Source organism: Streptomyces sp. NPDC017943 (assembly GCF_044328425.1).
GTDB classification, from domain to species: domain Bacteria; phylum Actinomycetota; class Actinomycetes; order Streptomycetales; family Streptomycetaceae; genus Streptomyces; species Streptomyces djakartensis_A.
This window is the reverse complement of record NZ_JBIRHH010000001.1, coordinates 581,985-637,871: the sequence shown is the minus strand read 5'-3', so window position 1 is coordinate 637,871 and position 55,887 is coordinate 581,985. Positions and strand designations below refer to the sequence as shown.

Below are 55,887 nucleotides of genomic sequence, written 5' to 3'. Positions count from 1 at the left end.
CGGCCCCCGCACCTGCGTTAACCCCTCACGGAGGCACCTATGGGGCGCTATGTCGCACGACGACTGCTCCAGATGATCCCGGTCTTCATCGGGTCAACCCTGCTCATCTTCTGCATGATGTACGCCCTGCCCGGCGACCCCGTCCGGGCCATGATGGGCGACCAGGCGTACGACCCGACGGTGGTCGCGAGCATCAAGAAGGAGCTGGGCCTCGACCAGCCGCTCCTTCAGCAGTACGTCAACTACATGACCGGCCTGTTCCAGGGCGACTTCGGTACGCAGATCGCCAGTCAGCGGCCCATCGCCGACATCATCGCCGACGCGTTCCCGGTGACGATCCGACTCACGATCTTCGCGTTCACCTTCGTCACGCTCGTGGGCATCGGCCTGGGTGTGGTCGCCGGTCTGCGCCCCGACACGCTGCGCGACCGCGGTCTGCTGACGCTGACGCTGGTCCTCGTGTCGATGCCGTCCTTCGTGCTGGGCTTCCTGCTGCAGTACCTGTTCGCGTTCAAGTGGTCGATCACCACCCCCACGGTGACCGACTCGACGGACTGGGCGCAGCTCGCGCTCCCGGCCACCGTGCTGGCATCGCTCTCCCTCGCCTACGTGGCCCGGTTGACCCGTACGTCGATCGCGGAGAACCTGCGCTCGGACTACATGCGCACCGCCGTGGCCAAGGGCCTGCCGCGCCGCCGCATCATCGGCGTCCACCTGATGCGCAACTCGCTGATCCCCGTGGTCACCTTCCTCGGTATCGAGGTCGGAAACCTGATGACCGGTGCCATCGTGACCGAGGGCATCTTCAACGTGCGGGGCATCGGCCTCGAAATCTACGATGCGCTCACCCGGCGTGAAGGCGCCACGGTCGTGGGCATCGCCTCGCTGATGGTGCTCATCTACCTCGCCGCCAGCTTGATCGTCGACCTGCTGTACGCGGTCCTGGACCCGAGGATCCGGTATGCCTGACAAGACCGTAGAAAAGAAGGTCGACGCCCTCCCCGGCGACACCGTGAGCACCGCGGGCGTCGTGGTGGCGGAGGCCGGCCCGGCCCCCGACAAGCCGCGCAGCCTGTGGTCCGACGCCTGGCACGACCTGCGGCGCAACCCGCTGTTCCTGGTCTCGGCCGCGCTCATCGTCTTCCTGCTGGTCATGTCGCTGTGGCCGGGGCTGTTCACCAGCGCCTCCCCGCGCGACGCCGACCTGGCCAAGCACTACCTCGGCAAGCCGAACTGGGGCCACTTCTTCGCCCCGGACTGGCTGGGCTACGACGTCCAGGGCCGGTCGATCTACGCGCGCGTCGTCTACGGCGCCCGCGCCTCGATCACCGTGGGTGTGGGCGTCACCGTCGCCGTGACCATCCTCGGCACGATCATCGGCATGATCGCCGGCTACTTCGGCGGCTGGACCGACACGCTGCTGTCGCGGGTGACCGACATCTTCCTCGGCATCCCGTTCCTGCTCGGCGCGCTCGTGGTGCTCAACTCCTTCGACGACCGCACCGTCTGGGTCGTCATCATGGCGCTGGCCTTCCTCGGCTGGACCCAGATCGCCCGAGTCGCCCGCGGTGCCGTGATCACCATCAAGCAGGCCGACTACGTCGTGGCCGCCAAGGCACTCGGCGCCTCGACCTCGCGGATCCTGTTCCGGCACATCCTGCCCAACGCGCTCGCGCCCATCATCGTCGTCGCGACCATCGCGCTCGGCGGTTACATCGCGGCCGAGGCCACCCTGTCCTTCCTGGGCGTGGGTCTCGGAGACACGGCCGTATCCTGGGGCGGCGACGTGGCGCGAGGACGTGAACAGCTCCGTATCGCCCCGCACACCCTGATCATCCCGTCGGTGATGGTGTCGATCACGGTGCTGTCGTTCCTGATGTTCGGCGATGCGGTACGCAACGCCCTCGACCCCAAGCTGCGCTGAGGGAGGCGTACGTGACCATCATCGATGAAGTGGCCGAGAACCCGGCACCGGACGGTGCGGAGGGCACGGGCCGCCCGCTGCTCGAAGTGCGCGACCTGCACGTGGAGTTCCACACCCGCGACGGTGTCGCCAAGGCCGTCAACGGCGTCAACTACTCGGTGTCCGCGGGCGAGACGCTCGCCGTGCTCGGCGAGTCCGGCTCCGGCAAGTCCGTCACCGCCCAGGCCATCATGGGCATCCTCGACATGCCGCCCGGCCGCATCCCCAAGGGCGAGATCCTCTTCCGCGGCCAGGACATGCTGAAGATGTCCGCCGAGGAGCGCCGCAAGATCCGCGGCCAGCGCATCGCCATGATCTTCCAGGACGCGCTGTCCTCGCTGAACCCGGTGCTGAGCGTCGGCTACCAGCTCGCGGAGATGTTCCGCGTCCACCAGGGCATGTCCAAGAAGGACGCCAAGGCCAAGGCCATCGAGCTGATGGACCGGGTGAAGATCCCGGCCGCCGCGGCCCGGGTGAACGACTACCCGCACCAGTTCTCGGGCGGTATGCGCCAGCGCATCATGATCGCGATGGCGCTCGCCCTGGAGCCGGACCTGATCATCGCCGACGAGCCCACCACGGCCCTCGACGTGACGGTCCAGGCCCAGGTCATGGACCTGCTCGCGGACCTTCAGCGCGAGTACAACATGGGTCTGATCCTGATCACCCACGACCTCGGCGTGGTCGCCGACGTCGCCGACAAGATCGCCGTGATGTACGCGGGCCGCATCGTCGAGCGCGCCCCGGTCCACGAGCTGTACAAGCGGCCGGCGCACCCGTACACCAAGGGTCTGCTGGACTCGATCCCGCGCCTGGACCAGAAGGGCCAGGACCTGTACGCGATCAAGGGCCTGCCGCCCAACCTGACGCGTATCCCGTCCGGTTGCGCCTTCAACCCGCGCTGCCCCAAGGCGCAGGACATCTGCCGCACGGACGTCCCGCCGCTGTACCCCGTCACCGAGCGGGACGGTGGCGAGCTGGTCGGCCGCGGCAGCGCGTGCCACTTCTGGAAGGAGACGATCCATGGCTGAGCTCGGCAAGAACGACGGGCCGCAGGACGCCACGCCGAACGTCTCCGAGGTCGAGGTCGTCGACGCCTCCTCCGAGACGGAGGCGGTCGCCGCGATCGAGGCGCCGGTGGACCGCGGCGAGCCGATCCTGCAGGTGCGCAACCTGGTGAAGCACTTCCCGCTCACCCAGGGCATCCTGTTCAAGAAGCAGGTCGGCGCGGTGAAGGCGGTCGACGGCATCTCGTTCGACCTGTACCAGGGCGAGACGCTCGGCATCGTGGGCGAGTCCGGCTGTGGCAAGTCCACGGTCGCCAAGCTGCTGATGATGCTGGAGAAGGCCACCGCGGGTGAGATCTTCTACAAGGGCCAGGACATCACCAAGCTGTCCGGGCGCGCGCTGAAGGCGGTCCGCCGGAACATCCAGATGGTGTTCCAGGACCCCTACACCTCGCTCAACCCCCGTATGACGGTGGGCGACATCATCGGCGAGACCTTCGAGATCCACCCCGAGGTGGCGCCGAAGGGCGACCGCCGGCGCCGGGTCCAGGAACTCCTGGACGTGGTCGGCCTCAACCCCGAGTACATCAACCGCTACCCGCACCAGTTCTCGGGCGGTCAGCGCCAGCGCATCGGCATCGCCCGCGGCCTCGCGCTCAACCCCGAGATCATCATCTGCGACGAGCCGGTCTCCGCGCTGGACGTGTCCGTCCAGGCGCAGGTCGTCAACCTGATGGAGAAGCTGCAGGACGAGTTCAACCTCTCCTACCTCTTCATCGCCCACGACCTGTCGATCGTCCGGCACATCTCGGACCGGGTCGGGGTCATGTACCTCGGCAAGATGGCCGAGATCGGCACCGACGAGCAGATCTACGACCACCCGACGCACCCCTACACCCAGGCGCTGCTGTCGGCGGTCCCGGTGCCCGACCCGGACGCCCGCGAGGGCCGCGAGCGGATCATCCTGACCGGTGACGTGCCGTCCCCGGCCAACCCGCCCTCCGGCTGCCGCTTCCGCACCCGGTGCTGGAAGGCGCAGGACAAGTGCGCCGAGGAGGTGCCCCTGCTGGCGATCCCCGCACGCTTCAAGGACGCGGACACCCCGGCGGCGCACGAGTCGGCCTGCCACTTCGCCGAGGAGAAGGACGTCGTCCACGCGGCCTGACACCCCTTCCCTCCCGGTTCCCGGCCCCCCTGAACGGGGTGCCGGGAACCGGCGTTCCGGGAGACGCCGACGTGCTGCATCGCAAGGCGTTCCGGGCGACCCTGGACTTCGTTAACACACAGGCAACTCGGCCGACCCGGGGTCGATATGACCGCGCGTCAGGGTGGGTGGTGTACGGCCGTGCGGGTGCCGTGGGACGGGCCGGGGCGCGCCATGTCGCCCCGGCCCGTCGTCCCGCGGTCGGCGGTCAGCCGGCGGTGATGCCCAGGGCGCGCTTGAGGAAGTCGACCTGGAGGAGCAGCAGGTTCTCGGCGACCTGCTCCTGCGGGGTCATGTGCGTGACGCCCGACAGCGGCAGGACCTCGTGCGGTCGGCCGGCCGACAGCAGGGCCGAGGACAGCCGCAGCGCGTGGGCGACCACGACGTTGTCGTCCGCCAGACCGTGGACGATCATCAGCGGCCGGTGCGGCTCGGCCGGCGCGGACAGGCCCTCGGCGGTGACCAGGGAGCTGCGCGCGTAGGACTCCGGGTGATCCGCCGGAGTGCCCAGGTAGCGCTCCGTGTAGTGGGTGTCGTACAGGCTCCAGTCCGTCACCGGCGCGCCCGCGATGCCCGCGTGGAACACGTCCGGGCGGCGCAGGACCGCCAGGCCCGCCAGCCAGCCGCCGTAGGACCAGCCGCGGATCGCGACCCGGGACAGGTCCAGCGGGAAGCGCCGGGCGAGGTCGTGCAGCGCCTCCACCTGGTCCTCCAGCGACAGCGTGAAGTCGTGGTGGACGGCCTTCTCCCAGGCGGGGGAGCGGCCCGGGGTGCCCCGTCCGTCCGCGACCACGACCGCGAAGCCCTGGTCCGCGAACCACTGCGAGGTGAGGTGCGCGTTGTGCGCGGCGACCACCCGCTGGCCGTGCGGACCGCCGTACGGATCCATGAGCACCGGCAGCGGGGTGTCACCGTCGTAGTCCCGAGGCATAAGCACGGCGCACGGGACACGGCGTGCGCCCCCCTCGGTGAGCGTCACGCGGGGGGACAAACCGGGGTCTTCTGCGTACGACCGGACAGTCGTGGTCGCTTTTCCGTCGCGCAGGATCTGCACCCGGGAACCTGGCCGATCCAGCACCGCCGAGACCAGCACGGTCACGTCCCCGGCCCGCACCGCCGCGTGCACACCCGGCTCCCGGGACACCCGCTCCACGCCCAGTTCGTTCACCCGGTACACGTGCACCTGGCCCGTCTCCGGGTCGGCGGCGTCCTCCCCGGCCGACGCCGAGACCAGCACGTCCGCGTCGGAGACGTCCAGCACCGCACGGACGTGCAACTGCGCCCCGGTGAGCGGGCGTTCCCCGACCGCCAGCACCCGTGCGCCGCCCTCGTCCGCGATCCGGACCAGCTGCCCGGACGGGCTCCAGCACGGCACACCGGGGAAAAGTTCCAGCCATGTTGGATCTTCGTCGGCGTGCACCATCCGGGTCGCGCCCGTGTCCGGGTCCACCGCGAGGTACACCTGGCCGCGCTGGTCGCGCGACTGCACGAGCAGCAGCGGCGCACCCGCCGCCGACCAGTGGACACGCGTCAGATACGGATGGCGCGCGCGGTCCCACACCACCTCCGTGCGCGTCCCGTCGAGGCCGACCACGAACAGCCGCACCTGCGCGTTCGCGGTCCCGGCCGCCGGGTACGCCACCCGCTGCGGCTCCCGCTCCGGATGCGCCGGGTCGGAGATCCACCACCGCTGCACCGGTGTGTCGTCCACCCGCGCCACCAGCAGCCGGTCCGACTCCGGGGCCCACCAGAAGCCCCGCGAACGCCCCATCTCCTCGGCCGCGACGAACTCGGCCAGCCCGTAGGAGACGTTCTCCGCCTCCGGCTCGGCGAGCACCCGGTCGCCCGTCCCCTCCGCCTCCACCACCCGCAGGGCGCCCCGCGCGGTGTACGCGACGAACCGCCCGTCGGGCGACGGACGCGGGTCGATCACCGGCCCCGCGACGGGCAGTTCACGGGCCGTCCCGGCGCGCAGCCCGGCCGTGAAGAGCCGCCCCGACAAGGCGAAGGAGGCCAGCTCCACGGCCGTGTCGGTGGCGTAGGCGACGATGCCGGCGCCGCCCTCCCGGCTGCGCTCGCGCCGGGCCCGCTCCTCGGGCGAGAGGTCCTCCGCGCCGCTGCCCAGCAGGGCGCGCGGGTCGGCGGCGACGCGCTCCCCGCCCGTCTGCGGGTCGAGGACCCACAGCGCGCCGGCCCGGTCCGTGCCGGAACCGGAGTGCAGGAACACGACACGCGAACCGTCGGGCGCCACGGTGAACGAACGCGGCGCGCCGAGCGTGAAGCGCTGGGTACGGGCGTGCCGTCGGGGAAAGGAGTCAGGCTCGGTCGTCATGCCCTGACCATATTGGCCATGCGCCCCCTTGTGCGGCCGTGCGCCGAGCGATGCGCACGCCGGGATAGTTATGATCAATGTCGCATAGTGGGTATCAACCTGCTTGCTGCTGTACGGATTTACTGCCCCCACAGTCCGACCCCCCGCGCCCTCGTGGATCTTTGGAGGTGAGCCGCCGTGGCACTCTCGATTTCGGCGGTGGTGCTGCTGGCGATCATCGTCTTCCTGCTCGTCAAGAAGTCGGGACTGAAGGCGGGGCATGCGATCGTCTGCATGCTGCTCGGCTTCTACCTCGCCTCCTCGACCGTCGCTCCCACGATCAGCGAGCTGACGAACAACATCGCGGGGATGATCGGCAGCATCAAGTTCTGAGCCCCGCGCGACCTCGTAGGCTGGGCCCATGAAGGATCTGCCCGGCCGTCGTCTGCTGCTGGTGCACGCGCACCCGGACGACGAGTCGATCAACAACGGCGCGACCATGGCCCGCTACGCGGCCGAGGGTGCCCAGGTCACCCTGGTGACCTGCACCCTCGGCGAACGCGGCGAGGTCATCCCGCCCGGGCTCGCGCATCTGAGCGGCGCCGCCCTCGGCCGGCACCGGCGCCGCGAACTCGCCGAGGCGATGCAGGCGCTCGGCGTCCGGGACGTCCGCCTCCTGGGCGGCGCCGGCCGCTACAGCGACTCCGGGATGATGGGCCTGCCCGACAACGACGACCCCGCCTGCTTCTGGCGGGCCGACGTCGACGAGGCCGCCGCCCACCTGGCCGAGATCATCCACGAGGTGCGGCCCCAGGTCCTGGTCACCTACGACGACGACGGCGGCTACGGCCACCCCGACCACATCCAGGCCCACCGCGTCGCCATGCGGGCGGCCGGGCTGGCCGCCGAGTCGGGCTGGACGATCCCCAAGATCTACTGGAACCGGGCGCCCCGGACAGTCGTGGAGGACGCCTTCGCCCGGCTCCGCGAGGACCTGCCGCGCACCCCCTTCACCAAGACCGCCGAGGTCGGCGACGTGCCGGGCGTGGTGCCCGACGAGCGCGTCACCACCGAGATCGACGGCACCGCGTACGCCGCCGCCAAGGCCGCCGCGATGCGCGCCCACGCCACCCAGATCACCGTCGACGGTGAGTACTTCGTGCTGTCCAACGACCTCGCCCAGCCGATCCTCACCACCGAGTACTACGAGCTGGTGCGCGGCGAGCGGGGCCCCGGCGCGCGGGAGACCGACCTGTTCGCCGGTGTCGAGGGGGTCTCGTGAACGACCGGACGACCTCGCTGCTCGCCCAGCCGATGCGACCGCCGTCCGCCGGACGTCTCGGCGCCTACGCGGGACTCTTCGTGCTCGGGGCCCTGGTCGGCGCGGCCGGGGCGCTGGTGCAGCCCGGCTGGTTCCCGGGCGGGCTGCTGCTCGCCCTGGCCGGCGAGGCCGGGGCCGTGCTCGGTGCCGCGCGCCTCATGCGGGCCCGGGCGGGGGGTGTGGCGACCGCCGCGGGCTGGATGCTCGCCGTCGTCCTGCTCACCGCCAGCCGCCCCGAGGGAGACTTCCTCTTCGCCGCGGGAAGCGGCTCCTACCTCTTCCTGCTCGGGGGCATCCTGGTGGCTGTGATCTGCGCCACCCTCACCCCCGGACGGCAACCGGACGGCGGCCCCGCCCGACTTGCCAAGTGACGTACCACTTCGCCTGAACATGCCCGTGGGGGTCCGGTGTGAGTTTCCCCGGCGGTCCCGGGATACGGGCGAGAAGTGGCCAGTATGGTGGTGCGCGTCGCCGAGCTGCCCGCGTGAGGTCGTGTCGGGCGGCGGAGCCAACCGGGAGAACCTGCCTTGAGTCGTGAAACTGACACCTCGTCCTCCGGGCCCAACGGGCGCGGCGGAGCCGCCTACCCGTCGGGTACGCCGCCGTACGGGACCCCGGTGGTCTCCGACGACGGTACGGACGCGGGCCGTTCGGCCACGCGGCCGGAGGAACGCAAGACCGAGACCACGCTGACGACCCGGATCCGGATCAACATCCCCGGGTCGCGGCCGATCCCGCCCGTGGTGATGCGCAAGCCCGTCACCGACACGGACGCCTCCGGCGACACCGACGCGGGCGCCGCGACGCCCACGCCGGCCGGCCTCGCCGCCCCGCAGGGCGCGGGCCCGGCCGAGCCGCCGGCCGCCGAACCCGCCCCGCCGGCCGACGACAAGCCGACCAGCGACTGGTTCGCGCCACGCAAGTCCGCCCCGGCCAAGGGCGGTCCGGGCGGCGGCGCGCCGAACGGGACGGGTGCTCCGGGAGGTTCGGGGCCCGCAGCGGGCGGTTCCGCCCCGGGTGCCCCGACTTCGGGCGCACCCGGCGCCGGAGCGCAGGGCAGCGGTGCCGGTACGCCGGGCGGGGCCCGGCCCGGTGCCGGACGGCCCGGCGGCGTGGTCGGCTCGATGAGCGTGCCGGGCGGCTCCCGGTCCGGCGGCACGAACGGCTCCGGCCTCCCCGGAGGGGCGACCGGCGGTCCGGTCGCCCCGGGGCACGGCGGCGGCACGGGCTCCTTCGACGTCACGGAGGCGCTGACGGCGGGCGGTTCGCGTCCCGCCCCGGGCAACGGCGACGCCCGCCGCGACGAGTTGCCGTACTTCTCGGAGAACGGCAGCGGGCCGGCCGGGCCCACCGGCGGCCCCGTCACCGGGGACTTCGCTGGGCAGGGCGCTCCCGGAGGACTCGAGGACACGGGCTCCTACAGCCTCCCCGACGGCCCCGACGCCTACGGCGCGCACGGCGGCTTCGACGGACCCGGCGGTCCCCTCGGCCCCGAGGACACGGGTGCGTTCAGCCGGCCCGACGCCCTCGGCGGCGCGGACGCCTTCGACCCGCAGGGCGGCCCCGGCCGTCCCGGCGGCTCCGGCGTGCCGGGCGGGTTCAGCGACGCCCCGAACGGCACGGGTGGCTTCGACGCGCCCCGGGCCCCGGGTGGCTTCGGCGAGCCGCGCAGGCCCGGTGGGCCCGAGAACTTCAGCGATCCCGGCCGTCCCGGTGCCCCCGGCGGTCCCGGCACCTTCCGCGACGCGGGCGGTCCGGGCGCTCCCACGGGCCCGCGGGCCATAGGCGGCGGCCCCGGCGCACCCACCGGCTCCGGCGGCCCCACCGGCCCCGCACCCGCCGGCGGTCCCACCGCCCCGGGCACCGCAGGCCCCGGCGGCGGGCTGAGCGACGACACCGCCGTCCTCACCCCGCAGAAGCAGGCCCCCGAGCCGCCGGACGGCCAGGGCTACCCGCCCCGGCACGACAACGTCTCCGGGCACACCGTCACCAGCGGCATGCCCGTCGTGACGCCCGGCACCGGCTCGCCGTTCGGCCCGGGCACGCCCGGCGACGGCCCGGCACCGCGCACGGCCCCCAAGCCGGCGCCGGTCCCGCCGTCCCCGGCGACCTCCGCGAAGGCGCCGAAGAAGAAGGGCCGCAACAAGCTCGTCCTGCTCGTGGCCGGCCTGGTCGTGGCCGCCGGCGGCCTCTACGGCGCCGGCCTGCTGATGAACCGCACCGACGTGCCCAAGGGCACCACCGTGCTCGGCGTCGACATCGGCGGCACCACACGCGACGGCGCCGTGAAGAAGCTCGACGCGGCCTTCGAGGAGCAGGCGGGCAAGCCGCTGAAGCTGTCGGTGGCCGGCAGGACCGTCTCCCTCGACCCGGACAACGCGGGCCTCCAGTTCGACATGGACGCGACGGCCGACACGGCGGCGAAGAGCGACTACAACCCGGTCTCCGTGATCGGCTCCCTCTTCGGCCGGCACCGCGTCGTCACCCCGGTCATGCCGGTCGACGAGGAGAAGCTGCACGCCTCCCTGCAGAACGCGGCAGGCGGCTCGGGCGCCTCGACCGACGGCACGATCACGTTCAAGGGCGGCAAGGCCGTCCCCGTCTACGGCAAGCCCGGCAAGGGCGTCGACCTCGCCAAGTCGACGGCGGCCGTGGAGCAGGCGTACCGCGCCCAGGTGGAGACGGGAACGGCGGGCACCGTCGCCCTGCCGACCACCACCCGGCAGCCGACCGTCTCCGATGCCGAGGTCGACCGCGTGCTGAAGGAGATCGCGCAGCCCGCGATGTCCGACCTGGTCACCGTGCGCACCGACGCGGCCCACAGCATCGACTTCGGCCCGGTCTCCCTGCCGAAGATCCTCAGCTTCAAGGCCGTCGACGGCAAGCTGCAGGACACCTACGACCTCAAGGCGCTCCGGGCCGCCTACGGCCAGACCTTCGAGGGCGTGCAGATCGAGGGCGCGAGCGGCAAGCGGGACGTCACCCCGCAGGACGTCGTCTCGGCCCTGCGCGAGGCCCTGCGCGGCAAGACACCCGCCGAGCGCGTCGGAGTCATCGACACCAAGCCGAACTGACCCGGCCGCCCGCGGCACGCGAGCCCCCGCCCCTGTGAGGGCGGGGGCTCGCGTCGTTCGTCCGCAACCGCGCTGAGCGCCCCGTCAGAGGCGCGGGGAACCGCGCGATCGGCCCCGGCACACCACCCGCACCCGCGACACCCCACAGACCTCCACGGCGCGGAGGCGTCAGTTGAGCATGGCCCTGGCCGCGAAGGCCTCCCCCCGCACCCGCTCGGCAGCCCCCTCGTCCACCGCCGAGACGACCTCCGCGTAGGCCTCCAACTCCGCGGCCCCGGCCACGAACTCACCCCGCCGCACCAGCAACTGCGCCCGCTCGTAGCGCAACCGCGCCGGATGCGAGGGCAGCAGCAGCGACAACTCCACCGCCCACAACGCCACGTCCGACCGCTCGGGCCGGGCCGCCGCCCACGCCCGCACGTTGTTCAGGATCCGCACCACCACCTCCAGCGGGTCCGCCGGCCGCAGCATCGACGGATCGATCCCCGCCCCCGTCGCCCCGGCCACCAGCAGTTCCGCGTCCCCGCCGCTCAGCACGCGCCCGCCGTCGAAGGGGTCGGCGAGCACCTGCCCCTCGTCGGGCCCGAAACCGACCACGAAGTGCCCCGGCAGGGCGACCCCGTACACGGGCGCCCCGGCCCGGCGGGCCACCTCGATCCACACCACCGACAGCAGGATCGGCAGCCCCCGGCGCCGGGTGAGCACCGCGTGCAGCAGGGAGGACTCCAGCCGCCGGTAGTCGGCCGGCGTGCCGTGGAAGCCGAGCCGCTCACCGAGCAGGTCGCGCAGCGCGAGCGCCCAGGCACGCGGCCCGCCGGGCCGGTAGGGCAGCAGCCCCGCCAGCCGGTCCAGTTCGACCTGTGCGGCGTCCAGACCCGCCTCGTCGAGTCCGCCGTCCGCCTGGGCGCCCACCAGCAGGCACAGCGTCGCCAGGTCGGGCCGTTCGGAGCGGGCCTCCTCGGCGAAGCGCCGACGCAGCTCGGCGGAACGCTCCTGGGGCGGGGGGAAGGGGTCGGGCATGGTCGGCCGAGCCCCTCTCACGACGTCTCGTCACCGGCCGGGCCGGTGACGTCCGGCGCCCGGTAGTGGTGGTAGGCGTGGTGCGCCCCGAACCCCATCCCGGCGTACAGCGCCCGCGCCGCCTCGTTGTCCGTCTCGACCTGGAGCCAGGCGGCCGACGCTCCCTCGTCGAGCGCCCGCCGGGCCAGCGCGGCCATCACGGCCGTACCCAGCCCCCGGCGCCGCAGCTCCGGATCGACCTCGACGGCGGCGAAACCGGCCCAGCGCCCGTCCACCACGCATCGCCCCACGGCGGCCGGCCCCGCGGACCCGGGGACGGTCGCGAACCACACGGACGGACCCGCGTGCAGCACGCGCAGGGCCACCTCGCTCACCCCCTTGCGCTGGTAGCGGGCCAGCCAGTCCTCGCCCGCCTCGCGGGACAGCACGACCTCCGGCGACTGCTCCAGGTCGGCGACCGGCGCCAGCGGTCCCACCCACAGCTCGGCGGTCACCTCACGCACCCAGCCGCGCTCCTCCAGCGCGGCGCAGAGCAGTTCCCGGGTGCCCTCCGCGCCGGTCGCGGTCTGCACGTAGGCGGGCAGGCCGCGTTCGCCGTACCACCGCCGTACCGCGGCGAGGGCCTCGTCGAGGGGCAGGCCCGGCTCTCCCAGCGGCAGCACCGAGTTGGCGCGGCGGGTGAACCCGGACGCGGCACGCAGCTCCCACCCCCCGAGCCGCTCGCTCTCCACGGGCGGCCAGGCCCGCGCGGCGACCCGGGCCAGTTCCTCGTAGGAGGCGGCCGGGCCGCGGCGACGCGCCGGGGCGGCCGGGACGATCTTGCCCGCGACCAGCGCGGACTCCGCGATGCGGACGCGTTCGCCGCTCCGGCGTGTGATCAGCAGCACACCGTTGTCCCATGATGTGAGAACACCGACCGTGTCGGTGAACTTCTCCACCGGAACCGGATGTTCGATCAAGCTCCGTACGGAGACCCGTTTGCCCACGTCAGCAGGCGTGATACGGACCTCGAGTCGCCCGGCGGCAGAGATTTCCACAGGTCAGTTCACCCCTCCTGTTCGGATCATGCCCAGGAACGGAGATACTAGGGGCGGGCATCGACGACGCCGCGCTCCCGCGCGCCAGGCGGCGGAGCCTACGGAGGCCCGCCAGCGCCCTATCGAGGAGGAACGACAGCGTGACCTACGTCATCGCGCAGCCTTGTGTCGACGTCAAGGACAAGGCGTGCATCGAGGAGTGCCCGGTCGACTGCATCTACGAGGGCCAGCGGTCCTTGTACATCCACCCGGACGAATGCGTCGACTGTGGGGCCTGCGAGCCGGTGTGCCCGGTGGAGGCCATCTTCTACGAGGACGACACTCCCGAGGAGTGGAAGGACTACTACAAGGCGAACGTCGAGTTCTTCGACGATCTCGGCTCGCCCGGCGGAGCGAGCAAGCTGGGTCTGATCGAGCGGGACCACCCGTTCGTCGCCGCGCTGCCGCCGCAGAACCAGTAAGAGCGGTCCGCGCCAGCGCCGCCTCGGTCCCGTACGGCCCGATCACCCGGTGATCGCCGTACGGGGCCGAGGCGTTCGCCGTCACCGGCTCGGACGGACCAGAAAGTGAGCCAGAACCCGTGTCCGCAGTCTCCGACCGCCTGCCCACCTTCCCCTGGGACAAGCTGACGTCCTACAAGGCCACGGCCGCCGCCCACCCGGACGGCCTCGTGGACCTGTCCGTCGGCACCCCGGTCGACCCGGTCCCCGAGCTGATCCAGAAGGCCCTGGTGGCCGCGGCGGACTCGCCGGGCTATCCGACCGTCTGGGGCACGCCCGAGCTGCGCGACGCGATCACCGGCTGGGTCGAGCGCCGTCTGGGCGCCCGGGGGGTCACCCACCGCCACGTGCTGCCGATCGTCGGCTCCAAGGAACTCGTCGCCTGGCTGCCGACCCAGCTCGGCCTGGGCCCGGGCGACCGCGTGGCCTTCCCGCGGCTGGCCTACCCGACCTACGAGGTCGGCGCCCGGCTGGCCCGCGCCGCGTACGAGGCCTACGACGACCCGACCGCGCTGGACCCCGAGGGCCTGCGGCTGCTCTGGCTCAACTCCCCGTCGAACCCCACGGGCAAGGTGCTGTCCCAGGAGGAGCTGACCCGGACCGTCGCCTGGGCCCGTGAGCACGGCGTCCTGCTCGTCTCCGACGAGTGCTACCTGGAACTGGGCTGGGAGGCCGACCCGGTCTCCGTGCTGCACCCCGACGTCAACGGCGGCTCGTACGACGGCATCGTGGCCGTGCACTCCCTGTCCAAGCGCTCGAACCTGGCCGGGTACCGCGCCGCCTTCCTGGCGGGCGACCCGGCGGTCCTCGGCCCGCTGCTGGAGATCCGCAAGCACGGCGGCATGATGACGTCCGCGCCGACCCAGGCGGCGGTCGTCGCCGCCCTCGGCGACGACGAGCACGTGCGCGTGCAGCGCGAGCGCTACGCCGCCCGCCGCACCCTGCTGCGCGAGGCGCTGCTCGGACACGGCTTCCGCATCGAGCACAGCAAGGCGAGCCTGTACCTGTGGGCGACGCGCGGCGAGTCCTGCTGGGACACCGTGGCCCACCTCGCGGAGCGGGGGATCCTGGTGGCCCCCGGCGACTTCTACGGCCCTGCGGGCGCGCAGTTCGTCCGCGTGGCGTTCACGGCGACGGACGAGAGGGTGGCGGCGGCCGTACGGCGGCTCTGACCGCGCCGCCTATGCGGTACGCCGAAGGGGCCCGGGGATCTCTCCCCGGGCCCCTTCGGCGTCAGGACACCGGCGGGTCAGCCGAGCGGCAGGCTCTTCACCGGCAGCGAGTCGGCCGACGGCACGCCGCCCTTGGTCAGCGAGTCGGTCGGCAGGCCGCCCTTGGCCGAGCCGGCGGTGTCGCCGACGAGCTGCCCGGCCGTGCCGGCCGCGTCACCGGCCGCCTGCTGCGCGACGGGCGTGGTCTTCTTGACCGCCTTGCCGCCGGTCCTGCCCGCGGCCGGCACCGCCTTCTCGACGGTCGCGCCGCCGGTCTCGCCCGCGGACTCGGTGACGTTCTGCGCGGCACCGTCGACGGTGTTGGCGACGTTCGCCCCGTCCAGGGCGGTCAGGCCGCCGAGGCTGGGGGCGGCGGGCAGCTGGGGGGCCGCGCCGGCGGAGCCGGCCGCACCGACCCCGGCAGCCGCTCCCGCGGCGACGAGCAGCGCGGCACGGGCGATCCGGCGGGTCAGGGGGAGGGACATGGTGCTCCTTCGACGGATGAGAACAGTGAGGTTCGTGAACGGTCCGGCCTGGTCCGGGAGTTGATCGACTGGCTGTTGATCGCTCCGGCTCGGACGCAGTGACTACCGCTCGAAGCCCGCGAAGGTTGCGGCGACCCGACGTAAAGAGTTGGTAATGCGTCGCATTATCGGCTGCGGATAAAAACGGTCAAAGAGGCCCTCGCGGAAATGCTCGCGGAAACCTTCCCGCCCTTTGTTCCCAAGGGATTTCGGGGTACGTGGGGTGAGCGTGCGAAAACCTGCCCACCCGAGCACCGCGGCACCGGCGGGGCAACTCTCCGGAGTGAGCCCCCGCACCCCTGCCCGAGTCAGCGCATCGTGACGATGCGGACCGTCTCCGCGGCGCGCTCGGCGCCCGCCGTGCCCGCGACCGCGGCCTCGCGCCACTCACTGGCCGTGCTCCCCGCGACCCACTCGCGGCCCCCGTAGGCCACCCGCGCGATGTGCAGCTCGGAGGCGTTGGCCACCGCCCAGTGGGCCAGCTGCCAGCCCCGCTGGTCCGGGCCCCGCCCCCCGGCGGACGGTGTGCCCGGGGGCACCGGGAGGGTGACCGTGCGGCCGCCGTCCCCGGCGGAGCCGCTCGGGGAGGGCGCCGTCGTGGCCGGGGCGGCGGGGGAGGGCGCGGTCGTGGCCGAGGTGCCCGGCGACGGCGCCGAGGCGGCCGTGTCGCCCGGCGAGGGGGCCGTGTCGCCCGGCGAGGGCGTCGAGGCGGACGACGGGGAGGCGTCCACCTGGGCGGCGGCCGGCGCCAGCACGTCCCGGCCGAAGTCGCGCACCAGTGCGGCCCGCACCCCGTCCGCACCCGAGGCGCGCGTGGCGCCCGGGCGGCCCTCGCAGGTCAGCGTGGCCGCGGACTGCCCGGTCAGGGCCGCGGCGAGCAGGGACGCGTCCGGCTCGTGCTTGGCGTAGGCCTGCGGGAAGCCGCTGCGCTGCACCCGCTGCGCGGCGACGGTGAGCGGCAGCCGCGTGTACCCCGGCACCTTGACCAGGTGGTCGTAGAACTCACCCGCCGAGTACGTCGGGTCCATGATCTCCCGCGGGGTGCCCCAGCCCTGCGAGGGCCGCTGCTGGAACAGGCCGAGGGAGTCGCGGTCGCCGTAGTCGATGTTGCGCAGGGCCGACTCCTGGAGGGCGGTCGCCAGCGCGATGGTGACGGCCCGCTCCGGCAGGCCGCGCGCGGTGCCCACGGCGGTGATCGTCGCCGCGTTGACGGCCTGCTCGGGCGTGAACTCGTACGAGGCCCCGTCGCCCTTGCCCGAGACGACCTTGCAGCCCGGCCCGCCCGATCCCCCGGTGACGTACTGCACGACGAGGTAACCGGCGACCGCGAGCAGGGCCACGAGGCCGGACCCGAATCGGAAGAGGCGGCCACGGCGCTGGGGAGATGACTGCTCAGGCACGCGGTACAAGGTACTGGAGAGTACGGAGTGACAGGAGCCCGGTGCGCACAGCGGCCGCACGACCTCGCGCGTTAGGGTCGACGGCATGGCCGACACCTCGCTTGACCTCACGCTGGACGCCGCGGAGCTCACCGCCCGGCTCGTCGACTTCCGCTCCGAGAGCGGCACCGAGAAGCCCCTCGCGGACGCCGTCGAGGCCGCCCTGAGCGCGCTGCCCCACCTGACGGTCGACCGGTACGGCAACAACGTCGTGGCCAGGACGAACCTGGGCCGCTCCGAACGGGTCGTCCTGGCCGGGCACATCGACACCGTGCCCATCGCGGACAACGTCCCCTCCCGACTCGACGAGGACGGCGTCCTGTGGGGCTGCGGCACCTGCGACATGAAGTCCGGCGTGGCGGTGCAGCTGCGCATCGCGGCCACCGTCCCGGCCCCCAACCGCGACCTGACCTTCGTCTTCTACGACAACGAGGAGGTCGCCGCCGAGCTCAACGGCCTCCGGCACGTCGCCGAGGCCCGTCCCGAATGGCTGGAGGGCGACTTCGCGGTCCTGCTGGAGCCGTCCGACGGCCAGGTCGAGGGCGGCTGCCAGGGCACCCTGCGCGTCGAGCTGAGGACCGCGGGCGAGCGGGCCCACTCCGCGCGCGGCTGGATGGGCTCCAACGCCATCCACGCCGCCGCCCCGATCCTCGCCCGCCTCGCCGCCTACGAGCCCCGCCGGCCGGTGATCGACGGCCTGGAGTACCGCGAGGGCCTGAACGCGGTCGGCATCGGCGGGGGAGTGGCCGGCAACGTCATCCCCGACGAGTGCGTCGTCACGGTCAACTTCCGCTATGCGCCGGACCGCACGCCCGAGGAGGCCGTCGCGCACGTCCGGGAGGTCTTCGCGGACTGCGCGCTGAGCGGGTTCGAGGTCGTCGACCACAGCCCGGCCGCGATGCCCGGGCTGTCCCACCCGGCGGCCAAGGCGTTCATCGCGGCGGTCGGCGGCACCCCGATGCCGAAGTACGGCTGGACCGACGTCTCCCGCTTCTCGGCGCTGGGCGTCCCGGCGGTCAACTACGGCCCCGGCAACCCCCACTTGGCCCACAAGCGGGACGAGCGCGTGGAGATCGCCAAGATCCTGGCCGGCGAGGAGCGCCTGCGGAACTGGCTCACCGCCTGACACCCCGGCCGCACCCGCCGTGTTTACGCCGCTCCATCGCGGACATGCTCACGTCCCTCGTTCGTAACCCGCGTAGATCTACGCTGAGGTGGAAAGACAGGCACGACGGAGGGAGCGCACATGGCGACCGGCAACCCCGAGGGGAAGAAGCAGCCGCCGGAGGAACAGCGCCTCGGCCCGGTCCTCCGCAGGCGGGATCAGGTCCAGCCCGCGACGACCGACCAGCGGCTGCTCGACGAGCGCGCCCCCTCCGACTGGGTGCACACCGACCCCTGGCGGGTGCTGCGCATCCAGTCGGAGTTCATCGAGGGCTTCGGCACCCTGGCCGAACTGCCGCCCGCCATCAGCGTCTTCGGCTCGGCCCGGACCCCGGCGGACTCCCCGGAGTACGAGGCCGGAGTCCGGCTCGGCCGGGGCCTGGTGGAGGCGGGCTTCGCGGTCATCACCGGCGGCGGGCCGGGTGCCATGGAGGCCGCGAACAAGGGGGCCTGCGAGGCCAAGGGCGTCTCGGTCGGCCTCGGCATCGAGCTGCCGTTCGAGCAGGGACTGAACCCGTACGTCGACATCGGCCTGAACTTCCGCTACTTCTTCGTCCGGAAGATGATGTTCGTCAAGTACGCGCAGGGCTTCGTGGTCCTGCCCGGCGGACTCGGCACCCTCGACGAGCTCTTCGAGGCCCTCACCCTGGTCCAGACCCAGAAGGTCACCCGCTTCCCCATCGTCCTCTTCGGCACCGACTACTGGGGCGGCCTGCTGGACTGGCTGCGCGACACGGTGATCGCCCAGGGCAAGGCGGCGGACAAGGACCTGCTGCTCTTCCACGTGACGGACGACGTGGACGAGGCGGTGGCCCTGGTGTCGAAGGAAGCGGGCAGGTAGGGACGTCTCCGGCCGGGCAGCCCCGGCGGCCGGCCGGACCGCGGGGGCGGACGGCGGGCGGGGCCGGGGGCCCCGGGGGCGCGGCTCCCGACTCCCGGTGGCTCAGACCGGCCCGCGGCGAGCGGCGGCCTTCAGTCAGGCCCGCGCCGCGCGACGGTCCTCAAGCCGGCCGCGTCGCGCGACGGCTCTCAGGTCGGCGGCGCCGAGCGGCGGTCCTCAGGTCGGCGGTGCCGAGCGGCGGTCCTCAGGTCGGCGGTGCCGAGCGGCGGTCCTCAGGTCGGCGGTGCCGAGCGGCGGTCCTCAGGTCGGCTGCATCGCGCGGCGGCTCGCAGGTCGGCCCGCGCCGGGCCGCGGCCCTCAGGCCAGCGGGCGCCGAGCGATGGCCTCCAGGTCGGCCGCATCGCGCGATGGCTCTCAGACCGGCCCGTGCTGAGCGGCGGCTCTCAGGTCGGCCCGCGTCGCGCGGCGACTCTCAGGTCGGCGGCGCCGAGCGGCGGTCCTCAGGTCGGCGGCGCCGCGCGACGGCCCTCAGGCCGGCCCGCGCCGAGCGGCGGCCCTCAGACCAGCGGGCGCCGGGCCGCGGCCCTCAGGCCAGCGGGCGCCGAGCGACGGCCCTCAGATCGGCCCGCGTCGCGCGACGGCTGTCAGACCGGCCCCGCCGCGCGATGGCTCTCAGGTCGGCCCGCGCCGAGCGACGACTCTCAGGCCGGTCCCGCCGAGCGACGGTCCTCAGGCCGGCCCGCGCCGAGCGATGGCTCTTAGACCGGCCCCGCGCCGCGCGGCGGTCCTCAGGCCAGCCCGCGTCGCGCCACGGCGGGATCCCGGTGTCCTGCGATCGCCGCCACCATGTCCAGCACCTGCCGGGTCTCCGCCACCTCGTGCACCCGGTACACCTGCGCGCCCAGCCACGCGGACACGGCCGTGGTCGCCAGCGTCCCGACCACCCGCTCCTTCACCGGCCGGTCCAGCGTCTCCCCGACGAAGTCCTTGTTGGACAGCGACACCAGCACCGGCCACCCCGTGGCGACCATCTCGTCCAGCCGCCGCGTCGCCTCCAGGCTGTGCCGCGTGTTCTTCCCGAAGTCGTGCCCGGGGTCGATCATGACCGACTCCCGCGGGACGCCCAGCGACACCGCCCGCTCGGCCAGGGCGACCGTGACGTCGAGGACGTCGGCCATGACGTCGTCGTACTCGACCCGGTGCGGGCGGGTGCGCGGCTCGGCGCCCCCCGCGTGCGTGCATACCAGACCCACCCGGTACTCGGCGGCGACCTGAGCCAGGGCCGGGTCGACACCGCCCCACGCGTCGTTGAGGACGTCCGCCCCGGCCTCGCACGCCGCCCGGCCGACCTCGGCCCGCCAGGTGTCCACGCTGATGACCACGTCGGGGAACCTGCGGCGGACCTCCGCCACGAACCCGACCGTGCGCCGGGCCTCCTCCTCGGCCGTGACCTCCTCGCCCGGCCCCGCCTTGACCCCGCCGATGTCGACGATCGCGGCGCCTTCGGCCACGGCCTGCTCCACCCGCGCGAGGGCCGGCTCGTCGCGGAAGGTGGCTCCCTGGTCGTAGAAGGAGTCCGGGGTCCGGTTGACGATCGCCATGATCACCGGTTCGTGGGGTCCGAATTCCCGCCTGCCCAGCCTGAGCATCCCCTGTGACCTTTCCTGGTAGGTGCCCCTCTTCCGCCGCCTGCGACCCTAACCGTCACACGCGCATGGCACGATCGGACCCTGACACCGTCCGTCCGAGAAGACTCAAGTTCCATGCGACCGTGGGGGCCCGCGATGGTTATGTTCCTTTTCCTGGTCGTCGCGCTCGCCGTCGTGGTCGCCGCCGTGACCCTCGCCGTGGTGGGCGGCGGCGAGAACGGCCCGCTGCCCGAGGCGGCGCCCGAGCGGCTGCGCGACCCGCTGCCCCCGGACCGCCCGGTCGAGCGCGCCGACGTGGAGCGCCTGCGCTTCCCGCTCGCCGCCCGCGGCTACCGGATGGCCGACGTGGACGACGCCCTGAGCCGTCTGGGCGCGGAGCTGGCCGAGCGCGACGCCCGCATCGCGGACCTGGAGTCGGCCCTGGCGGGGGCCCGCTCGGCCGCGGCCCACGGCCCGGTGCACGGCACCGGCGACCACCACGTCCCCCTGGACAAGCGCGCCCCCGGTCAGGAGGACCGCCCGTGAGCACCGGTGCCGCCCTCGCCGGCCCGGACGGCGCGCTGCGCTGCCCCTGGGCCCTGTCCGCCCCGGAGTACATCGCCTACCACGACGAGGAGTGGGGCCGCCCCGTCCACGGCGACGACGCGCTCTTCGAGCGGCTGAGCCTGGAGGCGTTCCAGTCCGGCCTGTCCTGGATCACGATCCTGCGCCGCCGGCCCGGCTTCCGCGCCGCCTTCGCCGGCTTCGAGATCGCCTCGGTGGCCGCCTTCACGCAGGCGGACCGCGAGCGCCTGATGGCGGACACCGGCATCATCCGCAACCGCGCGAAGATCGACGCGACGATGGCCAACGCCCGCGTGCTGGCCGAGTGGTCCCCCGGCGAGCTGGACGAGCTGATCTGGTCCCACGCCCCCGACCCGGCCGCCCGCCCCGCCCCCAGGGCCCTGTCCGACGTCCCGCCGGTCACCCCCGAGTCGACGGCCCTGTCCAAGGCGCTGAAGAAGCGGGGCCTGCGCTTCGTCGGCCCGACGACGGCGTATGCCCTGATGCAGGCGTGCGGCCTGGTCGACGACCACCTGGAGCTGTGCGTCGCCCGAAGCATCCCGTAGGGACGCGGGGAACCGCGCGACCAGCCCCCACGCGCCCGCGGCCCTCGACGTCGCCCTGCCGTCCCGGACTCACCGGCCCAGATACTTCGGCTTCTCCTTGTTGACGAAGGCCTGGACGGCGATCGCGTGGTCCTCGGAGGAGCCCGCCCGGGTCTGGAGCTCGTCCTCCTTCTCCAGCGCCTCCTCCAGCGAGTGCGTCAGCCCGTAGACCACCGACTCCTTCAGCGCCGCGTAGGCCACCGTCGGTCCCTCGGCCAGCGCCCGCGCCACCTTCTCGGCCTCCGCGCGCAGCTCCCCGGCCGGCACCACCCGGTTGACCGCCCCGAGCTCGTACGCCTCCTGCGCGCTGATGCTGCGCGGGAAGAGCAGCAGGTCGGCGGCGCGGCCGGGGCCGATCACCCGCGGCAGCGTCCAGGAGATGCCCGAGTCGGCGGTCAGCGCCACCCCGGCGAACGAGGTGTTGAACGAGGCCGTGTCCGCCGCGATCCGGTAGTCCGCCGCGAGGGCGAAGCCGAAGCCCGCCCCGGCGGCCACCCCGTTCACCGCGGCGACGACCGGCTTCCTCGCCCCGGCCAGGGCCCGCACGATGGGGTTGTAGTGCTCCCGGACCGTGCTCATGGTCTGCCCCGATCCGGTCTCCCGGTCCTGGACCAGCAGGCCGATGTGCTCCTTCAGGTCCTGGCCCACGCAGAACGCCCGGTCACCGGCGGCGGTCAGCAGCACCGCCCGCACGGCGGCGTCGCCCGCCGCGGACTCGACGGCCTCCCGCAGGGCCACCTTGGCCGCCACGTTCAGCGCGTTCATCGCCTCCGGGCGGTTGAGCGTGATCGTCGCGAGCCCGTCGCTCACCTCGTAGAGCACGGCGTCGGCCATGGCGTATCCCCTCCGTGTCGCGGATCGGGGACGTACCGGCCGGTACGTCCCGGGTCTGCAGGACAGCATGACGGAGATCACCGGCGGAAGACCGGACCGGACGTGTGACCTGCGTCAAAGAATTCTCGTCCGGATCCGTTCGCCGGATGCGGGTGTGGTGGCGGAGTATCGCAGCCTCATCGCCGAATTGAGTGGTTTTGCACGCGTGCGTTGCCCAAGCGATGCCAACCGATGTTGGTCATCGGGTCCTGGGATGCGGGATAATGGCTGGGAAGCAATGTGTTCGATGCCGGTGACGCGTGTCCTGCCACAAGGGCCGCACGTGTGCCCTTCTCAGGGCGTCGGCTTTGACGATGAGCTGGGTTTCAGGAAGGGGAACGAGCATGGCGGCCATGAAGCCGCGGACGGGTGATGGCCCGCTCGAGGTGACCAAGGAGGGGCGGGGCATCGTCATGCGCGTTCCGCTCGAAGGCGGCGGTCGGCTCGTCGTCGAGCTGACCCCGGACGAGGCCGACGCGCTCGGCGACGCCCTCAAGAAGGTCGTCGGCTGACGCGCAAGCGACCATACCCTTTCAACCGCCCCGGCCTCACCTGAGGTGCCGGGGCGGTTGTCTTCCCGCTCCGGCGCCCTGCGCCGGGGTGGCCGCGGTGAGCCGCTAGCGCTTCACCGCGCACAGCAGGCCGTCGCCCACCGGCAGCAGCGACGGCACCAGCTCCTGGCTCTCGCGCACCGCGCGCAGCAGCTCCCGCAGCCGCAGCACCTCGGTGGGCTGCGGGCCGGAGTCCACGGTCCGTCCGTTGGCGAACGCGCCTTCGAAGACGACCAGCCCGCCGGTGCGCAGCAGCCGCAACGATTCGGCGAGGTAGTCCATGACCTCGAGGCGGTCGCCGTCGCAGAAGACCAGGTCGTAGCCGGCGTCCGCGAGGCGGGGGAGCACGTCCAGGGCGCGGCCCGGGATGAAGCGCGCCCGGTTGCTGGCGAAGCCGCAGGCGCGGAACGCCTGGCGGGCGAACTGCTGGTGCTCCGGCTCCGGATCGACGGTCGTCAGCACGCCGTCCGGCCGCATACCGTGCAGGAGGTGGATCCCGGAGACCCCGCAGCCGGTCCCGATCTCGGCGACGGCCTTGGCGTCGACGGAGGCGGCCAGCAAGCGCAGCGCGGCGCCCGTGCCGGGCGTCACCGAGCGCAGCCCTGCCTCACGGGCCCGGTCCCGGGCCCACTGCAGCGCTTCGTCCTCGGCGACATAGGCGTCGGCGAACGCCCAGCTCGTCTGCCGGTTGCCGGTAATGACCCTCTCCTGTCCCCGTGAATGCCTGGGCGTGACTGTATCCGTTGGGCGCGGGAACCCGCAGATGGGACCGGTCGTTTAAGGGGATGAGCGACAGGCGTGGGCCGTGACGGGGGGCGGACGGTGGATCAGGACGGCGAGCAAGTCCCGACGCAGCAGTACGAGGCGTATCGACCCACATCAATTTCTCGTAAAACCGCTTATCCGGTCCTAACGGGCGAGGTGGCTATGGTAGGGGCTCCACTGGACACCACCAGAGCTGACAGGGGAGGTGCGGCTGCGTCTGTGGATCGTGCAGGGGTGCTCCGGCGCTTCCTCGGATCGGCGGGCAGGCCGACATCTGTGAACGACACCGTTGCTGACCAGAGCCACGCCGGCTTCACCCAGACCGCGACCTTCACCAGCGACGCGGACGGGCAGGCGTGGACTCCGCCCACCTGGGAGGAGATCGTCAGCACGCACAGCGGCCGGGTCTACCGGCTCGCCTACCGTCTGACCGGTAACCAGCACGACGCGGAGGACCTCACGCAGGAGGTCTTCGTCCGCGTCTTCCGCTCCCTGTCGACCTACACGCCCGGCACCTTCGAGGGCTGGCTGCACCGCATCACCACCAACCTGTTCCTGGACATGGTCCGCCGCAAGCAGCGCATCCGCTTCGACGCGCTCGGCGACGACGCGGCCGAGCGGCTGGCCAGCAAGGAGCCCACGCCCCAGCAGGTCTTCAACGACGCGCACTTCGACGCGGACGTCCAGCAGGCCCTCGACACCCTGGCCCCCGAGTTCCGCGCCGCGGTCGTCCTGTGCGACATCGAAGGACTGTCGTACGAGGAGATCGCCGCGACGCTCGGGGTGAAGCTCGGTACCGTCCGCTCGCGCATCCACCGCGGCCGCTCCCAGCTGCGCAAGGCCCTCGCGCACCGCTCGCCGGAGGCGCGCGCCGAGCGCCGTTCCTTCGTGCCCCGTGTCCCCGCCCTGGGAGGAGGGGGCGCGAGCGCGTGAGCGGAACACGACCGGAGGCTTCCGAGGGACGCCTCGCAGAGCAGCACCTGGGAGACCGACTCTCCGCCCTGGTGGACGGAGAGCTCGGTCACGACGCGCGCGAGCGCGTACTGGCGCACGTGGCCACCTGCCCGAAGTGCAAGGCGGAGGTGGACGCCCAGCGCCGGCTGAAGAACGTCTTCGCGGAGGCGGCACCACCGCCTCCCTCCGAGAGCTTCCTGGCCCGCCTGCAGGGACTACCCGCGGGTGGCGGCCCGGACGGTGATGCCACACCCCCGGGCGGGGGAGGCCTGCCCGACGTGTCCGGACGGTTCGCGTCGTCCGGGGCCTTCGGCGTGAAGCGCGGCGGCTTCGAGTTCGGCTACGCCCCGTCCCGCGACCATGCGCCCGCCCTGCCGTCCGACCAGCGCGGCCTCCCCTCGGGAAGCCGGGGCTTCCGCATCCACGACGTGCACCGGCCCGACCCGGACCGGTCCTCCTCGCGGCTGCGGTTCGCCTTCGTGGCCGCCGGCGCGGTGTCCCTGGCCGCCATCGCGCTCGGCGGTGTCAACGCCGGCACCCCGGCCGACACCGAGGCCCGCGGCGGCTCCGGCACGGGCAGCAATGTGACACCGATGCGCACGCAGGGCACGGGCGCCGCGACGGCCCCCGACTCCCAGCGGCGCCGCGCCGCCGTCCCGCTGCTCACGCAGAACGTGCTGGGTCACCCCCCGGTCGCCCCGACCGAGGTGTCCGCGCCCCTGCTGCCTGGTGTGCCGGCGCCCTCCGCCCCCCACCAGGCCGTGCACGCGCTGGCCGCCCCGGTCATGGCCGGCGCCGCGGTCGTGTCCCCGCTGATACGCCCGCTGGAGGCGGCCACACCGGCCGCTCTGACCTCCTGGTCCGCGGTCCCGGAGATCACGGCGCCCCTGCTCGCGGTACCCCTGACCGACCCCGGCGCCACTCCTTCCCCGGCGCCCTCGTCCCGGACGGCCCGCTGACCGGCCCCTGCGCGGTGGCCGGGGAACCTGATTGAATCCGGGGGGTGCCGCCCGCGGCCCAGCCAGGGGCCGGGCGCCGATTCGACGAACTGCGGCCACCGCGACGGGCCGTGCCGCGGCTGTGGGGAGAGCATGGACGAGGGGAAGCCCACGAAGGCGAAGTGGTGGGGCAGGCCACGGGCGCAGCAACCCGCAGGTGAGCCGCAGGACGCGGGCCCGGAGCAGGGCGGCACCGGCCGGCCGCCGCAGCCCGTCCCGGCGGACGCCGCCGGTCGGACGCCCACCGGCACCGACGGGGACTTCGAACTCGCACGACCCGCGGCCCGGCCCGCCGGCGACGACGAGCACGAACCGCACACCCAGAGCGCCCAGAGCGCCCCGAGCGCCCCGAGCACCGAGAATGATCAGCCCGACCGGGGCGACCAGGGCGACGGCGACTACGAGCTGCGGAGCCCCGAGGCCCCCGTGGCGGAACCCGGCGCGACGGCCGACGGCAGGGCCGAGGAGCCGGACCCGTCGGTCCCCGCCGCCGGCGACGCCCCGCAGGGCGATCCCGGCCCGGCCGCGGCCACCGTGCCCGGGCCCTCCGTCTCCGGGTCCGCGGTGAGCGGTCCCCAGCCCCTGCACGATCCCGACCCCTACAGCACCCCGCCCTACGGCCAACCGGGGCCCTGGGCCCCCGCCCCGCCCGTGCAGCACCCCGCGGCGGCACCGGCCGCGGCCGCCCGGGCACACCCGGCCCCGGAGCACCCGGCCCCGGCGCATCCGACCGCGGCGGAGGCGGCCCCCGTACCGGTCTCCCACGGTGCGCCACCGATGGCGCCGCCCGGGCCCACGGCCCCGGCCGCCGTCGCCCCGCCGCCCGCGCAGACCCCGCCCACCCCTGCCCCGCCCGCCGTCGCGCCGGTGCCGGCCCAGGCAGCGCCCCCCGGCGGCCCCGCGTCCGCTGCGCCGCCGGCCGCGCCCGGCGCCCAGGGCCCGGCCGCACCCACCGCTCCCGACCCCTGGCGGCGCTACGACCCCTGGGCGGTCCCCGGCGGCAGCCACGGCCCGCTCCAGCAGACCGGCGCCGCCGTGCCGAGCACGGGGCAGCGGCGCAGAAGGGGCCGGAAGGCGCTGGTCGTCGCCGGTCTGGTGATCGCGCTGGTGTCCGGCGGCATCGGAGGCGCCGTGGGGACGTACCTGGAGCGCAACGGCGGCATCGGCGCCGTCGAGTTGCCGCAGGCCGGCAAGGAGCTCGCCGGGCGGGACGCCGGCACGGTCGCCGGGATCGCCGGCCGGGCGCTGCCCAGCGTGGTCACCCTGCATGTGAGCGGCTCCGGCGAGCAGGGCACGGGCACCGGGTTCGTGCTCGACACCCGCGGCCACATCCTCACCAACAACCATGTCGTCCGGCCCGCCGGATCGGGCGGGGACATCACCGTCACCTTCGACGGCGGGCAGACCGCCCGGGCCGAGGTGGTCGGCCGGGACAGCGGCTACGACCTCGCCGTCGTGAAGGTGAAGGGCGTGCGCGGCCTCACCCCCCTGCCCCTCGGCAACTCGGACAACGTGCGGGTCGGCGACCCGGTCGTGGCCATCGGCGCGCCCTTCGACCTGGCCGGCACGGTCACCTCCGGCATCATCAGCGCCAAGCAGCGGCCCATCACCGCCGGCGGCGAGAAGGGCGACGGCAGCGACGTGTCGTACGTCGACGCGCTCCAGACCGACGCGCCCATCAACCCCGGCAACTCCGGCGGGCCCCTCCTCGACGCCAGGGCCCGGGTCATCGGCATCAACTCGGCCATCCGCTCGGCGGAGAGCGGCTCCGGCCCGGACAGCGGGCAGGCCGGTTCGATAGGCCTGGGCTTCGCCATACCGATCAACCAGGGCAAGCGCGTCGCCGAGGAACTGATCAACACCGGCAGGGCGACCCACCCGGTCATCGGCATCACCCTCGACATGGACTACTCGGGCGACGGCGCCCGGGTCGCCGCCAAGGGCGGCGAGGGCGGGCCGCCCGTCACCAGGGGCGGCCCCGGGGCCGAGGCCGGTATCAAGGCGGGGGACGTCATCACCGAGGTCGACGGCGCGCGGGTCCACTCCGGGGAGGAGCTGATCGTGAAGACCCGGGCGCACCGCCCGGGCGACCGGCTGGAACTCACCGTGGAGCGGGGCGGCAAGAGGCGGACGGTCTCCCTGGTCCTCGGATCGTCGGGCGGCTGAGGGATGACGTGCCGGACGCGCGCAGCCGTCTCGTCGGCTCCCGGGAGGGGCCGATGAGGCGAACAATCGGGGAAGCGCTCCCACCTCGCGCGGCCGGCGACCCCGGGACGGTACCGGTCGGACGGGATGGGCGGGTACCGTGGATCCGGCCCGGACCACGGCAGGACCGCACCGACCACGAGGGCCGAGGACCGAGGACATCGCTAGGAGCTTCAGGTGTTCAATGACATAGGACCACTCGAGCTGGTGACGCTCATCGTCCTCGCCGTGCTCGTCTTCGGTCCGGACAAGCTCCCCAAGGTCATCCAGGACGTGACGCGCACGATCCGGAAGATCCGTGAGTTCTCGGAGAGCGCCAAGAACGACATCCGGGAGGAACTGGGCCCGGAGTTCAAGGACTTCGAGTTCGAGGACCTCAATCCCAAGACGTTCATCCGCAAGCAGCTGGACAACGAGGACCTCGGACTCAAGGAGATCCGCAACGGCTTCGACCTGAAGAAGGAGATGGCCGAGGTCACCGACGCCGTCCACAGCCGTGACTCGGACGCGTCCTCCTCCTCGTCCGGCTCCTCCGGCGGCCGGATCGACATGACGAAGAAGCCCGAGACGCCGGGCCGGGACGACCGTCCGCCCTTCGACGCCGACGCCACCTGAGCGAGCGGCCGCCCGGGAGGCCCGCCCCGGCGCGAGTGACGCGTCTCATACTCCGGTCGGGGCGAGTACGGCCTGATCCGGGCGCCCGTGCGGCCCACGCGCCGGGCGCTTTCCCTGCTGCTCGCGGCGGTGTGGCTATGCTGCCCAGTTGACGGGTGGCCGCACACGGACCAGCAGCGCCACCCGAGGGGGGCGGGCCCACCGGCCCGACGAGAGCGAGGAGGCGTCCGGGCACATGGAGACGACGAGTCGGGCGGTCGCGCAGGCGCCGGCCGCGGAGGGCGGACAACAGGCCCCCTTCGCACGGCGCACGGTCGACGGCTACCTGCGTGCGCCCTTCCCGTGGTACGGCCTCGACGAGGCCTTCACGGGACCGCGCTGGCTGATGCAGGTCGGAACCACGGCCGACGGAGCCGTGGAGCACGGGTCCATCGGACACGGCGACGAGCCCACGGTGCGCAACGAGCACGCCGCCGGGGGCGATCAGGAGTCCAAGGAGAAGTTCGCGGTCGTGGTGACCGTGGCGGCCAATCCCCAGCGGCGCACGGCCGACGGCACGGGCCTGCTCGAGGCCACGTCGGTGTCGTCCGCGGCCTGGCTCGCCGGTGTGGGCCTGCTGTCCTTCACCTGGCCCGGGCAGATGGACCACGCCCTGCGGGACGACTGGCTGGAGCAGCAGACCGAGACGGCGTGGGTGCTGGCCGACGACCTCGACGGGTCCGACTGGTCGACGCTGTCGCTGCCCGTCGACGGCGTGCCGACGGCGTTCCACTACCGCGAGTCGGAGTTCGGCTGGGTGCTCGCCGGGTCCACCGCGGCCGGGGTGCACGTCGGGGCGTACGGCAGGGGCATGAGTGCGTACGGGCTCGGCTTCGCCGTGGTGAAGGACATCGCCGCGTACGCGTGAGCTCGCGCGTGAGTGAGCCGGGGGCGCCGGGTGTTTCGGCGCCCCTTCGCCGTAGGGGGCAGGGTTCGTGGGCGACTGCGGGTTCGTCGTGGCTTGCCGCGCAGTTCCCCGCGCCCCTTGGGGGGTTGCCCCGAGGACGTCTTGGACTAGAACTTGTTGCGCGGGGTGATGCCCAGCGACAGGCCCGACAGGCCGCGCTGGCGGCCGCCCAGCTTGCCCGCGATCGCGCGCAGGGCCGAGCCCGCCGGGGAGTCCGGGTCCGTCAGGACGACCGGCTTGCCCTCGTCGCCGCCCTCGCGCAGGCGCACGTCGATCGGGATGCTGCCCAGGACCGGGACGTTCGCGCCGGTCGTGCGCGTCAGGCCGTCGGCGACGAGCTGGCCGCCCCCGGTGCCGAACACGTCGACCATCTCGCCGCAGTGCGGGCAGGGCAGCCCCGACATGTTCTCCACCACGCCGACGATCTTCTGGTGGGTCTGCACGGCGATGGAACCCGCGCGCTCGGCGACCTCGGCGGCGGCCTGCTGCGGGGTCGTCACGACGAGGATCTCCGCGTTCGGGACCAGCTGGGCCACGGAGATCGCGATGTCACCGGTGCCGGGCGGCAGGTCCAGCAGCAGGACGTCCAGGTCGCCCCAGTACACGTCCGCGAGGAACTGCTGGAGGGCGCGGTGCAGCATGGGGCCGCGCCAGACGACCGGGGCGTTGCCCGGGGTGAACATGCCGATGGAGATGACCTTCACGCCGTTCGCGGACGGCGGCATGATCATGTTCTCGACCTGGGTGGGGCGGCCGTCGGCGCCCAGCATGCGCGGCACGGAGTGGCCGTAGATGTCGGCGTCCACGACACCGACCTTCAGGCCGTCGGCCGCCATCGCCGCGGCCAGGTTGACCGTCACCGAGGACTTGCCGACGCCGCCCTTGCCGGAGGCGACCGCGTAGACGCGGGTGAGGCTGCCCGGCTTGGCGAAGGGGACCTCGCGCTCGGTCTGCCCGCCGCGCAGGGCGGAGGCCAGCTCGCGGCGCTGCTCGTCGCTCATCACGTCGAGCGTGACGTCGACGCGGGTGACGCCCTCGACCGCGGAGACCGCGTCGGTCACGCGCTGCGTGATCGTGTCCCGCATCGGGCAGCCCGAGACCGTGAGGTACACGGTGACCGCGACCGCCCCGTCAGCACCGATCTCCACCGACTTGACCATCCCGAGCTCGGTGATGGGCTTGTGGATCTCGGGGTCGTTCACCGTCGCCAGTGCCTCGCGCACCGCGTCTTCCATAGCCATAGGGACGATGGTACGGCGCCGTACCGGGGCGTAGGAAAGCGTCTCAGCGGTCGTCTGCGTCACGTCCCCGTGACCGTTCCGCCGGGAATACGACGGGGTCGTGGCGGTGGCCGTTCTGCCGCTCCTCCAGCTCCTTGACCATGTCCTGCAGCTCGGAGCGGATCCAGTCGCGGGTGGCGACCTCGCCGAGGCCGATGCGCAGGGCGGCGATCTCCCGGGTCAGGTACTCGGTGTCGGCGATGGACCGCTCGTTCTGCTTGCGGTCCTGCTCCAGGTTGACCCGGTCGCGGTCGTCCTGCCGGTTCTGCGCGAGCAGGATCAGGGGGGCGGCGTAGGACGCCTGGAGGGACAGCATCAGCGTCAGGAAGATGAACGGGTACTCGTCGAAGCGCAGATGGCCCGGCGCGAAGACGTTCCACACCACCCACAGGATGATGACGACCGTCATCCAGACGATGAACCGCCCGGTGCCCAGGAAGCGCGCGATCCGCTCCGACAGCCGCCCGAAGGCCTCCGGGTCGTACTCGGGCAGGAAGCGGCGCCTGCGGGGCAGCGGCTGGTCCAGGCGCGTGCGCGGGCGGGAGGCGGCGGTGGCGCCCGCGGGGGCGCGGTCGCGCGCGGTGTCGCGCTCAGGAGCCATCGGTCGCCACCTCCTCGTCCAGGTGGAACTCCTGCTCCCGCCAGTCGTCCGGGAGCATGTGGTCGAGCACGTCGTCCACGGTCACCGCGCCCAGCAGCGACCCCGCCTCGTCGACGACGGGGGCGGCGACCATGTCGTAGGTGGCGAAGAACCCGGCGATGGCGGGCAGGTCCGCCTGCGGGTCGAGCGGCTGCAGATCGGTGTCCACGATGGAACTGACCAGGGACGGCGGTGGCTCGCGCAGCAGGCGCTGGAAGTGGACCGTGCCCAGGAACTTGCCGGTCGGGGTCTCGTCCGGCGGCCGGCACACGTAGACCTGGGCGGCCAGCGCGGGGGAGAGGTCGCGGTTGCGGACGCGGGCGAGGGCGTCGGCGACGGTGGCGTCCGGGCGCAGCACGATCGGCTCGGTGGTCATCAGCCCGCCCGCCGTACGGTCCTCGTACGACATCAGCCGCCGCATGTCGGCCGCGTCGCCCGGCTGCATCAGGCTCAGCAGCCGCTCCTGCTCGTCCGTCGGCAGCTCGCCCAGCAGGTCGGCCGCGTCGTCCGGGTCCATGGCCTCCAGGACGTCGGCGGCCCGCTCCTCCTTCAGCTTGCCGAGGATCTCGATCTGGTCGTCCTCCGGCAGCTCCTCCAGCACGTCGGCCAGCCGGTCGTCGTCGAGGGCGGCGGCCACCTCGGCCCGGCGCTTGGGCGACAGGTGGTGCAGCACGTTGGCCAGGTCGGCGGGGCGCAGCTGCTCCAGCGTCGCCAGCAGGTTCTCCGCGCCCTGCCCCTGCTCCTCCAGCGAGAAGCCGGTGACGGCCGACCACTCGACGGTCAGCGCCTCGCCCCGGGCCCGCCGGAAGGCCCCGCCGGGCTTGCCCTTGCGGACGAAGACCCGGTCGATCTCCCAGTCCCGGCGGGCGGGCAGCTGGTGCACCGACAGGTCCAGGACGGTGACCTCCTCACCCGTCTCGGTCAGCGTCACGCGCCGGTCCAGCAGCTCCCCGAACACCAGCCGCTCGGTGGGCCGCTGCTCGAAGCGCCGGACGTTGAGCACACCGGTGGTGATCACCTGGCCGGACTGGATGGCGGTGACCCGGGTCATCGGCAGGAAGATGCGGCGGCGGGTGGCGAGTTCGACGACGAGGCCGAGCAGTCGCGGCGGCCGCTGGCCCACCCGCAGCATGACGACCAGATCGCGCACCCGTCCCACCTGGTCACCGGCGGGGTCGAACACGGCGATGCCGGAGAGGTGCGATACGAAGATCCGGGGGGCGCCCGCTGCCATGGCCGCGGCTCCTTTTCGTGCGGGGTGGTTCGTGATGCCGGTGTGTGGGGCTGTGCTGGTGCCTGTCTCTTCCGAATTGCCCGCTCGGGTGGGCTTCAGGCTAGCCCGTCCCGATCGGGGTTGCGTCGGCGGACGGTCCGGACGGACCGGCTCCGACCTGCCCGCACGTCCCCGGTACCCTGCGGTACGCCGTTCAGGTCTCCCGTCAGAGAGGCAGCCCCACCTGTGACTCCGATTCGCCACGGCCGCCACCGCAGTGCCGCACTCGCGAGCGCGACGTGCGCGCTGCTCGTGACGGGGACGGTGCTCACCGGCTGCGCGGAGGACCCGAACGAGGGCACCAACGGCGTGGGCCGGCTCCCGGCGGCGAAGATCCAGGCCAAGACCCGTGCGGTGGCCGAGTCCGCGGGGGCGGTCCGGGTGCACGGCAACGTCGTCAGCGGCGGCCGGACGTATGCGCTCGACATGCGGCTGAAGGACGACGGCGGCACCGGGTCGGTGACCACCAAGGGGGCGACCTTCAAGCTGCTGCGCGTCGGCGAGCAGCTCTTCGTGATGGCGGACGCGGAGTTCTGGAGTCACGGCAGCGGCCAGGGCAAGGGGGGCGCGTCGGACGCGGCGGCGGCCTCCAAGCTGGGCGGGAAGTACGTGAAGGTGCCGCAGGGCGACCCCTCGTACAAGAAGTTCACGGGGTTCACGGACAAGGGGGTTCTCCTCGACGGTCTGCTGACCCTGCACGGCACGCTCGCCACGGACGGCCACGACGAGGAGGCGGGCGTGCGCACCATCCGGGTCACCGGCGACAAGGGCTCGGGCGGCACCCTGGAGGTCTCCCTGGAGGGCAGGCCCTACCCGCTGCGCCTGGAGCGGGCCGGCGGCGCGGGCACGCTGACGTTCTCCGCCTGGGGGCAGGACTTCGCGCTCCGGGAGCCGGACAGGAGCGAGACCGTGGACTACGGCAAGCAGCTGCCGGCCTCGTAGGCCGTCAGGCCCGTCTGCGCTTCCTCTTCAGCAGCAGACGGGGCAGGCCCGCCGGGACCGGCCGGCGCGTGGTCGCCGGGGAGGGCAGGGGCGGCTCGGACAGGGAGCCGTCGGGCAGCGGCTCCGTCGCCCCGGTCGGCTCCAGCCGCAGCACCCGGCACTCGCGGGCCCAGCGCCCGGTCATGGCCTCGCCGTCGGGCGCGTTCAGCCGCTTGCCCTTCAGCTCGGCGACGGCCGCCTCCCACGCCTCGGTGTCCGGCTGGAGCTGGGTGACCCGGGCGGTCCAGGAGACCAGCCGGCCGCCCTTGTCCTTGCTGCGGACCGTCACCCGGGCCTCGGCGCCGTCGGCCAGGCCGGGCAGCGGCTGCTCGCCGGGCCCGTCGCCGACCAGGCAGGCGGCACCCTCGTGCCACACGTGCCACAGGGCGCGCGCCGGGCCGTCCGGGCCCTGGACCCAGACGAGGCCGGACTTCTTGGTGGCCTCCTCGACGAGGGCCTGGCCGAGCAGCTCGCTTGTCATGGGCACCAGCCTATCCAGGCGGCTCACAGCCAGCCGTTGCGCTTCAGGGTGCGGTGGATGCCGAGGCACACCACCACCGTGAAGCCCAGGATGACCGGGTAGCCGTAGCGCCAGTGCAGCTCCGGCATGTGGTCGAAGTTCATGCCGTACACCCCGCACACCATGGTCGGCACGGCGATGATCGCGGCCCAGGAGGTGATCTTGCGCATGTCCTCGTTCTGCGCGACGGACGCCTGCGCCAGGTTGGCCTGGAGGATGGAGTTGAGCAGCTCGTCGAAGCCGAGGACCTGCTCCTGGACGCGGGCCAGGTGGTCGGCGACGTCCCGGAAGTACTTCTGGATGTCCGGGTCGACCAGCCGCATCGGCCGCTCGCTGAGCAGTTGCATGGGTCGCAGCAGCGGGGACACGGCCCGCTTGAACTCCAGCACCTCGCGCTTGAGTTGGTAGATCCGGCCGGCGTCCGACCCGCGCGGCGTGCCCTTGCGCCCGGGGGAGAACACGTCGGTCTCGACCTCGTCGATGTCGTCCTGCACGGCGTCGGCGACGGCGATGTACCCGTCGACGACGTGGTCGGCGATGGCGTGCAGCACGGCCGAGGGGCCCTTGGCCAGCAGCTCGGGGTCGTCCTGGAGGCGGTGGCGCAGCGCCCGCAGGGAGCCCTGGCCGCCGTGCCGGACGGTGATGAAGAAGTCCCGGCCGGTGAAGCACATGACCTCGCCGGACTCGACGACCTCGCTGTTGGCGTCGAGTTGGTCGTGCTCCACGTAGTGGATGGTCTTGAACACCGTGAACAGCGAGTCGTCGTAGCGCTCCAGCTTGGGCCGCTGGTGGGCCTGGACGGCGTCCTCCACGGCCAGCGGGTGGAGCCCGAACTCCCGGGCGATGCCGGAGAATTCGTCCTCCGTCGGCTCGTGCAGCCCGATCCACACGAAGCCCCCGTCGCGGCGCACCAGGCGCACCGCCTCGTGCGGGGTCAGCGGGGTCTCGGTCTCGATGCGGCGGCCGTCGCGGTAGACGGCGCAGTCGACGACGGCGGTGGCCGCCGCCGGGCTGCGGGTGCTGTCGTACGTCCCGCCGTCCTTGCGCAGCGACACGCGGGAGGGACGGACAACGGCGCGCAGGTCGCGGATCATCGACATGGCGGGCTCCTTCGCGGGAGGGCGACGAACGGCCCGGCGACGGCTGGAACCACCCGGAATGAAGACGTGGGGACTGCGGATGTTTGGCACGTCCACAAAGCGGGGAGCACCGCACCGTCGCGGTGGCGAGTTCGTCACTGATTCAGCTACTGAGGCAGATCAGGCAAAGCGAGACGAAGCGCTCTTCCGCGTGAGGCGAGTGCGAGAGGTGGCAGCCGGCCAGAAGACGGAGCAGCTACATCAGCGGCGGGAGAGCGTGGTGCTACTGCACGGTCGACTTCGATCCATTGCAGCCCCACCTCCTCCGGCCGGTCCCTCGTAAGGGAGTTCCTTCGGCGCCGGGGCTTGACCGCGACGCTTCTGCGTGCTGCCCCGAACCACCGGGCAAGAGTAGCAGCCGACACACCTGTCAAGGCGCTGCTTTGCCCGCTACTGACGAGTTCTATGCTCGCCGCATGGCAGATGTTCTTCCTCTGGTCGAGGCCCGGTTGCGCACCGCGCTGGGCGAGCCGGACGCGCGCGCGGCGGTCACCTTCCTCGGGGCGGACCGCATCGAGGTGCTCCGCTTCCAGGAGGGTGACGTCGTCCGCTACGCCACGCTCGGCATGTCCGCGCACCCCATGACGGACCCCACGGCGGTCGTCGCCGACCCGGTCCGGGGCCCGCGGGCCGAGCTGGTCCTGTCGGTGCGCCCCGGGGGCGCGGACACCGGCAAGGTGCTGCGCCCGCTCGCCGTGCTGGCCGCCTCCCCGCAGGTGGAGGGCCTGGTGGTGGCTCCCGGCGCGTCCCTGGACGTCGGTGACCCGCTGTGGCCCGGGGCGCCCTTCACCTCGGTTCTGGTCGCCGAACCGGGCGGCCTGGTGGAGGACCTGGAGCTGGACGAGCCGCTGGACCCCGTCCGGTTCCTGCCGCTGCTGCCGATGACGCCGAACGAGGCCGCCTGGAAGCGGGTGCACGGTGCGCAGGCGTTGCAGGAGCGCTGGCTGAACCACGGCACGGACCTGCGGGACCCGTCCCGCACGTCCGTGCCGCTGGAGTGAGCAAGCTCACCAACCTCGATCCGGCGGGCCTCAGTTGGCGAAGACCGTGACCCCGTCCTCGGTGGCGTGCCGGGGCTGGAGCTCCTCGGCCTCGTGCGTCAGCGCCTTGCGCCGCACGACCACCACGGCGGCGCCGAGGACCGCGGTGACGGCCGCCACCACGAACGGGATGTGCGGGTCGGCCCACTCCTCGATCTTCGGTGCGAAGTAGGGCGCGGCGGCGGCGGCGAACCAGCGGACGAAGTTGTAGCCCGCGCTCGCCACCGGCCGGGGCGCGTCCGAGACGCCGAGGGCCAGTTCGGTGTAGACGGTGTTGTTCACGCCGATGAAGGCGCCGGACAGGACGGTGCACACGACGGCGGTGGTGTGCGAGCCGTAGCCGAGCACGAGGACGTCGGCCGCGAGCAGCACCAGCGAGCCGCCCAGCACCTTCAGCGAGCCGAAGCGCTTCTGCAGCCGGGGCGCCACGATCACCGAGAACACGGCGAGCAGCACACCCCAGGCGAAGAACACCGCGCCCGACCGGTAGGGGCTCATGTTCAGCACGAACGGCGTGAAGGCCAGCACGGTGAAGAACGTGTAGTTGTAGAAGAACGCCGAGACCGCCGCCGAGGCCAGGCCGCCGTGGCCGAGGGCCTTCAGCGGGTCCAGCAGCGAGGTCTTGCGGGCCGGCCGGGGCTGCTCCTTCAGGAACACCGTGATGCACAGGAAGCCGACGGCCATCAGGAACGCCGTGCCGAAGAACGGGTAGCGCCAGCTGGCGTCGCCGAGCAGGGCGCCCAGCAGCGGACCGCAGGCCATGCCGAGGCCGAGGGCCGACTCGTACAGCAGGATCGCGGCGGCACTGCCGCCGGCCGCCGCGCCGACGATGACCGCGAGGGCCGTCGAGACGAACAGTGCGTTGCCGAGGCCCCAGCCCGCCCGGAAGCCGACCAGTTCGGCCACCGAGCCCGAGGTCCCGGCGAGTGCGGCGAACACGACCACGAGTGCCAGGCCGGCCAGCAGGGTCTTGCGCCCGCCGATCCGGCTGGAGACGAAGCCGGTCACCAGCATCGCGACGGCGGTGATCAGGAAGTACGAGGTGAAGAGCAGGGAGACCTGGCTGGCTGTGGCGTCCAGGCCCTGGGCGATGGACGGCAGGATCGGGTCGACGAGTCCGATGCCCATGAAGGCGACGACCGAGGCCCCGGCGGTCGCCCACACGGACTTGGGCTGCTTGAGGAGGCCGCCCGCTCCGGCGTCGAAGGGGTCCATGCGTGCTCCCATTCCCGAGACGAGGTAGTTGGTATATACACATACTAAGTTAGCCACGCTAACTAATGCAACCTACATCTGGTTTCGGGGTGAAGCGTTCCGTCCGGTTGGGTGATCGTCCTTGACGCGGCGGGGCGGGGGTAGGACCGTGGGGCCCTATGAGGGGCGAACCCAGTTGCCCGAAGTGCGGTGGCCGGGTCAGGGCTCCCGGCCTCTTCTCCGATGCGTGGCAGTGCGATGCGCACGGCACCGTCCATCCGGTGCAGCCCGTGATACCGCCGAGCGTGGACGCCCTCAACGTCGTGGTGCACCGCACGCAGGTGCCGGTGTGGATGCCGTGGCCGCTGCCCGTGGGGTGGCTGTTCACCGGAGTGGCCTGCGCGGGCGACGACCGCACCGGCGGCCGGGCCACCGCGGTGGCGTGCACCGGACCCGGGCCGCTCGGCGGGATGGGCGAGCTGATCCTGGTCGCGGAGGAGCTCGGCGTCGGACTCGGCGCGCGGTACGCCGGGGTGGACGGCCCCGATCCCGGCCCGCTCATCGACGTCGGGAAGCCGGCGCAGGCGAAGGTGCTGGCCGCGGGGCGGCCCACACCGCTGTGGCACGTGACCGGGGCGCCCGGCGACCGTGCCGTGTTCGCCGGCGAGGCCCTCGGGATGTGGCTGTGGGCCGTGGTGTGGCCGGAGCAGTCGGGCCTGCTGATGTACGACGAGCTGGTGTTGGCGGATCTGCGGGAGGCGGGCGCGGAGGTGGACCTGGTGCCGTGCGGCGCGCTGTCGCCGCGGTTGCTTCAGCCGTAGCGGGCCGGCGCCCGCGCCGGGCCGGCGGTCGTCCCGCCGGCGGGCGCGGACGCGGGTGGGGGAACGTGCCCGTTCGGGGCTGCGTGCAGTGGGCTGTGTGTAGGGGGCGCATGCGCCGAGCGGGTGTGACAGGGCGGGCTGAAAAGACGGTTATCCTGAAGCGTCCGTGTCCGTCGTCCCCCGCTGGGAGTCCGTGTCGTGCGTATCGATCTGCACACCCACTCCACGGCCTCCGACGGTACGGACACGCCGGCCGAACTGGTCCGCAAGGCCGCCGTCGCCGGCCTGGACGTCGTCGCGCTCACGGATCACGACACCACGCGCGGCCACGCCGAGGCGGTCGCCGCCCTGCCCGAGGGGCTGACGCTGGTCACCGGGGCCGAGCTGTCCTGCCGGATCGACGGGATCAGCATGCACATGCTGGCCTACCTCTTCGACCCGGAGGAGCCCGCGCTGCTCGCCGAACGCGAGCTCGTGCGCGACGACCGGGTGCCGCGCGCCCAGGGCATGATCGCCAAGCTCCAGGACCTGGGTGTGCCCGTGACCTGGGAGCAGGTGGCGCGCATCGCCGCGGGCGGGTCGGTCGGACGGCCGCACGTGGCCAGCGCGCTCGTCGAGCTGGGTGTCGTGCCCACCGTCAACGACGCCTTCACCCCGGACTGGCTGGCCGACGGCGGCCGGGTCTTCGTGGAGAAGCACGAGACCGACCCCTTCGAGGCGATCCGGCTGGTCAAGGGCGCGGGCGGGGTCACGGTCTTCGCCCACCCCGGCGCGAGCAAGCGCGGACGCACCGTGCCGGACGCCGCCATCGCGGAGATGGCCGAGGCCGGACTGGACGGCATCGAGATCGACCACATGGACCACGACGCCGACACCCGGGCACGGCTGCGCGGTCTGGCCAAGGAACTGGGGCTGCTGGTGACCGGGTCCTCGGACTACCACGGCAGCCGGAAGACCTGCGTGCTCGGCGAGTACACGACCGACCCCGAGGTCTACGGGGAGATCACCCGGCGGGCGTTCGGGGCGTTCCCGGTGCCCGGCGCCGGCGGAACCGTCTGAGGCGTTCCACCACCTTTCCGTTCGCCTGACGGGCCACGGCGCGATCCGCCGCGGCCTCGTCACGTCCTCACCCGCGTCCGTGCGGGCCGGTGCCCCGCACCGCCGCGCCGGACGGACGCCTGCCCTCGGCGGTGGCACCGGTGGTCGCGTCGCCCGCGGCCCGCCGTCCCGCTCCGCCCTCCGCTCACTCGCAAGGCCATCACGCACATGTTCGACCTCGCCGTCTTCGGCTCCCTCTTCCTCACCCTGTTCGTCATCATGGACCCGCCGGGCATCACCCCGATCTTCCTCGCGCTCACCGCGGGGCGGCCCGGGAAGGTGCAGAAGCGGATGGCCTTCCAGGCTGTCTGCGTCGCCGGCGGGGTGATCACGGTGTTCGGGCTGCTCGGGCACCAGATCCTCAACTACCTGCACGTCTCCGTGCCCGCCCTGATGATCGCGGGCGGGCTGCTGCTCCTGCTCATCGCGCTCGACCTGCTCACCGGCAAGACCGACGAGCCGCAGCAGACCAAGGACGTCAACGTGGCCCTGGTGCCGCTCGGCATGCCGCTGCTGGCCGGGCCGGGCGCGATCGTGTCGGTCATCCTGGCCGTGCAGAAGGCCGACAGCGTGGCCACGCAGGTGTCGGTGTGGTCGGCGATCCTGGCCATCCACGTCGTGCTGTGGCTGGTCATGCGCTACTCGCTGGTGATCATCCGGATCATCAAGGACGGCGGCGTGGTCCTGGTGACGCGGCTGGCGGGCATGATGCTCTCCGCGATCGCCGTGCAGCAGATCATCAACGGCGTCACGCAGGTGATCCAGGGCGCCTGAGGCGGCCCGGCGGCGGGCGGGCACCCGGCTCGTGTCCGCCGTCGCGCAACAGCGCAGCCCCCGCTCGGCCGGTGCCGGGCGGGGGCTGCGAAGCATGGAAGCGCTGCGCGCGTTATGAGGCCGTGGTCTCGGCCGGGCGTATCCACAGGCGCTGCCCGATGGCGGCGGCCTGCTGCACGATGCGGTTGACGGAGGCGGCGTCCACAACGGTCGAGTCGACAGGTGTGCCGTCGACGTCGTCGAGTCGCATGATTTCGAAGCGCAAGGGCTTCTCCCTTCGTCTGGTCATCCTCCTGAGGAGAACTACTTGAGTGGTGGCCCACCAGGCTGCGGCGCTCGGTGTTCCGTATGGGTCAACGGAGACGGGTGCCTCAAACATTCCCTACGCTAAGGAAAATTTTCGAACGTCTAATTACTGAGCCGTAAGAGTGTTGTTACGGGACCGACCGGGACCGGTTGTGTTCGCAGTGTGACCGCCCGGACAATGGAAGAGATGAACGACGACCTGGCGGCCCTCAGTGCCCGCATCGACCGCACCAACGAGCTGCTCCAGCGCATGCTCGCCGAGGTGGCGAAGACGCCCTCCACGCACGCGATCTTCGTCGATGCCGGGTACCTCTACGCGGCCGCCGGGCGCCTGGTCTCCGGGACGGAGGACCGGCGCGCCTTCGACCTGGACGCCGAAGGGCTGATCGACGCGCTCATCGACCGGGCCCGCACGGTCTTCGCGGACAGCAGGCTGCTGCGGGTCTACTGGTACGACGGCGCCCGCCGCCGGATCCACACCGCCGAGCAGCAGACCATCGCCGAACTGCCGGACGTCAAGGTGCGGCTGGGCAATCTGAACGCCAACAACCAGCAGAAGGGCGTCGACTCCCTCATCCGCACCGACCTGGAGTCCCTCGCCCGGCACCGCGCCATCAGCGACGCGGCCCTCCTGGGCGGCGACGAGGACCTGGTCTCCGCGGTCGAGGCCGCCCAGGGCTACGGCGCCCGGGTCCACCTGTGGGGCATCGAGGCGCCGGAGGGCCGCAACCAGGCGGAACCCCTGCTCTGGGAGGTCGACAGCCAGCGCACCCTCGACCTCGACTTCTTCAAGCCGTACGTCTCCCGCCGCACGGCCGCCGCCTACGAGCCGGCCGCGTCCCGGCCCACCCGGGACGACGTGCGGTTCGTGGGTGCGCAGATCGCGGCGAAGTGGCTGGCCGCCCGCGGCCGGGACGCGTTGGTGGAACTGCTGCCCGGCCACCCGTACCTGCCCGGCTCGGTGGACCAGGACCTGCTCGTGGAGGCGGAGGGCCTCCTCCAGTACTCCCTGCGCGGCCAGGCGGACCTGCGCCGCTCCCTGCGCGACGGCTTCTGGGACCACTTGCAGACGCTGTACTAGGCGCCTGCCCGCGGTGAGCGGCGCCGCACCCGCCGGCCCGCAGCCGGTGATCGCGCGGACGCCGGTTCCTCACCCGCGCCGCGTGCCGTCCCAGAAGTCGGCCAGGGCCTGTGCCGTCGGCAGGGGGCGGTCGGCGTTGGGGGAGTGCTCGGCACCCTCGACGACCGTGCGGTGCGCGCCCAGGCGTACGGCCATGTCGTCCAGGACCGGCACGGGCCAGGTGTCGTCGTACGCGCCGGACAGGACGTGCATCGGCAGCGGCACCGCGGCGAGTTCGGCCACACGGTCCGGCTCGCTGCACAACTGCCGTCCCGTCGCGAGCAGTTGCGCGGGCTTGTTGCCCAGCCAGCGCCGGCGCATCTGCTCCTCGTCGCCGAACCCCCGGGCCGGACCGCCCACTTCCTCCGGCGGGCCCATCGCCCGGATGGCCTCCCACACCTCCTCCATCGACATCACGGCCAGCGCGTCGCGCAGCAGCTTCACCCGCTGCTGCTGGGAGACGGAGATCTCGGCCGGGCCGGACGACATCAGGGTGAAGGACAGGAAGGGGGAGTGGTCGAGCAGGACGGCGGCACGGGCGATCTGCCCGCCGAGCGAGTGCCCGACGAGGTGCACCGGCACGCCCAGCGCCGCGGCCTGGGCATGCACGTCCCGGGCCAGTTCCCGCTGGCCGTAGGCCGATTCGTCGCTCTCGGGACCGTCCGACTCGTGCTGGCCGCGCCCGTCCACGGCGACGAGCCGGTACCCGCGCTCCGCGAGCGGCTCGTGCAGCAACCGGAAGTCCTCCTTGCTGCCGGTGAACCCGGGCAGCATCAGCACGACCCCCGCGAGATCCCTGCCCTCCTCCGGCGACGAGTCGACGACGGCGAACTCACCGCGGTCCGTGCGCAGACGGTAGGCACGGGCGCCCGGGGGCGGGGGGAAGGCGGGGTGGCTGGTCACGGGGTGAGGGTAACGGGTGGCACGGCCCTCGGGGCCGCGCGGCGTCCGTGACCGTGCTGCCCCGGAGCGGCGCGAGAACGCCGACGGCCCGGCCCCCGGGTGCGGGGGCCGGGCCGTCGGGAGGGAGGTCAGCCCTCCGTGGGCTCCGCGCCGGCCGTGGCCTTGCGCGTACGGCGTGCCTTCGGCTTCGCCTCGGCCGTGTCGACCGCTGCCTCGGCCTTGGCGGCCGCGGTCTTGCGGGTGCGGCGGGGCTTGGCCTCGGCGGCGTCGGGCTCCTGGACCGTCTGGGCCGGGATGTCGGCGGTGGCGGTCTCGGTGGCCTTGCGGGTGCGGCGGCGCGGCGTGGCCTCGGTGGCCTCGGCCGTGTCGACGGCTTCCTGCGCGGCGGCGGCCGTCTTGCGGGTGCGGCGGGGCTTGGTCTCGGTGACCGTGTCCGCGGCCTCGGCGGTCGCAGCCGTCTTGCGCGTCCGGCGGGGCTTGGCCTCGGCGGCCTCGGCCGTGTCGACCGCTGCCTCGGCCTTGGCGGCCGCGGTCTTGCGGGTGCGGCGGGGCTTGGCCTCGGCGGCGTCGGGCTCCTGGACCGTCTGGGCCGGGATGTCGGCGGTGGCGGTCTCGGTGGCCTTGCGGGTGCGGCGGCGCGGCGTGGCCTCGGTGGCCTCGGCCGTGTCGACGGCTTCCTGCGCGGCGGCGGCCGTCTTGCGGGTGCGGCGGGGCTTGGTCTCGGTGACCGTGTCCGCGGCCTCGGCGGTCGCAGCCGTCTTGCGCGTCCGGCGGGGCTTGGCCTCGGCGGCCTCGGCCGTGTCGACCGCTGCCTCGGCCTTGGCGGCCGCGGTCTTGCGGGTGCGGCGCGGCTTGGCCTCGGCGGCTTCAGCGGCTTCGGCCGGCTCGGCCTCGGCAGGGGTCTCCGCCTGGGCGGCGGCCTTGCGCGTGCGGCGCGGCTTCGGCTCCGTCGGCGCGGCCTCGGTGGTGCCCTCGGCCGTGTCGACGGCGTCCTGAGCAGCGGTGGCCTTGCGCGTACGGCGACGCGGCGCACGGGCCTCGGGCTCGGCGGTGACCGGCTCGGCGACCGGCGCGGCCTCCACGGCCGGCACAGCCGCCACGGTCTCGGTCGCCACCGGCGTCTCGGCCGCGGGCGCCTGCGAGCGGCGCGTGCGGCGCCGGCGCGGCGCGGTGTCCGTCCCGGCGGCCGGCACGGCCTCGGCAGCCGTGCCCTCGGCCGTCGCCACCGCCGCTTCCGCCTGCTCGGTCACCGCTGCCGGGGCAGCCGTGACCGGAGCGGCTCCGGCCGCGGCGCCACCGCGCGTGCGGCGACGGCGGCGCGGCGTGCGCGGCGCCGTGTCGGCCTCCGCCTCGGCCGTACTGCCGGCGACGGCGGTCTCCGGCGCGCCGGTGCCCGCGGGCGCCGGGGCGCCCTCGGTCGACGCACCGCCCCGCGTGCGGCGACGGCGGCGCGGCGTGCGCTCGGAACGCTCGCGGTCCGCGGAACGCGACTCGTCGCGCCCGCCGCGTCCGTCCCGGCCACCGCGGCCGCGCGGCCCGCGGCCGCCCGGCTCGCCCAGGTCCTCCAGCACCTCGGCGTCCAGCCCGGCGCGCGTGCGCTCCGAGCGCGGCAGGATGCCCTTGGTGCCCTCGGGGATGCCGAGGTCCGTGTACAGGTGCGGGGAGGTGGAGTACGTCTCCGGCGGGTCGGTGAAGCCCAGGTCGAGCGCCTTGTTGATCAGCTGCCAGCGCGGGATGTCGTCCCAGTCGACGAGCGTGATCGCCGTACCCTTCGCGCCCGCGCGGCCGGTCCGGCCGATGCGGTGCAGGTACGTCTTCTCCTCTTCCGGCGACTGGTAGTTGATGACGTGCGTGACGCCCTCGACGTCGATGCCGCGGGCGGCGACGTCGGTGCAGACGAGCACGTCGACCTTGCCGTTGCGGAAGGCGCGCAGGGCCTGCTCGCGGGCGCCCTGGCCGAGGTCGCCGTGGACCGCGCCGGAGGCGAAGCCGCGCTGCTTGAGCTGGTCGGCGAGGTCGGCCGCGGTGCGCTTGGTGCGGCAGAACACCATGACCAGTCCGCGGCCCTCGGCCTGGAGGATGCGCGCCACCATCTCGGGCTTGTCCATGTTGTGCGCGCGGTAGATGAACTGCTTCGTGTTCGCGACGGTCGCGCCCGCGTCGTCCGGGGAGGTGGCGCTGATGTGCGTGGGCTGCGACATGTAGCGGCGGGCCAGGCCGATGACCGCGCCCGGCATGGTGGCCGAGAACAGCATCGTCTGGCGCCGCACCGGCAGCATGTTGATGATCTTCTCGACGTCGGGCAGGAAGCCCAGGTCGAGCATCTCGTCGGCCTCGTCGAGGACCAGGCACTTGACGTGCTTCAGGTTCAGCTTCTTCTGCCCGGCGAGGTCGAGCAGCCGGCCCGGGGTGCCGACGACCACGTCGACGCCCTTCTTCAGGGCCTCGACCTGGGGCTCGTAGGCCCGGCCGCCGTAGATGGCGAGGACGCGCACGTTGCGTGCCTTGCCCGCGGTCAGCAGGTCGTTGGTGACCTGCGTGCACAGCTCGCGCGTGGGGACGACGATGAGGGCCTGCGGGGCCTCGGTGAGGTCCTCGGGCGCGGCGCGTCCGGCCTCCACGTCCGCGGGGACGGTGACGCGCTCGAGGAGCGGGAGGCCGAAGCCCAGCGTCTTGCCGGTGCCGGTCTTGGCCTGGCCGATGACGTCCTTGCCCGAGAGGGCGACGGGGAGCGTCATCTCCTGGATGGGGAAGGGGTTGATGATGCCGACGGCCTCCAGGGCCTCGGCGGTCTCGGGGAGGATTCCGAGCTCTCGGAACGTCGTAGTCAGGGTGCTGCCTCTTCTGTGTGGGCGGCGCGAGGCGAGCGCGGGGTCGTGTCAGGACCGTGCCGGGTACGTCGGCTGCCTACGGGCGGGCCGTAGAGCACGGGACCGCGCCGACGCTCTAGCGCTCATGCCGCTGAGGGTGTCCCTCCGGCTGCCGTACGCACTGTGCCGTACGGGCTGGAGGTCTGTCGGGTCGGAGCCGATCGGGCCACCGACCGGGCATCCTCATACGTGCGGCCTGTCGAGGTACGTCGACGTACCAGCAGGCGCATTACCACCATACCCCGGATTCCCGCACATGCGATGGCCGATTTGGTCACGTAGTCGTCGTCACAGTGATCGACCAGGGCCTTACACCCCCCGGCGGGCGGGCTATTGTGCGCTGCATGACGAGCTCTGACAAGCCTGAGAACGCCTCGGACACCGCCGCCTCCGCGGCCACCCCGGTCGCCGCCCGCGACTGGGCTTCGGCCTCCGCCGACCCGCAGTACCGCGCCGCGGTCGTGGACCTGCTGGGTGCGCTCGCGTACGGGGAGCTGGCGGCGTTCGAGCGGCTGGCGGAGGACGCCAAGCTGGCGCCGACGCTGGAGGACAAGGCGGAGCTGGCCAAGATGGCGTCGGCCGAGTTCCACCACTTCGAGCGGCTGCGCGACCGGCTCGCCGAGATCGGCGAGGAGCCGACGCGGGCGATGGAGCCGTTCGTCGCCGCCTACGACGGCTTCCACAAGCAGACGGCCCCCTCGGACTGGCTCGAGGGCCTCGTCAAGGCCTACGTCGGGGACTCCATCGCCAGTGACTTCTACCGTGAGGTCGCCGCCCGGCTGGACTCCGACTCCCGCGACCTGGTGCTGGCCGTGCTCGACGACACCGGCCACGGCGGCTTCGCCGTGGAGAAGGTGCGGGCCGCGATCGACGCCGACCCGCGGGTGGGCGGACGGCTGGCGCTGTGGGCACGGCGGCTGATGGGCGAGGCCCTGTCCCAGTCGCAGCGGGTGGTGGCGGACCGCGACGCGCTGTCGACGATGCTGGTGGGCGGTGTCGCGGACGGCTTCGACCTCGCGGAGGTCGGCAAGATGTTCTCCCGGATCACCGAGGCGCACACCAAGCGGATGGCCGCCCTGGGCCTGGCCGCCTAGCGGGCCGCCGCGTCCCGGCCGGAACCGCCCTCGGGGTCTTTCCGTCGCCCCGGCCGCCGGCGCCTGCGGCCGCTCAGGCGGTCGCCGACCGGCGGCGCAGTCTTCCCGCGGGGCGCAGCAGCAGCGACAGCGAGGCGACCGAGACGATCACCGCGCCGAGCAGCACCACGAGCAGATGCCCCGCGTCCAGCGCGCTGTGCATGACGAACGCCCCGAACAGGGCGCCCATGACACCGGTCGACAGGACCAGGGGGCGGGACGGGAGGCGGTGCGGCAGGCGGTGCACGGCCGCCCAGGCCAGCGTGAGGCCGAGGAGCGCGGAAGTCAGCGTTTCCAGGAGCATGTCGGGGGTCCCTCCCACACGGCCGGCCTGCCCGAATCGGTCGTAGCCCGTCTTACCCCTGACCTGCGGAATCCAATCCACCTGTGGGGTGCCTGTGCTCCATTCGTGGAGACATGCCGAAACCCGGAGGCGGGAACGCGAACGCTGGCAGGAACGCGAACGGTGGCGGGAACGCGAACGGGGCGGGACCGCCGACCGGCGGTCCCGCCCCGTTCGCGTGCGAGCGCCTACAGCGCGCCGAAGCCCACCTTGCGCGGAGCCGGCTCGCCGAGCTCCACGTAGGCGAGACGGTCGGCCGGGACCAGGACCTTGCGGCCGTGCTCGTCCACGAGGCTCAGCAGCGCCGACTTCCCGGCCAGCGCCTCGGACACGGCCCGCTCGACCTCCTCGGCACTCTGACCGCTCTCCAGAACGATCTCGCGGGGCGCGTGCTGCACGCCGATCTTGACCTCCACGGCTATGTCCCTCCGACGGTCAGTGATGTGCGCGACCTTCCGCGCCGTACGCAGCACACATTAGCCCGGTGAGGGGACGTACATGCTCCGCCCGGGAACGCCACGAGCGAACACCGGGCGGGAACAAAGCGCCCGTCAGTGGTGCGGCTGATCCGTCCCGTGCAGCGGGAAGCCCGCGATGCCCCGCCACGCCAGCGAGGTGAGCAGCTGCACCGCCTGGTCGCGCGGCACGCTGCGGTCGCTGTGCAGCCAGGAGCGCGCCACGACCTGGGCGAGGCCGCCCATGCCCGAGGCGAGCAGCATCGACTCCGCCCGCGACAGGCCGGTGTCCTCGGCGATCACGTCGCAGATCGCCTCGGCGCACTCGTTGGTGACCTTGTCGACGCGCTCGCGCACGGCGGGCTCGTTGGTCAGGTCCGACTCGAAGACCAGGCGGAAGGCGCCGCCGTCGTCCTCGACGTACGCGAAGTAGGCGTCCATCGTGGCGCGGACGCGCTGCTTGTTGTCGGTCGTCGAGGCGAGCGCGCTGCGCACGGACTGGATGAGCGACTCGCAGTGCTGGTCCAGCAGGGCGAGGTAGAGGTCGAGCTTGCCCGGGAAGTGCTGGTAGAGCACCGGCTTGCTGACACCGGCCCGCTCCGCGATGTCGTCCATCGCGGCGGCGTGGTAGCCCTGGGCCACGAACACCTCCTGGGCGGCACCCAGAAGCTGGTTGCGTCGGGCACGGCGCGGCAGGCGTGTACCTCTCGGGCGAACCGCCTCTGTCTGCTCGATGGCTGTCACGCCGCCTCCCAAAGTCGTCCACGTGCGGATCTGGCCGCGTCGCCATCGTACTTTTCGGTAACCGTGGTGTGCGCGGTGAGAGCGCAGAATTTCACGGACCGGACGGTTACGAAAGCGGTTGACAAGGTTTCAAACAGGTTCAGAGCGGGCAAAATGCGGCCCCTTTCCTGCTCGGTGGTGCGTTCCGCCGCCCTTCGGCGACGTGCGTCACCGGTAGTCGTCCTCGTCCAGCGAGACGATCCGCGCCTGCTCCGCCATGTCGGCCTCGTTGGCGCGCCCCGGGTCGACGGCCGTCAGCGGGTCGTCGCGGTCCGGCGCGATGTCCGCGTGCTGCTCGGCCGCGTCGACCTCGGGGGCCTCGACGTCGAACTCCGGCGCCTGCGGCGCGTCCTCGGCCTCGAACGTCTCCGGGTCGGTGGGGTCTACGGCCATGCTGGGCTCCCTTCCTGCGATCGTCCCTGGGAATGCAGGGGCCACACGCGGGTGCCCTCTCCACGAGCGTAGGAGACACCCGTTCCGGACGCTATGCGATCCGCGTCCGGAGTGTGACCCGTTGTGCGTCCCGTCGACTGCTTTCCATGGTGCTACCGAGTGCCTCGGGTGCGACCCCCCATCCGGCTCATTCCTGTGACGGCGAACACACGGGCCGCCGCGTGATCGTCTCGTAACATTGCCGCATGTCTTCGACCGAGCTGCCGTTCGTGCCGCCTGCCAACGTGCTGCCGAAGGTGAGCACCGTCCGGGTGGCGGAGGGCGAGCGGCTGAGGTCGGTCGAGCTGCCCGGGGTCACCCTCACCGTCCGGTCCAGGCCGCCGGCGCGCGACGGGCTGCCGCCCGCCCTGTACGTGCACGGGCTCGGGGGCTCGTCGCAGAACTGGTCGGCGCTGATGCCGCTGCTGGCGGACGCCGTCGACAGCGAGGCACTGGACCTGCCGGGCTTCGGCGACTCGCCGCCACCGGACGACGGCGACTACTCCGTCACCGGGCACGCGCGCGCGGTCATCCGCTACCTCGACGCCTCCGGCCGCGGAGCCGTGCACCTGTTCGGGAACTCGCTCGGTGGCGCCATCGCCACCCGTGTCGCCGCGGTCCGTCCCGATCTGGTCCGTACGCTCACGCTTGTGTCACCCGCTCTGCCCGAGATCCGCGTCCAGCGCTCCGCCGTGCCCACCGGGCTCCTGGCGGTGCCCGGCGTGGCCCCGCTCTTCACCCGCCTCACCCGGACGTGGACGGCCGAGCAGCGGGTCCGCGGCGTCATGGCCCTCTGCTACGGCGACCCCGGGCGCGTGACGCCGGAAGGGTTCCGCAACGCCGTGCAGGAGATGGAGCGGCGGCTGAGGCTGCCTTACTTCTGGGACGCGATGGCGCGTTCCGCGCGCGGGATCGTCAACGCCTACACCCTGGGCGGCCAGCACGGACTGTGGCGCCAGGCCGAGCGGGTCCTCGCACCCACCCTGCTCGTCTACGGCGGCCGCGACCAGCTCGTCGGCTTCCGCATGGCCCAGCGGGCGGCCCGCGCCTTCCGCGACTCCCGGCTGGTGACGTTGCCGGAGGCGGGCCATGTGGCGATGATGGAGTACCCGGAGACGGTGGCCACGGCATTTCGCGAACTCCTCGCCGATGCGGGAGAGTTGGGCACCGAGCGGGCGCGACGGGCGGAGAGTGTCGCGCAGGACGGGCCAGAGCCGGAGAGCACCGACGAGAGCATGGGGGGCTGAGGCGCGACGTGGGACGCCACAGCCGCCGCGGGCCGGTCGCCAAGGGCGACACCGCGGAGAGCAGGGCCGCTTCGGCGCAGAGGCCGGCGCCCGGCTCCGACACGAGCCGGGGCGGCCGCGCCGCGGCACCCGGCGCCGCGCAGGGCGGCTGGCCGCCGCCTGGCACGCGCAGGCTCCCGGGACCGCGTCCCGCGCCCTCCCCGGGGGCCGCACCGCGGCACCCCGACAGCGGCTTCCCGGACGGCGCGCCGGCGCACGGTGTCCCGCGTCTGCCCGACGGCACCCCGGCGCACGGTCTGCCGCCTCTGCCGGACGGCACCCCGGCGCATGGTCTGCCGCCTCTGCCGGAAGGCACCCCGGTGCGAGGTGTGCCTCGGCTGCCGGGCGGTACTCCTGGTCGTGGAGTGCCGGGTTCCGGCGGTGGGACGGTCCCGCGGGATGATTCGCGGTTCGCGGACGGCACGCCCCCGCGCGGAGTGCCGCGCATGCCGGACGGCACCCCCGCCCGGGGTGCGCACCGGCCGCCGGACGGCACGCCCGCGCACGGGTTCCCGCAGGTCCGGCGCGGTCACCCCGAGCAGCGGGAAGCCGGGGGCGGCTGGGGTGAGTCGAGGGGGAGCGGCGGGGGACCCGCCGGAGTCGGTGCTCCGATACCGCGGCAGCGCCGGGCGTCCGTGCCCGCGCCGCGGCAGGAGTATCTCGACGCCTTCGACGAGGAGGACGACGTCTTCGCGCCCCGTACGCCCGCCTCCGCGCACGCCGCGGACGCCGGCGGTTCCGCGCCGGACCGGAAGGCCGGCGCCCCGGCCGGTTCCGGCGACGCCGGCCGGCCCTCCGGTACGCCCGTGCCCGGCAAGGGCGGCAAGGGCCGCGCCTTCACCGGCATCGCGGCCGCCGCCGTGACCACCGTGCTGGCCGTCGTCGTCGCCGGACAGGTCGCCGACGACCGGGGCGGGACCGGCGTGCAGTCGCAGTCCGCCACCGATCAGGCCCGTGACCTGCGTGATTCCGCCTCGCGTGCGGACGGCAGGGCGCCCGCCCCGCTGCCCGCCGCGCCCCCGCCGACGTACGGCGAGAAGATGGGCCGGATCTACCCGCTCGGCGCCGCGTTCACGGGTTCGGGGAAGTTCGACGCCGTCCCCGGCATCGACAAGGCGCCCGGCACCGGCCGGAAGTACACCTACCGCGTGGACGTGGAGCGCGGGCTCGGACTGGACGGGGAACTGTTCGCCGAGGCCGTGCAGAAGACGCTCAACGACGGGCGCAGCTGGGCCCACGGCGGCGCCCGCACCTTCGAGCGCATCCACTCCGGCGAGCCCGACTTCGTCATCACGCTCGCCAGCCCAGGCACCACCGCCGACTGGTGTGCCAAGTCCGGTCTGGACACCACCGTGGACAACGTCTCCTGCGACTCGGCCGCCACCGAGCGCGTGATGATCAACGCCTACCGGTGGGCCCAGGGTTCGGAGACCTACGGGGACGGCAGGATCCACGCCTACCGCCAGATGCTGATCAACCACGAGGTCGGGCACCGGCTCGGCTACGGTCACGTGACCTGTGACAAGGACGGCGATCTCGCCCCGGTCATGCAGCAGCAGACCAAGTTCCTGGAGCACGACGGCATCAGCTGCCGCGCCAACGCCTGGCCGTATCCGGGCAGTTGACCCGCAGGGCGGGGGTGTGGCGCGGCTCGCGTTGACATGTGCAGAGAGTTCGTACATATTTCTGAGCATGTCGCCCCGTCACGTCTCCGTTCGCGCCGCCATCGAGCTGGCGCTCATCGGCGTGACCCCGCTCTGCGTGGCCGACATCCACTGTTGCTGACGCCCGCCCGAGGCGCGCGTCGCGAATCAGCACCCTCTTGTGCGTGACCCCGTCACGCCTTCTTCGACGACCCGGCGCCGGGCAGACGTCTGTCTTCATCCGTCTCACCCTTCGTCACTCCGTCTCGCCATCCGGGATCGTCCGATCCGGACACGGCGGGACGCCCTTCCGAGAGGTCGTCATCCCGATGCGCCAACCGTCCGTCACAGCGCGCCGCGTGGCCGCGGCATCCGTCAGCCTGTTCCTGGCAGCGGGTGCCGCCGCCTGCGGGCCTGAGGACAACGATGCCAAGGCCGCCGGCGGCGACTCCACGCCTAACAAGGGCGGCACCCTCACCGTCCTGAACGCCAACCCGCAGCAGGACTTCGACCCCGCCCGCCTCTACACCTCCGGCGGCGGCAACGTCCCCTCCCTGGTCTTCCGCACCCTCACCACCCGCAACCGGGAGAACGGCGCGGCCGGCGCGAAGGTCGTCCCCGACCTGGCCACCGACACCGGGCGTCCCAACAAGGACGCGACCGTGTGGACGTACACCCTGAAGGAGGGCCTGAAGTTCGAGGACGGCACGCCGATCACCTCAGCCGACATCAAGTACGGCATCGAGCGCTCCTTCGCCCCCGAGCTGTCCGGCGGCGCCCCCTACCTGCGGGACTGGCTGACCGGAGCCGCCGACTACCAGGGCCCCTACAAGGACAAGAAGGGCCTGGACGCGATCGAGACGCCGGACGAGCGGACCATCGTGTTCCATCTGAACAAGCCCGAGGGCGAGTTCCCCTACCTGGCCACGCAGACGCAGTTCACGCCCGTCCCGAAGAGCAAGGACAAGGGCACCAAGTACGAGGAGCACCCGGTCTCCTCCGGGCCCTACAAGGTCGTGCGCAACGAGAACGACGGCGAGCGGCTGATCCTGGAGCGCAACACCCACTGGTCCGCCGCGACCGACGACGAGCGCAAGGCCTACCCGGACAAGATCGACGTACGGTCCGGGCTCGACTCGTCCGTCATCAACCAGCGGCTGTCCGCCTCCCGCGGAGCGGACGCCGCCGCCGTCACCACGGACACCAACCTCGGCCCGGCGGAACTCGCCAAGGTCACCGGCGACAAGGACCTCGCCGCGCGTGTGGGCACCGGGCACTTCGGCTACACCAACTACCTCGCGTTCAACCCGAGGATCAAGCCCTTCGACGACGTCAAGGTGCGCCGGGCGATCTCGTACGCCGTCGACCGGTCCTCCGTGGTCAACGCGGCCGGCGGATCCGCCCTGGCCGAACCGGCCACCACCTTCCTCCCGAACCAGAAGTCCTTCGGCTACACGCCCTACGACCTCTTCCCGGCCGGCAAGGCCGGTGACCCGGCCAAGGCCAAGCAGCTGCTGAAGGAGGCCGGGCACCCGAATGGCCTGACCATCACGCTGACGCACTCCAACGCCAAGGACTTCGAGACCAGCCCGGAGATCGCGACCGCCGTCCAGGACGCCCTGAAGAAGGCCGGCATCACGGTCAAGCTCCAGGGCCTGGAGGAGAACGACTACTCCGACAAGATCCACGACGTGAAGACCGAGCTGGGTCTCTTCCTCGCCCACTGGGGTGCCGACTGGCCCTCCGGCGGTCCCTTCCTCGCCCCGATCTTCGACGGCCGGCAGATCGTCGAGGACGGCGCGAACTTCAACACCGGCCTGCTGGACGACAAGTCCGTCAACGCCGAGATCGACGCGATCAACAAGCTGACCGACCTCGACGAGGCCGCGAAGCGCTGGGGCGCGCTGGACAGGAAGATCGGCGAGAAGGCCCTGACCGTCCCGCTGTTCCACCCGGTCTACAAGCGCCTGTACGGCGAGGACGTCAAGAACGTCGTCATCAGCGACTGGACCGGTGTGCTGGACGTCTCGCAGGTCGCGGTGAAGTGACGTCGTGAGCGAGGCACTCGTCACCGTCGAGGCGGCCCGGACGGACACCACCGTCCCGGCCGCCTCGGGGGCCCGTCAGTTCTGGCGGCGGCTGCGCACGCAGCGCGCCGCCCTCGTCGCGGCGGCCGTCGTCGCGGCTCTCGTCCTCGTCGCGCTCGCCGCACCCCTGCTCACCGCCGTCGAGGGGCAGGACCCGACCACCTACCACCCCGCCCTCGTCGACTCCGCGCGCGGCGGTGTGCCCGTCGGCCCGTTCGGCGGCGCGGGCGCCGACCACTGGCTCGGCGTCGAACCGCAGACCGGCCGGGACCTCTTCGCCCGGCTGGTGTACGGCGCGCGGGTGTCGCTGGGCGTCGCGCTGGCCGCGACGGTCGTGCAGCTCGTGCTCGGCGTCGTCGTCGGTGTCGCGGCCGGGCTCGGCAACCGCTGGGTGGACCTCGTCCTGACCCGCGTCGCCGACATCTTCGTCGCCATGCCCCTGATGGTCGTCGCCCTCGCCCTGCTCGCCGTCGTGCCCACGAGTTTCCCGCGCCCCGTGCTCGTCGCGCTGGTCGTGGGCCTGGTCTCCGGCTGGGGCACGCTCGCCAAGATGGTGCGCGCACAGACCCTCACGCTCAAGCAGCTCGACTACGTCGCCGCCGCCCGGCTCAGCGGCTGGGGCACCGTCCGCATCGCCCGGCGCGAACTGCTGCCCGGGCTCGCGGCGCCCGTCATCACCTTCGCGGCCATCCTCGTCCCTACGAACATCACCGTCGAGGCGGCCCTGTCCTTCCTCGGCGTGGGCGTGAAGCCGCCGACCCCGTCCTGGGGGCAGATGCTCACCTCCGCCGACGTCTGGTACCAGGCCGCGCCGCAGTACCTGCTGCTGCCCGCGGGCGCGCTGTTCGTCACCGTCCTCGCTCTCACCGTGCTCGGCGACGGCGTGCGCACGGCCCTCGACCCGCGCGCCTCCTCACGCCTGCGCGTCGGAACGGGCCGCGAGAAGGAGGCCTCGTGACCGGCTTCGGCGGCTTCGTGCTGCGCCGCGCCGTCGGCGCCCTCGTCACCCTGTTCGCCCTCTCGCTGATCATCTACGTCGTCTTCTACGTCACGCCCGGCAACGTCGCCCAGATCACCTGCGGGCCCCGCTGCTCACCCGCCCAGGTGCAGCAGGTCGCGGAGCAGCTCCATCTGAGCGACCCGTTGTACGAGCGGTACTGGCACTTCCTGCAGGGCCTGGTCGCCGGCCAGGACTACTCCACCGGCACCGCGGTGCAGCACTGCTCCGCGCCCTGCCTCGGGCTGTCGTACCAGAGCGACCAGCAGGTCACCGCCCTGATTCTGGCCAAGCTCCCGGTCACGGCCTCCCTCGCGCTCGGTGCGATGGTGCTGTGGCTGATCATCGGCGTCGGCACCGGCGTGCTGTCGGTGTGGCGGCGCGGGCGGCTCACCGAGCGGCTGCTGACCACGCTGACCCTCGCGGGCATGTCCACGCCGGTGTTCGTCATCGGCCTGGTGCTGATGATCGTCGTCTGCGGCCAGCTCGAACTGCTGCCCTTCCCGCAGTACGTCGCCTTCACCGAGGACCCCGAGCAGTGGGCCTGGAACCTGCTGCTGCCCTGGCTGTCGCTCGCGCTCATCGAGTCCGCGACGTACGCCCGGCTGACCCGGTCCGCGATGCTGGAGACCCTCGCCGAGGACCATGTGCGCACCTTCCGCGCCTACGGCGTCGGCGAGCGGGCCGTCATCCGGCGGCACGCGCTGCGCGGCGCCGTGGCCCCGCTCATCGCCGTGAACGCCAACAACATCGGCGTCCTGTTCGGCGGCGCGGTGCTCACCGAGACGCTGTTCGGCCTGCCCGGCGTGGGCCGGGAGATGGTCGAGGCGGTCAAGGTCGTCGACCTGCCGGTGGTCGTCGGCATGGTCCTGGTCACCGGCTTCTTCGTGGTCCTCGCCAACGCCGTCGCGGACGTGCTGTACGCGGTGGCCGACCGACGGGTGGTGCTGACATGAGCCTGGTCGAGGTGACCGGTCTCCAGGTGGACTTCGGCGGGCTGCGGGCCGTCGACGGGCTCTCCTTCCGGCTGGAGCAGGGCGCCGCCCTGGCCCTGGTCGGCGAGTCCGGGTCCGGCAAGTCGACGGTGGCGTCCGCCCTGCTCGGCCTGCACCGCGGCACCGGGGCCCGGGTGCGCGGCGAGGTCCGGGTGGCCGGCACCGACGTGCAGGCCGCCTCCGAGGAGGAGCTGCGGCGGCTGCGCGGCGGCAGGGCCGCCATGGTGTTCCAGGACCCGCTGTCCTCCCTCGACCCGTACTACGCGATCGGCGACCAGATCGCCGAGGTGCACCGGGTGCACGCGCGCGTGTCCCGGCGGGCGGCACGCGCGCGTGCGGTGGAGGTGCTGGACCGGGTGGGCATCCCGGACGCGGCACGCCGCTCGCGCTCCCGGCCCCACGAGTTCAGCGGCGGCATGCGCCAGCGCGCCCTCATCGCCATGGCGCTCGCCTG

55 protein-coding genes (1 of these 55 cut by a window edge) are annotated in these 55,887 nt (G+C 73.0%); 34 read left to right on the top strand and 21 right to left on the bottom strand.

Annotation, left to right across the window (positions count from 1 at the left end):
• Positions 1-39: 39 nt before the first annotated feature.
• Genes ACH4C6_RS02785 through ACH4C6_RS02770 form a run of 4 tightly spaced genes read left to right on the top strand, consistent with a single transcriptional unit; the run spans position 40 to position 4,135 of the window.
• Positions 40-969, top strand: coding sequence for an ABC transporter permease (locus ACH4C6_RS02785; RefSeq protein ID WP_398106713.1), 930 nt, complete (start codon positions 40-42; stop codon positions 967-969).
• Positions 962-1,924, top strand: a complete 963-nt coding sequence (locus ACH4C6_RS02780; RefSeq protein WP_398106712.1) for an ABC transporter permease — start codon at positions 962-964, stop codon at positions 1,922-1,924. Before ACH4C6_RS02785 ends, ACH4C6_RS02780 begins: the two co-directional genes overlap by 8 nt.
• Positions 1,925-1,935: 11 nt before the next feature.
• On the top strand, positions 1,936-2,994 hold the full coding sequence (locus ACH4C6_RS02775) for an ABC transporter ATP-binding protein (RefSeq protein ID WP_398106711.1): 1,059 nt from the start codon (positions 1,936-1,938) through the stop codon (positions 2,992-2,994).
• Positions 2,987-4,135, top strand: a complete 1,149-nt coding sequence (locus tag ACH4C6_RS02770; RefSeq protein WP_398106710.1) for an ABC transporter ATP-binding protein — start codon at positions 2,987-2,989, stop codon at positions 4,133-4,135. The genes ACH4C6_RS02775 and ACH4C6_RS02770 overlap by 8 nt, the downstream gene beginning before the upstream one ends.
• A gap of 247 nt (positions 4,136-4,382) precedes the next feature.
• Here ACH4C6_RS02770 and ACH4C6_RS02765 read toward each other — a convergent pair whose 3' ends face one another.
• Positions 4,383-6,506, bottom strand: coding sequence for a prolyl oligopeptidase family serine peptidase (locus ACH4C6_RS02765; protein ID WP_398106709.1), 2,124 nt, complete (start codon positions 6,504-6,506; stop codon positions 4,383-4,385).
• 177 nt (positions 6,507-6,683) lie between these two features.
• On the opposite strand from ACH4C6_RS02765, the gene ACH4C6_RS02760 reads away from it, so the two are divergent.
• From ACH4C6_RS02760 to ACH4C6_RS02745, 4 genes are all read left to right on the top strand, one after another.
• Positions 6,684-6,878, top strand: coding sequence for a hypothetical protein (locus ACH4C6_RS02760; RefSeq protein WP_398106708.1), 195 nt, complete (start codon positions 6,684-6,686; stop codon positions 6,876-6,878).
• Positions 6,879-6,906: 28 nt separating this feature from the next.
• Complete coding sequence (gene mshB, locus ACH4C6_RS02755) at positions 6,907-7,767, top strand: N-acetyl-1-D-myo-inositol-2-amino-2-deoxy-alpha-D-glucopyranoside deacetylase (protein ID WP_398106707.1); 861 nt, start codon at positions 6,907-6,909, stop codon at positions 7,765-7,767.
• Positions 7,764-8,177, top strand: coding sequence for a DUF6113 family protein (locus tag ACH4C6_RS02750; protein WP_398106706.1), 414 nt, complete (start codon positions 7,764-7,766; stop codon positions 8,175-8,177). Before mshB ends, ACH4C6_RS02750 begins: the two co-directional genes overlap by 4 nt.
• Positions 8,178-8,333: 156 nt before the next feature.
• The gene (locus tag ACH4C6_RS02745; RefSeq protein WP_398106705.1) at positions 8,334-10,880 is read left to right on the top strand and encodes a hypothetical protein; all 2,547 of its coding nucleotides are present in this window, start codon (positions 8,334-8,336) and stop codon (positions 10,878-10,880) included.
• 168 nt (positions 10,881-11,048) lie between these two features.
• Here ACH4C6_RS02745 and ACH4C6_RS02740 read toward each other — a convergent pair whose 3' ends face one another.
• Entirely contained in the window at positions 11,049-11,900 is an 852-nt protein-coding gene (locus tag ACH4C6_RS02740; protein ID WP_398106704.1) for a tetratricopeptide repeat protein, read from the bottom strand.
• Positions 11,901-11,917: 17 nt separating this feature from the next.
• A complete protein-coding gene (locus ACH4C6_RS02735) occupies positions 11,918-12,937 on the bottom strand; it encodes a GNAT family N-acetyltransferase (protein ID WP_398106703.1) in 1,020 nt (339 codons plus the stop codon).
• A 140-nt stretch (positions 12,938-13,077) separates the two neighbouring features.
• Between ACH4C6_RS02735 and fdxA the strand changes: the two genes are divergently transcribed.
• A complete protein-coding gene (gene fdxA, locus ACH4C6_RS02730; RefSeq protein ID WP_014048159.1) occupies positions 13,078-13,398 on the top strand; it encodes a ferredoxin in 321 nt (106 codons plus the stop codon).
• Between the two features lie 119 nt (positions 13,399-13,517).
• Positions 13,518-14,609 (top strand): bifunctional succinyldiaminopimelate transaminase/glutamate-prephenate aminotransferase, encoded by a 1,092-nt coding sequence (locus tag ACH4C6_RS02725; RefSeq protein ID WP_398106702.1) that lies wholly within the window; start codon positions 13,518-13,520, stop codon positions 14,607-14,609.
• A gap of 77 nt (positions 14,610-14,686) precedes the next feature.
• Here ACH4C6_RS02725 and ACH4C6_RS02720 read toward each other — a convergent pair whose 3' ends face one another.
• Together ACH4C6_RS02720 and ACH4C6_RS02715 are read right to left on the bottom strand one after the other, a co-directional pair.
• Positions 14,687-15,133: an ATP-binding protein gene (locus tag ACH4C6_RS02720; protein WP_398106701.1), complete on the bottom strand. Its 447-nt coding sequence runs from the start codon at positions 15,131-15,133 to the stop codon at positions 14,687-14,689.
• 347 nt (positions 15,134-15,480) lie between these two features.
• On the bottom strand, positions 15,481-16,572 hold the full coding sequence (locus tag ACH4C6_RS02715) for a heavy metal transporter (RefSeq protein ID WP_398106700.1): 1,092 nt from the start codon (positions 16,570-16,572) through the stop codon (positions 15,481-15,483).
• Between the two features lie 85 nt (positions 16,573-16,657).
• Here ACH4C6_RS02715 and dapE point away from each other — a divergent pair, with 85 nt between their 5' ends.
• Both dapE and ACH4C6_RS02705 read left to right on the top strand, forming a co-directional pair.
• Positions 16,658-17,737 (top strand): succinyl-diaminopimelate desuccinylase, encoded by a 1,080-nt coding sequence (dapE, locus tag ACH4C6_RS02710; RefSeq protein WP_398106699.1) that lies wholly within the window; start codon positions 16,658-16,660, stop codon positions 17,735-17,737.
• Positions 17,738-17,857: 120 nt separating this feature from the next.
• On the top strand, positions 17,858-18,616 hold the full coding sequence (locus ACH4C6_RS02705; protein WP_398106698.1) for a TIGR00730 family Rossman fold protein: 759 nt from the start codon (positions 17,858-17,860) through the stop codon (positions 18,614-18,616).
• Positions 18,617-19,404: 788 nt separating this feature from the next.
• Here ACH4C6_RS02705 and folP read toward each other — a convergent pair.
• Positions 19,405-20,265, bottom strand: coding sequence for a dihydropteroate synthase (gene folP / locus ACH4C6_RS02700; RefSeq protein WP_398106697.1), 861 nt, complete (start codon positions 20,263-20,265; stop codon positions 19,405-19,407).
• Positions 20,266-20,400: 135 nt separating this feature from the next.
• On the opposite strand from folP, the gene ACH4C6_RS02695 reads away from it, so the two are divergent.
• Positions 20,401-20,790 carry a DivIVA domain-containing protein gene (locus ACH4C6_RS02695; protein ID WP_398106696.1) on the top strand — a complete coding sequence of 130 codons (390 nt, stop codon included), beginning with the start codon at positions 20,401-20,403 and terminating at the stop codon, positions 20,788-20,790.
• On the top strand, positions 20,787-21,374 hold the full coding sequence (locus ACH4C6_RS02690) for a DNA-3-methyladenine glycosylase I (RefSeq protein WP_398106695.1): 588 nt from the start codon (positions 20,787-20,789) through the stop codon (positions 21,372-21,374). Before ACH4C6_RS02695 ends, ACH4C6_RS02690 begins: the two co-directional genes overlap by 4 nt.
• Positions 21,375-21,443: 69 nt before the next feature.
• Here ACH4C6_RS02690 and ACH4C6_RS02685 read toward each other — a convergent pair whose 3' ends face one another.
• The gene (locus ACH4C6_RS02685) at positions 21,444-22,247 is read right to left on the bottom strand and encodes an enoyl-CoA hydratase/isomerase family protein (protein ID WP_398106694.1); all 804 of its coding nucleotides are present in this window, start codon (positions 22,245-22,247) and stop codon (positions 21,444-21,446) included.
• Between the two features lie 383 nt (positions 22,248-22,630).
• Between ACH4C6_RS02685 and ACH4C6_RS02680 the strand changes: the two genes are divergently transcribed.
• The gene (locus ACH4C6_RS02680) at positions 22,631-22,798 is read left to right on the top strand and encodes a DUF3117 domain-containing protein (protein ID WP_003966491.1); all 168 of its coding nucleotides are present in this window, start codon (positions 22,631-22,633) and stop codon (positions 22,796-22,798) included.
• Between the two features lie 105 nt (positions 22,799-22,903).
• On the opposite strand, the gene ACH4C6_RS02675 is transcribed toward ACH4C6_RS02680, so the two are convergent.
• On the bottom strand, positions 22,904-23,602 hold the full coding sequence (locus ACH4C6_RS02675; RefSeq protein WP_398107114.1) for an O-methyltransferase: 699 nt from the start codon (positions 23,600-23,602) through the stop codon (positions 22,904-22,906).
• A gap of 234 nt (positions 23,603-23,836) precedes the next feature.
• Between ACH4C6_RS02675 and sigE the strand changes: the two genes are divergently transcribed.
• The 5 genes from sigE to ACH4C6_RS02650 all read left to right on the top strand — a co-directional run bounded on the left by sigE (position 23,837) and on the right by ACH4C6_RS02650 (position 29,281).
• On the top strand, positions 23,837-24,535 hold the full coding sequence (gene sigE / locus ACH4C6_RS02670) for an RNA polymerase sigma factor SigE (protein ID WP_369197193.1): 699 nt from the start codon (positions 23,837-23,839) through the stop codon (positions 24,533-24,535).
• Positions 24,532-25,515, top strand: coding sequence for a zf-HC2 domain-containing protein (locus tag ACH4C6_RS02665; protein ID WP_398106693.1), 984 nt, complete (start codon positions 24,532-24,534; stop codon positions 25,513-25,515). Before sigE ends, ACH4C6_RS02665 begins: the two co-directional genes overlap by 4 nt.
• Before the next feature lie 132 nt (positions 25,516-25,647).
• Entirely contained in the window at positions 25,648-27,720 is a 2,073-nt protein-coding gene (locus ACH4C6_RS02660) for a trypsin-like peptidase domain-containing protein (RefSeq protein WP_398106692.1), read from the top strand.
• A gap of 216 nt (positions 27,721-27,936) precedes the next feature.
• Positions 27,937-28,374, top strand: a complete 438-nt coding sequence (locus ACH4C6_RS02655) for a sec-independent translocase (RefSeq protein WP_398106691.1) — start codon at positions 27,937-27,939, stop codon at positions 28,372-28,374.
• Between the two features lie 235 nt (positions 28,375-28,609).
• Positions 28,610-29,281 (top strand): hypothetical protein, encoded by a 672-nt coding sequence (locus ACH4C6_RS02650; RefSeq protein ID WP_398106690.1) that lies wholly within the window; start codon positions 28,610-28,612, stop codon positions 29,279-29,281.
• A gap of 146 nt (positions 29,282-29,427) precedes the next feature.
• Here the strand turns inward: ACH4C6_RS02650 and ACH4C6_RS02645 are convergent, their stop codons facing one another.
• The 3 genes from ACH4C6_RS02645 to ACH4C6_RS02635 are packed head-to-tail and all read right to left on the bottom strand — an operon-like array spanning position 29,428 to position 32,474.
• Positions 29,428-30,561, bottom strand: coding sequence for an Mrp/NBP35 family ATP-binding protein (locus tag ACH4C6_RS02645; protein WP_376332476.1), 1,134 nt, complete (start codon positions 30,559-30,561; stop codon positions 29,428-29,430).
• Between the two features lie 43 nt (positions 30,562-30,604).
• A complete protein-coding gene (locus tag ACH4C6_RS02640) occupies positions 30,605-31,201 on the bottom strand; it encodes a DUF1003 domain-containing protein (RefSeq protein WP_398106689.1) in 597 nt (198 codons plus the stop codon).
• Positions 31,191-32,474, bottom strand: a complete 1,284-nt coding sequence (locus ACH4C6_RS02635; protein WP_398106688.1) for a magnesium transporter MgtE N-terminal domain-containing protein — start codon at positions 32,472-32,474, stop codon at positions 31,191-31,193. Before ACH4C6_RS02635 ends, ACH4C6_RS02640 begins: the two co-directional genes overlap by 11 nt.
• 225 nt (positions 32,475-32,699) lie before the next feature.
• Between ACH4C6_RS02635 and ACH4C6_RS02630 the strand changes: the two genes are divergently transcribed.
• Positions 32,700-33,455, top strand: a complete 756-nt coding sequence (locus ACH4C6_RS02630; protein ID WP_398106687.1) for a hypothetical protein — start codon at positions 32,700-32,702, stop codon at positions 33,453-33,455.
• A 4-nt stretch (positions 33,456-33,459) separates the two neighbouring features.
• Here the strand turns inward: ACH4C6_RS02630 and ACH4C6_RS02625 are convergent, their stop codons facing one another.
• Both ACH4C6_RS02625 and ACH4C6_RS02620 read right to left on the bottom strand, forming a co-directional pair.
• Entirely contained in the window at positions 33,460-33,975 is a 516-nt protein-coding gene (locus ACH4C6_RS02625; protein WP_398106686.1) for a hypothetical protein, read from the bottom strand.
• 23 nt (positions 33,976-33,998) lie between these two features.
• Positions 33,999-35,114: a magnesium and cobalt transport protein CorA gene (locus ACH4C6_RS02620; RefSeq protein ID WP_398106685.1), complete on the bottom strand. Its 1,116-nt coding sequence runs from the start codon at positions 35,112-35,114 to the stop codon at positions 33,999-34,001.
• 455 nt (positions 35,115-35,569) lie between these two features.
• Between ACH4C6_RS02620 and ACH4C6_RS02615 the strand changes: the two genes are divergently transcribed.
• Positions 35,570-36,154: a suppressor of fused domain protein gene (locus ACH4C6_RS02615; RefSeq protein WP_398106684.1), complete on the top strand. Its 585-nt coding sequence runs from the start codon at positions 35,570-35,572 to the stop codon at positions 36,152-36,154.
• 30 nt (positions 36,155-36,184) lie between these two features.
• On the opposite strand, the gene ACH4C6_RS02610 is transcribed toward ACH4C6_RS02615, so the two are convergent.
• Positions 36,185-37,408, bottom strand: a complete 1,224-nt coding sequence (locus ACH4C6_RS02610; RefSeq protein WP_398106683.1) for an MFS transporter — start codon at positions 37,406-37,408, stop codon at positions 36,185-36,187.
• Between the two features lie 158 nt (positions 37,409-37,566).
• On the opposite strand from ACH4C6_RS02610, the gene ACH4C6_RS02605 reads away from it, so the two are divergent.
• The 3 genes from ACH4C6_RS02605 (at position 37,567) to ACH4C6_RS02595 (ending at position 40,080) form a co-directional block, all read left to right on the top strand.
• Entirely contained in the window at positions 37,567-38,208 is a 642-nt protein-coding gene (locus ACH4C6_RS02605) for a DUF6758 family protein (protein WP_398106682.1), read from the top strand.
• A 198-nt stretch (positions 38,209-38,406) separates the two neighbouring features.
• Positions 38,407-39,267, top strand: coding sequence for a PHP domain-containing protein (locus tag ACH4C6_RS02600; RefSeq protein ID WP_398106681.1), 861 nt, complete (start codon positions 38,407-38,409; stop codon positions 39,265-39,267).
• A 207-nt stretch (positions 39,268-39,474) separates the two neighbouring features.
• On the top strand, positions 39,475-40,080 hold the full coding sequence (locus tag ACH4C6_RS02595; protein ID WP_398106680.1) for a MarC family protein: 606 nt from the start codon (positions 39,475-39,477) through the stop codon (positions 40,078-40,080).
• 112 nt (positions 40,081-40,192) lie between these two features.
• Here ACH4C6_RS02595 and ACH4C6_RS02590 read toward each other — a convergent pair whose 3' ends face one another.
• Positions 40,193-40,345, bottom strand: a complete 153-nt coding sequence (locus ACH4C6_RS02590; RefSeq protein WP_003992775.1) for a hypothetical protein — start codon at positions 40,343-40,345, stop codon at positions 40,193-40,195.
• A gap of 228 nt (positions 40,346-40,573) precedes the next feature.
• Between ACH4C6_RS02590 and ACH4C6_RS02585 the strand changes: the two genes are divergently transcribed.
• Entirely contained in the window at positions 40,574-41,467 is an 894-nt protein-coding gene (locus ACH4C6_RS02585) for an NYN domain-containing protein (RefSeq protein WP_398106679.1), read from the top strand.
• A 69-nt stretch (positions 41,468-41,536) separates the two neighbouring features.
• Here the strand turns inward: ACH4C6_RS02585 and ACH4C6_RS02580 are convergent, their stop codons facing one another.
• Complete coding sequence (locus ACH4C6_RS02580; RefSeq protein WP_398106678.1) at positions 41,537-42,409, bottom strand: alpha/beta fold hydrolase; 873 nt, start codon at positions 42,407-42,409, stop codon at positions 41,537-41,539.
• 128 nt (positions 42,410-42,537) lie between these two features.
• The gene (locus ACH4C6_RS02575) at positions 42,538-45,147 is read right to left on the bottom strand and encodes a DEAD/DEAH box helicase (RefSeq protein ID WP_398106677.1); all 2,610 of its coding nucleotides are present in this window, start codon (positions 45,145-45,147) and stop codon (positions 42,538-42,540) included.
• Positions 45,148-45,623: 476 nt separating this feature from the next.
• Between ACH4C6_RS02575 and ACH4C6_RS02570 the strand changes: the two genes are divergently transcribed.
• Positions 45,624-46,373: a ferritin-like domain-containing protein gene (locus ACH4C6_RS02570; protein ID WP_398106676.1), complete on the top strand. Its 750-nt coding sequence runs from the start codon at positions 45,624-45,626 to the stop codon at positions 46,371-46,373.
• Positions 46,374-46,446: 73 nt separating this feature from the next.
• Here ACH4C6_RS02570 and ACH4C6_RS02565 read toward each other — a convergent pair whose 3' ends face one another.
• The 4 genes from ACH4C6_RS02565 to ACH4C6_RS02550 form a co-directional block, all read right to left on the bottom strand.
• On the bottom strand, positions 46,447-46,716 hold the full coding sequence (locus ACH4C6_RS02565) for a hypothetical protein (protein WP_398106675.1): 270 nt from the start codon (positions 46,714-46,716) through the stop codon (positions 46,447-46,449).
• 227 nt (positions 46,717-46,943) lie between these two features.
• Entirely contained in the window at positions 46,944-47,171 is a 228-nt protein-coding gene (locus ACH4C6_RS02560) for a DUF3107 domain-containing protein (protein WP_037674258.1), read from the bottom strand.
• Positions 47,172-47,306: 135 nt separating this feature from the next.
• On the bottom strand, positions 47,307-47,954 hold the full coding sequence (locus tag ACH4C6_RS02555) for a TetR/AcrR family transcriptional regulator (RefSeq protein WP_398106674.1): 648 nt from the start codon (positions 47,952-47,954) through the stop codon (positions 47,307-47,309).
• Positions 47,955-48,161: 207 nt separating this feature from the next.
• Complete coding sequence (locus ACH4C6_RS02550; RefSeq protein WP_398106673.1) at positions 48,162-48,386, bottom strand: hypothetical protein; 225 nt, start codon at positions 48,384-48,386, stop codon at positions 48,162-48,164.
• Between the two features lie 245 nt (positions 48,387-48,631).
• Here ACH4C6_RS02550 and ACH4C6_RS02545 point away from each other — a divergent pair, with 245 nt between their 5' ends.
• The 7 genes from ACH4C6_RS02545 to ACH4C6_RS02515 all read left to right on the top strand — a co-directional run.
• Positions 48,632-49,672, top strand: a complete 1,041-nt coding sequence (locus ACH4C6_RS02545; protein WP_398106672.1) for an alpha/beta fold hydrolase — start codon at positions 48,632-48,634, stop codon at positions 49,670-49,672.
• Between the two features lie 8 nt (positions 49,673-49,680).
• Positions 49,681-51,336 carry a DUF3152 domain-containing protein gene (locus tag ACH4C6_RS02540; RefSeq protein WP_398106671.1) on the top strand — a complete coding sequence of 552 codons (1,656 nt, stop codon included), beginning with the start codon at positions 49,681-49,683 and terminating at the stop codon, positions 51,334-51,336.
• Between the two features lie 67 nt (positions 51,337-51,403).
• Complete coding sequence (locus ACH4C6_RS02535) at positions 51,404-51,496, top strand: Ms4533A family Cys-rich leader peptide (RefSeq protein ID WP_311774658.1); 93 nt, start codon at positions 51,404-51,406, stop codon at positions 51,494-51,496.
• 187 nt (positions 51,497-51,683) lie between these two features.
• Entirely contained in the window at positions 51,684-53,402 is a 1,719-nt protein-coding gene (locus ACH4C6_RS02530; protein WP_398106670.1) for an ABC transporter substrate-binding protein, read from the top strand.
• Positions 53,403-53,406: 4 nt separating this feature from the next.
• On the top strand, positions 53,407-54,399 hold the full coding sequence (locus ACH4C6_RS02525) for an ABC transporter permease (protein WP_398106669.1): 993 nt from the start codon (positions 53,407-53,409) through the stop codon (positions 54,397-54,399).
• Complete coding sequence (locus tag ACH4C6_RS02520) at positions 54,396-55,394, top strand: ABC transporter permease (RefSeq protein ID WP_398106668.1); 999 nt, start codon at positions 54,396-54,398, stop codon at positions 55,392-55,394. The genes ACH4C6_RS02525 and ACH4C6_RS02520 overlap by 4 nt, the downstream gene beginning before the upstream one ends.
• Positions 55,391-55,887: the 5' portion of a dipeptide ABC transporter ATP-binding protein gene (locus ACH4C6_RS02515; RefSeq protein ID WP_398106667.1), read on the top strand. The gene runs 1,168 nt beyond the window's last position; only the first 497 of its 1,665 coding nucleotides appear in the window; it begins with the start codon at positions 55,391-55,393; the stop codon falls past the right edge of the window. Before ACH4C6_RS02520 ends, ACH4C6_RS02515 begins: the two co-directional genes overlap by 4 nt.

Coding starts and splice junctions, on each gene's coding strand:
- ACH4C6_RS02785 (WP_398106713.1), top strand. CDS start 40: ATGGGGCGCTATGTCGCACGACGACTGCTCCAGATGATCCCGGTCTTC.
- ACH4C6_RS02780 (WP_398106712.1), top strand. CDS start 962: ATGCCTGACAAGACCGTAGAAAAGAAGGTCGACGCCCTCCCCGGCGAC.
- ACH4C6_RS02770 (WP_398106710.1), top strand. CDS start 2,987: ATGGCTGAGCTCGGCAAGAACGACGGGCCGCAGGACGCCACGCCGAAC.
- ACH4C6_RS02765 (WP_398106709.1), bottom strand. CDS start 6,506: ATGACGACCGAGCCTGACTCCTTTCCCCGACGGCACGCCCGTACCCAG.
- mshB (WP_398106707.1), top strand. CDS start 6,907: ATGAAGGATCTGCCCGGCCGTCGTCTGCTGCTGGTGCACGCGCACCCG.
- ACH4C6_RS02740 (WP_398106704.1), bottom strand. CDS start 11,900: ATGCCCGACCCCTTCCCCCCGCCCCAGGAGCGTTCCGCCGAGCTGCGT.
- ACH4C6_RS02720 (WP_398106701.1), bottom strand. CDS start 15,133: ATGTCCCTCCCCCTGACCCGCCGGATCGCCCGTGCCGCGCTGCTCGTC.
- dapE (WP_398106699.1), top strand. CDS start 16,658: ATGGCCGACACCTCGCTTGACCTCACGCTGGACGCCGCGGAGCTCACC.
- ACH4C6_RS02705 (WP_398106698.1), top strand. CDS start 17,858: ATGGCGACCGGCAACCCCGAGGGGAAGAAGCAGCCGCCGGAGGAACAG.
- folP (WP_398106697.1), bottom strand. CDS start 20,265: ATGCTCAGGCTGGGCAGGCGGGAATTCGGACCCCACGAACCGGTGATC.
- ACH4C6_RS02695 (WP_398106696.1), top strand. CDS start 20,401: ATGGTTATGTTCCTTTTCCTGGTCGTCGCGCTCGCCGTCGTGGTCGCC.
- ACH4C6_RS02685 (WP_398106694.1), bottom strand. CDS start 22,247: ATGGCCGACGCCGTGCTCTACGAGGTGAGCGACGGGCTCGCGACGATC.
- ACH4C6_RS02680 (WP_003966491.1), top strand. CDS start 22,631: ATGGCGGCCATGAAGCCGCGGACGGGTGATGGCCCGCTCGAGGTGACC.
- ACH4C6_RS02660 (WP_398106692.1), top strand. CDS start 25,648: ATGGACGAGGGGAAGCCCACGAAGGCGAAGTGGTGGGGCAGGCCACGG.
- ACH4C6_RS02650 (WP_398106690.1), top strand. CDS start 28,610: ATGGAGACGACGAGTCGGGCGGTCGCGCAGGCGCCGGCCGCGGAGGGC.
- ACH4C6_RS02645 (WP_376332476.1), bottom strand. CDS start 30,561: ATGGCTATGGAAGACGCGGTGCGCGAGGCACTGGCGACGGTGAACGAC.
- ACH4C6_RS02640 (WP_398106689.1), bottom strand. CDS start 31,201: ATGGCTCCTGAGCGCGACACCGCGCGCGACCGCGCCCCCGCGGGCGCC.
- ACH4C6_RS02635 (WP_398106688.1), bottom strand. CDS start 32,474: ATGGCAGCGGGCGCCCCCCGGATCTTCGTATCGCACCTCTCCGGCATC.
- ACH4C6_RS02625 (WP_398106686.1), bottom strand. CDS start 33,975: ATGACAAGCGAGCTGCTCGGCCAGGCCCTCGTCGAGGAGGCCACCAAG.
- ACH4C6_RS02620 (WP_398106685.1), bottom strand. CDS start 35,114: ATGTCGATGATCCGCGACCTGCGCGCCGTTGTCCGTCCCTCCCGCGTG.
- ACH4C6_RS02615 (WP_398106684.1), top strand. CDS start 35,570: ATGGCAGATGTTCTTCCTCTGGTCGAGGCCCGGTTGCGCACCGCGCTG.
- ACH4C6_RS02610 (WP_398106683.1), bottom strand. CDS start 37,408: ATGGACCCCTTCGACGCCGGAGCGGGCGGCCTCCTCAAGCAGCCCAAG.
- ACH4C6_RS02605 (WP_398106682.1), top strand. CDS start 37,567: ATGAGGGGCGAACCCAGTTGCCCGAAGTGCGGTGGCCGGGTCAGGGCT.
- ACH4C6_RS02595 (WP_398106680.1), top strand. CDS start 39,475: ATGTTCGACCTCGCCGTCTTCGGCTCCCTCTTCCTCACCCTGTTCGTC.
- ACH4C6_RS02585 (WP_398106679.1), top strand. CDS start 40,574: ATGAACGACGACCTGGCGGCCCTCAGTGCCCGCATCGACCGCACCAAC.
- ACH4C6_RS02575 (WP_398106677.1), bottom strand. CDS start 45,147: ATGACGCTCCCCGTCGCCCTCTCGGGCAAGGACGTCATCGGCCAGGCC.
- ACH4C6_RS02570 (WP_398106676.1), top strand. CDS start 45,624: ATGACGAGCTCTGACAAGCCTGAGAACGCCTCGGACACCGCCGCCTCC.
- ACH4C6_RS02565 (WP_398106675.1), bottom strand. CDS start 46,716: ATGCTCCTGGAAACGCTGACTTCCGCGCTCCTCGGCCTCACGCTGGCC.
- ACH4C6_RS02550 (WP_398106673.1), bottom strand. CDS start 48,386: ATGGCCGTAGACCCCACCGACCCGGAGACGTTCGAGGCCGAGGACGCG.
- ACH4C6_RS02545 (WP_398106672.1), top strand. CDS start 48,632: ATGTCTTCGACCGAGCTGCCGTTCGTGCCGCCTGCCAACGTGCTGCCG.
- ACH4C6_RS02535 (WP_311774658.1), top strand. CDS start 51,404: ATGTCGCCCCGTCACGTCTCCGTTCGCGCCGCCATCGAGCTGGCGCTC.
- ACH4C6_RS02530 (WP_398106670.1), top strand. CDS start 51,684: ATGCGCCAACCGTCCGTCACAGCGCGCCGCGTGGCCGCGGCATCCGTC.